The organism is Vibrio sp. B1FIG11 (assembly GCF_905175335.1).
GTDB lineage: Bacteria > Pseudomonadota > Gammaproteobacteria > Enterobacterales > Vibrionaceae > Vibrio > Vibrio campbellii.
In genome coordinates this window covers 1,268,356-1,326,026 of the sequence record NZ_HG992752.1, presented here as the reverse complement: position 1 = coordinate 1,326,026, position 57,671 = coordinate 1,268,356, and the positions used below count along the sequence as shown (strand labels likewise).

Below are 57,671 nucleotides of genomic sequence, written 5' to 3'. Positions count from 1 at the left end.
AAAAAGAAACATAACGAGCAAAGGTTGGCGCAGAAAAATAAGCCAAAGCTTGAGTACGTACTTTTTTCACAATTTGATGTACTAGACACCTTGCCGTCGAAAAATGGTAGAACAACCGTTTACCATCTCGCCAAAAAAGGCCAACCTGACAAGCAAATCTGCTGTAAAGTCGTCAATGAGGACGCGCCAGATATTGCCAGCAAAATGTTGGTCAATGAGGCAAGCAGATTAGAGCTTTCTCAACATCCAAGCGTTGCGGATTTCATTAAAATCGGTAACGAATTTGAACGTCCATACTTAATGTACGAGTGGATCCAAGGTGAATCACTGGCAGAAAAGATGGAGCGTCATTCCTCTAAAGGTTTCCGTCATGATCACATTGCTTGGTTAGTTTACCAACTCGCTGGTGCGCTGGAATTTATGCACACTCGAGGTATTTGTCATCTTGATATCAAACCATCGAATGTCCTGGTTAGCGAGGGCGATTACGTCAAGCTGATTGACTTTGGTGCAGCGCGCTATATCGGTGAGGCTGAATCTCACGCCGAAGCTAGTTTAAGTTACGCGTCGCCACTTTACCTTGAGACTGGCAAGACCGAGCCACAAGACGATGTTTATTCACTTGCACTGCTGACGGGCCATTTATTTATTGGTTCTATTTTTGGTGATGCTTGGCACAAGCAATTAAAAGATCGTAAGCGTCCGGCACTGATTCCAAATCATATTTGGAAGTTGCTCAAGCAAGTGATTAATAACCCAAGAGGGCATGGCTATACCGCTATTTCTTTTGCCCAGCAACTTGCCCGCATTGATACTCAATCTATCGATTCTCAATCGAATGCGCCTATTTTTAGTAGTCTGCGTAATGCTGATTTATTGTTGACCCATTGTAAGCCTCAGGACAAAGCCGGTTACGGTCGTTTTAAAGTGCTTGAAGCAAGCTTGGTATTAAGTGTGATGGCAGTAACAGGCCATTATCTGTACGAGCAAAATCAACCAGAGTGGAAAACAATCGTAAAATCGGAACCAACGATTTCACAAGCGGGTACGCCGCTGGTTAGCACTATTAAGCCTGCGCAAACGGCTTCTTTCTTAGCTCAGCCTCCTTGGGCAATTGAACAGGCGCTCAATGATATGGAAAAAGACGTGATGTCGACGGCGCCATATCGGGAAGCATTCCAAGTTCAGCAAATGAAGCTGTCTAAGTTGTACAAAAAGAACCAAGGTGAATTGACGGCTTATCAAGCCTTGGCCGATGACTTGCCAAAAACGTTGGTCGATCTGCGTAAAGAGCTAGTCACATTGCGCGAGAAACTTGTCGATGATGGCGCGCTATTCCCTTATGCCGATAAAACGCTGACTAAAGTGATGGCGGGTTTGAATGTGGCGTCGGTCGACTCGATGAAAATTTCTGCCATCGCAGGAAGTAAAGAAGAGCAAATTGCCAGCTTGATCCTTGATGGTGAAGTGCAGCTTGCTGACAAAGAAATGAAAGCTGCTTGGTTACTAAACCAATCTGAGGCGTATTTCTACAGCCAAGTGTTGCCAAACAAGGTCATGAAGAACATCAATGACTCTATTGAGCGGCATGCAAAGGATCATTACTACACCAAAGCCATCGAAGAGGCGAAAGCGGCGAAGGCGTACTTTGGTAATACTCCAGAACTAACCAAAAAAGTCAAAGATCTGATTGTCGCTCGTAGCGAATACATCCTATTTAGCACAGTCACCGAACAATCCGTCTTTGATAAACAGAAACTGCACGATTCCCTTACCGATCTTGAGCGAAATGCACCTAAGAAGTTTGGTGAAATCACCGATTTGCTTGAGAGCATGGCAACGGACTCCATCGATAAAAGCCATCAACTTTCTCGTCCAGCACGCGGTGCCATAGCGGTTGAACGAGCGTTAAGAGACTACCAAGCAGAGAGAAGAGGCTAATGTCAGTGATTGATATTGAACGTTTGCTTACGCCAATTTCTGATGCTGCTCCAGTAGGTGAAGACGCGCGCTACGAGTTTTGCTACGAAATGATGGAATCCGAAGTGAAGAAGTTCGGCTCATTATTTGGTGAAACGGTAGATTGGACGGTCGTTAAAACGCACGCAACAGAAGTCTTAGAGCAGCACAGTAAAGATTTAAAAGCGATCTGTTACTTGATTCGGGCACTAACGGAAGAGTTTGGCCTACAAGGTTTCGAACAAGGCTTGAAGTTGCTTAGTCATGCGTTAAGTCAGTTTGGTGGTGAGCTTTACCCTTCGCGTAAGCGTGGTAGAGATGGCGCGGTCGAATGGCTTAACCATCAGTTTAAACTGGTAAGCGGTAAGTTAGCGGAAAGCCCGCAGTCTTGGGCGTTGGTTTCTAGTTGTATTTCTACTATCGAAGAAGTGCAGCGTCAGTACGACGACGTTTATCAAGATTCAGAAGCAGACTTTTTTGAGATCCGTACTCAGCTCAATATGTTATCTCAGCAAGCTGCCGTCGATGGCCAGAGCGATGACGGCTCTGCAAGTGAAGTTCAACCTGAACAAGCGCCTTCTGTGCTGGTAAGCACGACTCAAACTGAGCAAACGAATACTGCTGTTGATTCGCCAAAGCCAGAACAGGCTCAAAGCGCACCAGTTAAGCCGCTGTCGCCAGCTCCGAAGCCAGCGCCAGTCAAGAAGGCCGTCACACAAGAAGTCGACGTTGATACGGACTTCTCATCACCGACGGCATCGAAACGTACGCTTAAGAAAGTCGCAGAAGTGATGATTCACGCTAACCCAAGTGACCCTTTGGCATACCGAATTTATCGTCATCTGACTTGGGATGACATTGATGGCCTTCCTGATCATCAAAACAACGAAACGCCATTGAGCTTGGCGGTGTCTTCGGATCAACAGGCGGACTATCGTGACAAAGCTAATCAAGAAAGCGACATCGACACGATCAAACGCTTGGAGCGTACATTAACCGACGCACCATTCTGGCTGACGGGGCATCACTTCGTGTACTCGATGCTCAATAACTTGGGCTTTGATGATGCGGCCATCGCTGTAAAGCAAGAAGTGAAGCGTTTTGTTAATTCATTAGAGGGCATTGAACACCTCTCATTTAAGAATTCTATACCATTTGCAGATGAAGCAACCTTGAGCTGGTTATCGACTCAAGATGCAGCTTCTTCAACTTCTCAACCTGTAGTGCAAACAGTTGTGATCTCTGAAGAAGATTCGCTGCCGATGGAGGATATCACTCTAGAAAACCTAGGGGAATATGCCGCAGAACTTGCCCACAAACTCGAGCTGGATAGCTCGGGACGTGGACAGTTTATGCTGTATTTACAATTGATAGCAGCTTACCAGTCTGTTGGATTATACCCATTGTGTCTGCCTTATCTTGAGAAGGGTTGGGAAGTACAAAAAGCGTTTAATCTCGCGAGCTGGGAACCCCACTTATCGTCACAGTTAGAAGACCTGATTCGAAAAACACTCCATCAGTTATTCAGAAGTAAGGATCTTTTGCCTGAGAAGTATGAAGAGTGGCAAGCAATTTATGACTAATTAAAGAGTTAAATAAGGAACTAATTATGTCACGTGACGGCTCGGTGGCTCCTAAAGAGCGAATTAATATCCGTTATGTTCCAGCAACTGGTGATACGCAAGAAGACGTAGAACTGCCGCTGAGCATGATGGTGGTTGGTGACTTTACTGCACGTGCAGATGAGACGCCTATCGAAGAACGTACTCCAATCAATATCGACAAAGACAACTTTAACGAAGTGCTAGAAGGCATGTCTCCAAACGTTAAAGTGAACGTTGAAAACCGTCTTTCTGACGAAGAAGGCGGCCAAATCGGTGTTGACCTAACGTTCCAAAACATGAAGGACTTCTCTCCTGAAGCGATCGCGAAAAGCGTACCTGAGCTGAACAGCTTGCTTGAGCTTCGCGAAGCGTTGGTTGCATTGAAAGGCCCTCTAGGTAACGTTCCTGCTTTCCGTAAGAAGATCGCATCGGTTCTTCAAGATGAAGAAGCGAGAAAGAAACTGTTGGATGAACTAAGCATTGGCAACGACCAAGAAGCGAAAGAAGAGTAAGGGATATCATGTCTGCAGAAGCACAAGCTCCAGAACAAGAAGCAGCCTTAGTTGAATCAGGCTCACTTCTGGATAGCATTCTTAACGAAACTCGTTTAAAGCCAAGTGATGAAGGTTTTGACGTTGCAAAACGCGGCGTAGAAGCGTTCATCAGTGAGCTACTAAGCAGCTCGAACACAGAGAAAGTAGACCAATCTTTGGTTGACCTAATGATCTCTGAAATCGATCAAAAACTGTCTAAGCAAGTTGATGCGATTCTTCACAACGAAGAAGTTCAAGCGATTGAGTCAACGTGGCGTGGTCTTAAGTACCTTGTTGATCACACTGACTTCCGTGAGAACATTCAAATTGAACTGATTTCTGCGAAGAAAGATGAAGTACTTGATGACTTCGAAGACGCTCCGGAAGTGGTGAAGTCTGGTCTTTACAAACAGATCTACACACGTGAATACGGTCAATTTGGTGGTAAACCAGTTGGTGCTGTTATCTGTGATTTCGCGATGTCAGCGTCTTCTCCAGATATTAAGTTGATGGAATACATGGCGAACGTGGGTGCAATGTCTCACGCACCTTTCATCACGTCTGCTTCGGCTAAGTTCTTTGGTCTAGATAGCTACGAAGAGCTACCAAACCTAAAAGACCTTAAGTCAGTATTCGAAGGTCCACAATATACGAAGTGGCGCGGTCTACGTGAACACGAAGATGCACGTTACCTAGGTCTATGTACGTCTCGCTTTATGCTACGTACGCCTTACTCAGTAGAAGATAACCCAATTAAGGCGTTTGACTACGATGAGCAAGTTACAGATGGCCACGATAACTACCTATGGGGTAACTCTGCGTACGCAATGGCTTCTAAGATCAGTGAGTCATTTGCTAAGTACCGTTGGTGTCCAAACATCATTGGTCCTCAAAGTGGTGGCGCAGTTCAAGACCTGCCGGTTTACAACTTTGAAGCAATGGGTCAAATTGAAACTAAGATCCCAACTGAGATCCTTGTTTCTGACCGTCGTGAGTACGAACTAGCAGAAGAGGGCTTTATTGCTCTAACCATGCGTAAAGGCTCTGACAACGCGGCATTCTTCTCTGCTAACTCTGTTCAAAAACCAAAAGTGTTTGCGAACACGCCAGAAGGCAAACAAGCAGAGATGAACTACAAGCTAGGTACTCAGCTTCCTTACATGTTCATCATCAACCGTCTAGCACACTACATCAAAGTGCTACAGCGTGAGCAAATCGGTTCTTGGAAAGAGCGTTCTGACCTAGAAATCGAACTGAACAAGTGGATCCGTCAATACGTTTCTGATCAGGAAAACCCGCCAGCGGAAGTTCGTGGTCGTCGTCCACTGCGTGCTGCTAAGGTTGAGGTATCAGACGTAGAAGGCGATCCAGGCTGGTACAAAGTATCAATGTCTGTCCGTCCTCACTTCAAGTACATGGGCGCGAGCTTCGACTTGTCTCTAGTGGGTAAACTAGACCAGTAACCCATTACTGAAATCATCAAGCAGCCAGTGAAGACTGGCTGCTTTTTTCGTAGGACCGAACATGGAAAAAGGTTATCGTCTTTTAGAGCGGATTGAGTTGGGTGAGCCAAAAAATTGCTACGAGAAAGTGGTGTCTCATAAGCATTTGATCGAATCCATTCATTCTCACCTTGCTGACTTGCTGAATACCCACTCTGGTAATGCAATGATCGACAATGAATATGGCCTGCCAGATTTTAACGACGTGCTTTCCAATAACACGAACCTCGTTCGTCACATTCAACAAAACATCACATCAACCATAGAACGCTTTGAACCGCGACTGCTGAATGTCGAGGTTCATTACCGTGAAGACCACCATAACCCATTACAACTCGGCTTTGGTATTCGCGGCGAAGTTTCCCATAACGGCGGTAAAGTCCCAATGTCGATCGATGTCTACATGGGAACCGACGGCCAATTTAACGTTTAGTAGGTGCCACTTGAGTAACAGTAAATACTTTCAAGATGAACTCACGTATTTGCGCGAGTCGGGTAGTGAGTTTGCCAAATATCATCCGAAGTTAACTCACTTTCTCTCTGAAGGAACCTTCGACCCAGACGTCGAGCGACTACTGGAAGGTTTCGCTTTTCTGACTGGGCGTATTCGAGAGAAGATCGACGACGAATTGCCAGAGCTGACGCAATCTCTGATGACTTTGCTGTGGCCGCATTACATGCGTTCAATTCCGTCTTTGTGCATCAGTGAGCTAAAACCGCATACCGGAAGTGTTACTGAGAAAACGGTGGTAAAACGTGGTGCAGAAATGGCCAGTGAGCAAGTCGAGGGCACGCAATGCCTTTTCCGCACTTGCTACGATGTGGACCTATACCCAATCACGATCACCAATATTGAACAAACTAACAGCCGCACCAGTTCAGCGATTGATGTAACGTTGTCGACGGAGCATGGTCTTGAGCTGTCTAGAATTGGTTTAGATACGTTGCGTTTGCACTTGCATGGTGAGATTCATATTACCCGCACTGTCTTCCTCTGGCTGTTCCGTTACTTGGATTACGTGGAGCTGGATGTCGGTGGCGGCTACAAACATCGCTTGGGGCCAGAATATGTTAAGCCGGTAGGGCATGAAGAAGACGAAGCGCTTCTGCCTTACAGCAAAAACTCTTTCGCAGGGTACCGCTTGCTGCAAGAGTTTTTCTCTTTGCCTGACAAGTTCATGTTCTTCGACATTAAAGGCTTAGAGTGGTTAAAAGGCATTCCTCAGCGCAGTACGGTGAAAGTGAAATTCTACTTTAAGCGCGCATTGCCTTCAGAAGTGGTACTTAAAGATAAACACTTAAGGCTACATTGCACGCCTGCTGTGAACTTATTTGAAAAAGATGGCGATCCAATTCGTTTGGAGCACCGTCGCAATGAATACAAAGTGCGCCCTCAAAGCAATACTCAAGAACACTATGAAGTGTACGGAATTGAGCAAGTGGAGAGTTGGAGCAAAGACGAGCGTCGCCGTAAACCATTAATCGAATTCGAATCGTTTGAGCACCAAATCAACCAGCGTGATAAGCGAGAGTTCTACAAATCAAAAGTCGGCGAGCGAGTAAGTGGAAGAGGGTTAGAGCGTTATATCTCGTTCCATACGCATAATGGTGATATTGCGGATTTAGGCACAGAAACTGTACTGATGAAACTGCAATGCAGCAACGCCGATCTGGCTGAGCGCCTTTCAGTGGGCGACATTACTTACGCGACCCACAAATCGCCGACGTATGCGACATTTAAAAACATCACTAAGCCGACACAATCGGTGAGCCCACAGGTGAACGGTGAGCTTCAGTGGCAGCTGATCGCCAATATGTCTCTCAACTATTTGTCACTGGCGAACATTGATGTGTTGAAAGTGCTGCTCTCGACATACGACTTCCATTCTCGTGTCGACAGACAAGCTCACCGAGCGTCGATTCACCGACTCGATGGTATTGTTTCGTCTGAGATGAAACCCATTGACCGCGTGTTCCGTGGCGTATCTGTACGTGGTAACCAATTTAAGCTGGTGACCAATTCGAAGTTCTTCGTAAATGAAGGCGATATGTTCCTGATGGCAACCGTGCTCAATGAATTCATCCGTTTGTATTCGAGTGTGAACTCCTTTACTGAATTGGAGGTGTTTGATGAAGCGACAGGTGAAGTGTACAACTGGGCAAGCCTGATTGGACAGCAGACAATTCTATGATTACAACACTTACTGATAAGTCGTATGAGTTCAGCTTCTATCAAGCGGTATTGTTGCTTGAGAAGCACTACCAGCTAGAGCCAAATTCTAACTTTGTCGCGGTTGGTGAGAACAAGTACTTCCACCAAGAGCGCATAGAGTTTAGTGTCTCGCCGAGTCTTGCTTTTCCAAAGAGTGATATGGAATTTATCACTCATATGGAAAGAAATGGGCAACAGTATTCGCGCGTCGAGACGAACTTTTTAGGTTTGCATGGCTCAAGTTCGCCATTGCCAGCGTCTTATACCGAGAAGCTTGCTGGACGTGATCCAGATGATAACCCGGTAAAAGACTTCTTTGACTTCTTCCACAATCGTTACACTAGCTTGCTGTACCGTGTCTGGAAGAAATACCGTTATCACGTACAGTACCAAAGCGGTGCAAGTGACGCGTTCTCAGGGCGGATCCTGCATTTGGCTGGCCTGTCTGATGTCATGCAAGACTGCGATGTCGCGGAGTTAGATCGAGCAAAGATCCTCTCTTATGTTAACCAGCTGTCTACCCGCACACGCTCTCCTAAGCTGATTTCCGGTATTGTTTCCCACTATTTCTCACTACCGAGTGTACGAATCGAAGAATGGGTGTATCGACGAGTAGACATTGCAGAAAGCCAACGCAACAAGCTTAACCGTGCCAACTGTGTATTAGGGCAGACCTTACATTTGGGGCAAAGTATTGCGGATTTGAACGGCAAATTTAACTTGTGCATCGACAACATTGATTTTGAGACGTTTAGGCAATTTTCCTACGATGGCGAGCTGCATAAGACGCTGGTGGGATTGATGCGTTTTATTCTACGTGACCCGATGTCTTGGGACCTTAAGCTAACGGTGAATCTCGATTCCATCCCAGAGAACCAGCTGGGTAATGGGGAAGGGAATCAGTTGGGTCAAACCTTTTGGCTTGGTAGCCCAGGTGAGAAAGATGCCAAGATACGTGTGATCGGTAGCATCTAGCTTTGGCCGCCAGGAGTACGAAAATTGAGGAACAAAAAAGCCGCGATTGACTCGCGGCTTTTTAGTCTGAAAAGAATGTTCGGCGGGAACCTAAAAAACTTATCGACTAATTGGTTGGTGGAGTACCACCGTTGTGTCGAGTTTCTGAATTCCGCTAAAAGATTCAATTTCATTACATAGGTGGTGAATAGACTGCAGGTCAGGTGCTTCGATGAGAGCAATAATGTCGAAGCTACCCCCCACAACGCTGGTCAGTCGTACCTCTGGAATCTCTTTAAGGGCGTTCGTTACTTCATTTTTCTTGCCCTTTTCACAAGAGATCAGCAGATAGCTGGCAGCTTTGCGACCCTCATTCTCAACACGGATCTGAGCAGTGTAGCCCTTGATGATCCCTGTCTTTTCCAACCTATTGATTCTTTCTGCAACAGCAGTACGAGACAAACCGATATTTCGTGATAGATTCGCAATCGACTCTCGTCCGTTAGATAACAGACTGGATAGTATTTTGCGGTCTAACTTGTCTAAGCCTTGTAAAGTCATGTTCGAAATCATGTGTTCTGCCTATTCTGGTTTTTATATTGTTATTAAATCGACTCAGGGAGTGTAAAGTTATACAGCTCGGCAAGAGTGAATGGGTTTTTCTGTGTCAAAGGAGTGATACGAAGGCTCAAGTCCCTCCCAGACACTTTTATGTCACTGACGAAGCTACCGTTATGAGTGTTTGTCAGGGTCGAATCACCTAGCAATCTGTATATCGCCCACTGACCACTCTTATTAAGAACGTGCTGCTTGCCCTCGTCTGTCACATCTTGGATCGTGATACTAATGTTGAAGTCACCGTTCTGCGGCGGCCACTCCATCTCACGAATTCGGCTCGGACCGTGATAGTAGTTGATATCCGTGTCTGAAATTTTCAGACTGGCTCGGATAGCACTGGAATCAAGGTCTAATACTTTCGCGCTGAACGGAATATAAACTCGGTTTGTGCTCTTGTTGATCAACGTATCGCGGATAACGTTGTAATTGCGCAATTGCACCAATAGGGCAGGCGAAAGAGGCATTGTCTCGCCATCCACCTGCTTTGGTGTCCACAAGTTTGTATCGTAGAACGGTGCGAAGTTCTTCTGAATAAACGTATCTAACAAACCACCTGATGCGAACAACAGCTCGAAGTCTTCAATTGAAATCTCTTCTGTCGCGTTCAGATCAAATGGGTATTTACCAAGCCCTAGCTCTTTAAACTTGGTGTAAATCTCGCTGTACCATTGGGTTTGAATGCCTTTTGCGGACTCAGCAATCATCACTGACCAGCTTTGCTGTACCACATCAAGTAACCAGCTACGCACTGGCTCTGGAGACTTCTGCGCGATCTGCTTCAGTTTGATAAGCGGATCCGCTTCAGTACTGTTCATGCGGTGTTGGGCTGCTGCAAGTGCGGCCATTTGTGGATCTGGCGCATCAGCGATGTCTTTCATGTAAGTACGAACACGGCTTAATGCTGCAATGGTTTCATCCCATGGAGTAGGGGAGTTAGGTGTCTCACTGACTTGAAGTTGGTTTAACAAGTGGAAGGCTTGCTCAACACGCTTCATCAGTAAGTAATCTGGCTGTACGGCTTCTTCTACTGCTTCTGAGGCCGTATCTGCAACTTCCGCTAGCTTAGGGTTTACATTGGCAATTAATGCATTCTTTTCACCAACCGGAGAAAACTGGGTGTTCGCGTACACTTGTTTTAATACAGTCGTCATTGGAGAAGACGGACCGGAAATCAGGTCGATTGCATTCGTTAAGTCGCCCACATTGCTGTAGTGCTGTACTTTCAGTTCACTCAGTGCATTACGCCAGTAGTTGATGTAGTCATCGGTGTATTTCTTACGTACCTGTGTCTTAAACGCATCCTGCTCTTGTTTCGTAGGGATCACGTGGTTAGACAAGCCAAGAACCCAGTTGTCACTGATAACCTGCTGTGACATTAGGTCCACACGAGGGCGATAGAAGGTGCTAAAGCCAGTGGACGTGTAGACTTTGTCAATCACTAAGCGGTTGTTGTCTAGCGGTTCGTTAAACACGTTGTTGAACTCAAAGCCAACGGCGCGTTGAAGATCTAGCGTACCAAGGTCGATAGCATCGGCTTGATTCAAAATACCCGCATAAACAAGGTCGACGTTAGAGTTCGCAAGTAATGAACGGCGAGTGGCACGAACAATGTCCATATTGATATCAACAGGCGCAAACTGAGTGCGGAAATAAGCGTCTAAATAGCGCATTGCTTGGTTTACGACATCCGGCTTATCGCTTAAATCATTAAGGGTTTGCAAGGTCTGGCGACGTAGGAACTGAATGTCACGCTTTGAGCGATCGTTCAGCATCAAGTAGCCTTTTAGCAATGGCAGTGTCGCGGCAACGTCATGTTGGTTGTGCGTCAACTCTAGACGGTAGCCTCTCTCAACAACGGGCATAAGCTGTTGTGCAACTTCTTTAAGCAGTGCTTCGTAAGCCAGACGTGTGCTTTGGTCTAAGCGGCTAATGTTCAGTGGAAGTACTTCTTCATCTAGAGCTCGAGAGCCTTCTAGCCATGCACTGTACGAAGGTTGAATAGCGCGAGTGGCGTTTACGAGAAGCTGATTGAAGCTTGCTTCTTGTTCAACCTGACCGTTGTCATCAATACCAAGCAATTGGTTAATCACACGCAAGTTACTGTCTAGTGTGGTAACAAAGAAGTAGGTACCGCCAGCCAACAAGATCACGGACGCTAACATGGCCAAATGACTTTGACGTTGGATTAAGCGTAAATACGTTTTGTTTTCACCCGCAAAGTCGCTCTCAGGCAAAATCTGAGAGTCAATCAGGAAGCGAGAGAAGTAAGGCGTTTCTGTCAGCTGTGTGTGCTCTGAAGCAATGATCGGCAAATTAAAGTAATTGCTGCAGCTTTTTGCTAACAGGTTGTACTTACGACCACCTTGTAAGCTAGAGCAGAAAAAGATCTCACGAATGTCGAGCGAGTAAGTGCCGCTGTTTGAATCGCAAAGACGTTCAAGGACGTAACTGATTTCTGCTTGGCAAAGCTCGAACTGTTTCGGGAATGACAGAATGGCTTGTTTTTCATCGATGTCTGTTGAATTTGCAGAAGCGTCCAGAGCATTGCTTTCCAGTACTTTCACCAGATTACGGTAACCATCTCGGTAGTACTCAGTGATGACGCCTTTCGCTTCTTTAAGAGGAATAGAAAGGAATTCGACACGAGTTTTCAGAGAACTGAAATGTACGTACTCCTTGAAACCGTCCAACTTATCAAGCTTAGACATCATCAAATAAACTGGTAGTGCCGATGATGTTTTTTCGCTAATAGAGCTGAGGCGCTGCAATAGTGCGGTAATGGTGTAATCTTTTTGCTCTGGTTCTGAGACGATCATGAACTCAAAGTCGGTAAAAAATAAACAGCCAGAAAACGGTTTTCTTGGACGGTGACGAATAACTTCATCAACAAACGTGTTCCACAATGAAGCATCGCTACTGGATACTTCTTGGAATACGAGGCGTTGGTCTGGTTTTACATAAACCGCATCGTCAGATTCATACCATTCAAAGAAATCGTTTTTTGCAGTGCGAGAACGATCCATTGGCTTAATTGCGCTTGAATTAAACAAAAATTGACGTCGGCCAGACCCTTTATTACCAATCATTAGGTAGATTGGTTTCTTCCCTGAATGAGAAAGAAGAGGGCGGATAACCATAGAAAGGGCTTCTTCCTCGGTTTCCAAACGTTGAGCTTTCGAGTTGTTCTTTTTCTTAAACCATAGTGACAACTGGAATATAAGATAAAACGCAGAAATGACGCCAAGGCCAATCCATAGATATAGCTTATCTGCATCTTCAAGTAAGAATAAATACACTGCTGCAAATATCGCGGCTAATAGCAAAGCCACTATGGTAGAAACCACGATCGGGTTTCTTAGTATTTTTTGTTTGAACATAAGCCTATAGTTTCTTTACTTGTATTGTTATTTATTGTCGTTTGTTGCAGCTTGCAACTGGTTAATCTTATATAGGTAGGTGTTCAGTAAAAGGAGGGAGCGTTCAATTTCCTTTTGCTGCGCATTCTTTTCTGCGTACTCAATCCGCCCAAGAAGTGGGAACAGCGAATTGCTGTATTCATACGCTTTCTTCGAGTCCTTGTCGGTGTTCTGTTTCGCTACGTTGGCAAATACCGTCCTAGCATAGGCAAAGCGTTTGTATATGACATCGAATTCATTTTCGAAACGAGAACGTTGGTCTAAAAAATTCTCTCGAAGTTGCTGAGCAGATGATGAATCCGGGTAGATCTCCGTCAATTCACTAGTAAGCTCATCAATGGTATTCACTTCGCTGACTTTCACGGGGTCGATTGCCCAATCGGTCATTAATGTATCAAGGCGTTCGACCGTCGCAGAACGTAAAGCGATGCGGTGTTCTTTGTTCTCAACGCTCAATGAATCGACGATTGTTGCTAGCTGTGTTAGTGACGAGTGTTCAATGTCATCTTTCAGAGTCTGGTATTTGTGCTGCTTGTAAACAAAGTGGGAAGCAAATGCGACGACAAGCAATCCAATAACAGAAAATACAACCGCGCGGCTGGACTTAGGCGCTTCTTTTACTTGCGGCTGAGGCGTCGGCTTGGTTTCTGTTTTTGGTGGCGGCGCAATATTGACTTGGATGCCACCTGGATTCGATGGTGTTTCTGGCTTCGCTTGTTTGACTTCTAATGCTTTGGCTTCCTTTGCTTTTGTTTCTTTAATCTCTTCAATCCATTGGTTCAATATACGACGAATGCGACCGAATGATGGCGCTTTAATCCCATAATGTAGGCGCAGTTCTTCTTCGATGCGTAAACACAGTTGATGCGCCGCTTCAATAAGCGGGAGCTCTTCTGGTAAGGCTCGATGCTTTTTAATTCGCTTCTCAGTGTATTCGACCATCCACTCGATGGCACTGATACGGGCATTGGCCTTCGCGTGCTCTGGGTAGGCGGTGTACCAATACACAACACATAAGTCGAGCAGTGAGTTCAAGCCTTCAACCAAGCCTTTTAAGCCATCGTTGTGCGTAGCCGCCACGGTAAAGTAGCAACTACAACGAAAGTCTTTCCCTTGAGTACTAAGAATTTTCTTAGAAAGTGTTTGAATCGTTTTCCATGATACTCGACCAGTCACTTTATTCAGGTTATTTATTTGGCGCTTAATTTCGTCAAAATCATCTAAGCCATTAGGGTTTGAGCCGCTTGGATTACTTTCATCGATCGGCCTTCTAGCGAAGTCGCTGAAAAACATATTTTCCAATTCCAACTGATTATATGAATTCTCGCTACTCGCATTAAATAAAAATGCGGTGCAATAGATCTATTTTTTTGTGGATTTTATAGTTAAAAGAAAGAAATTGAAAATAAATAATATTCAAAAACGGATAAATTAACTATGTGTGATATCCGTTCACGTTTTATGTTGCTACTGTTGACTAGTAACGTATTGTTAACAGTGATATTCGTCGCATTATTCTTGTTGTTTACGCATCAATTCGGTCTTGATCATATTTTTTATTAATTGAACAAGTGGAGATTCGGAAGCAATATGACATTATCTAAATTAAAAGCTTCTTGATTAGTTATCACTTTAATAGTTACATCTTATGAATGAATGGTAAACAGTTTTGCTTTGTTTATCATTTTATTAACAAATGAATTTGGAGTCGTTGTAGAGTGTCATCCGTAAAACTATCTGTTTATGTGTAAATTAACCTTTCGATCATATTGCAATTAATGGTAGTGATTATGTTTTTATTTATAGGTGATTTGCCTTATTTGATGGCGCTATTTTTTACCATATTGAAAAAGAAAAGAGACTTGATATCTTTCGCCCCTGAATATTATTACAAGGTTTTCCAAGAGGGACGAAATGCTAAAACCAAGTCAAGTTGGGCTAATCTCAGCCATGTGCCTATTTTCTACTTTTGCGGTTGCTAAAGGGGAACGATACGGCGGCTCAGTCAATATGCTAACGATTGAAAGTATTGACTATGACGAAGGTTCTAGTGGTGACGTAGATACCTTGCGATACGGACTTGTACACACTCGCCCTATTGATGAGAACAACAACCGCTGGCGCTGGTGGCTTGGCTTAAACTACCTTGCAGAAGATGTTGATGCACCTTCAAATGGCGTTTATCAAGAAGTCACAAACTACGAGTTCCGTGTCGTTCCTCAATATGCATTGAGTTCTTGGAGCATCTTTACTCCTTACGTCGGTGCTGGTTTGTCATTAGGTTACTCACAGTACTCCAATCGCTGGAAGGTCGACCAAGACGGCTTTCGTTATGAGGCGATTGAAGATATCGACCAGTTTGAACTTGGTGCGGTAGTCACGCTTGGTACTGCAATCAAACTTGGCAGTAATCCAGATGCACACATCCAAATCATCCCTCAAGCTTCCTACATTCTTCCAGTAGTCAATGATGGAATTGGTGGGTTAGAGCTGTCTGTTTCTCTATTATTTTAAGGTTTAGCAATGCAAACACATCAGCTAGTCCTATTCATTTCAAAGTGCCCGGAGGAATATACGGGCGCGAAGCATGTTGAAATGCCAGAAGGTGGTGGTTCAGTCGGTCGAGCACCGAGCTGTACACTACCTTTAACTGATCATAACCGTTTCATCTCTGGCACACATTGTCTGATCAGCGTATACGGTGACACGTACTACATCAGCGATGTGTCGACCAACGGCACAATGGTGAATGGCAACAAAATACTTAAGAACCAACCTGTGTCCATTGTTGATGGCGATGTGATTTCTCTGGGTCAATACGAAATTGGTGTCTCGCTAGAGCATGTCACAGCAGCCCAAGATATTGCTTCTGACATTGCGCCAGAACGTGTATCGAATGATCCACTCGTCAATCTCGGTGAGGCGGTTGTAGAAGAGGAAGAAAAAGTCGGTGCATTAGAAGACTTGTTCATGGAGACCAAGCAAGATGATGTCAATACTGACGATCCTATTGCGCATCTAAAGTTTTCGATGCAGCGTGAAGACGACCATCTTATCCGCGATGTCGAAAAGCCTGAGCCTGTAAAGGCTAAGCCAATCGAAAACACGCGACAAGTCGTTGATGACAGCTTCAGCATCCATTCTGAATTCGATATTCCAAACTTAATCCCGGAAGACTGGTTGGGAGATGCTGCCACGAGTAAAGCATCTGTCGAACCCGCGGCAGAACAAACTAAGGAAGCGGTGTTCATTCCAGAAGATTTTGCGCAAACGGAAGCCGTTCCACCTCAAGCTAGTAGGGTGGAACCAGGGGTTACCCAGCCTAAATATCAAGCACCACTTGATCACGCGACATCAAATGTTGCTCAAAGAGCAGAGCCTGTTGGTCAGAAATGGGAAGAGGTAACGCAAGCTTTTATTCCATCAGCACAACCTACTCAGCCAGAAACGAAAGCGACAGAGAACCAAGTCGGCTTTGTAAGCAATGATTCACTAGGAGCCGAGAGCGCTACGCATTCTTCCGATATCGGTAAAGCATTTTATGAAGGTTTGGGTATTAGCAACCCAGATCTGATCAGCAACGAAGCTCTGTTGTTTAAACAGATGGGTACATGTCTTCGTTTATGTATCGATAACCTGCAAAAAGACCTGCATGAAGTTGAGTCACTCAAAGGTGAACAAGGTTTAAGTGAAGCGGATTCAAACTTAGCGGAGCTGATGCTGACGCTAAATAGCCAGAACTTGCTGTCTCCGAATGAATTGGTGGAGCAAATGTTGGATGAGCTCAACGATCATCAAATTATTTTTAACAAGGCTCTCAATGAGTTGCTGATTGAACAATCAGAGACGAATGACCCTGTCACGTTTGCAAACGACGTTGCGAGTAAATCCATGTTCACCACCAAATCAAAGCTATGGGGTGAGTATCTTGAGTTTTACGCCAATAACCGTCGCCAAATGAATGAGACATCATTGAAAGGCTTGATCAAGAAAAACTACACCAAAGCGATTAAGGGAAGCCATGCGTAGTATAGCTATATTACTCGGATGCGCTTTGCTATCCGGTTGCTCCATGTGGGGGCAATTTAAAGAATCAACAGGTATTACCCCAGAAACGTCCTCAATTGAATTAGTGATTGAGGCTTCTTCGGTTCTGAATGTTCGTGAAGGTGGGCAATCCTCTCCAGTTATTTTGCGAGTTCATGAGCTGACATCACCCGTGTTGTTTCGCAGCTTAGACTTCTTCGCTTTGTTTGAGAACGATAAAGCATCACTGGGTGATGAATACATCAAACGTTATGAATACCAGATGCAGCCTGGTGAAAAGATCCACGAATTCTTGGAGCTTGACCCAGCAACCCGTGCGGTTGGATTCTCAGTCGCGTTTCGCGATATCGACGGCTCTTCTTGGCGTAAAGTCGAAGTGATTGAAGAGAAGAGTGAGTACTACATCAAACTCAAGTTAGAAGGCAGTGAGTTAATTTCTGACAACACTCGCGGCATTGAACAAGTTTACTTTTAAGGAATAAAAGCATGTCTTTATACAATCCAGTTGTTTGGCAAGATGGAATGTTCATGAAGCCGCAGCACTTTCAGCAACTCGATCGTTCGCAAAGTAAACTGTCGAGCATGTTGAGCGCAAATGCATCACCTTTGCATTGGGGCATCAAGCGTTTAGAGATTAACTCGCAACTGCTGGCGTTGGGTAAAATTGGTATTACTCGCGCTGAAGGCATTCTTCAAGACAGAACGCCATTCGAGTTGCCGCTGCTAGCTGAACTTCCAGAAGTGAAAGACGTTGATCCTTCGATTGCTGACAAGGTGGTTTACCTTTGTTGTCCGCTACCTTCTGAGCGCTCTGAGCTATTCGGCACTAAGAAAGACGGCGCACGTTACACGATGGAATCTCAAGAGGCGGTTGACGCTTGTTATGATTCGGAAGACATGGCGAACATCGTAGTGGGTAAGCTTAACTTCTGTTTGATGTATGACCATGAAGATAAGAGTGCTTACACATCGATTCCAATTCTAAAGATCTCAGAAGTAAAGCCAGACGGCAGTGTTATCTTGGATGAAAGCTTTATTCCGACTTGCATCGATATTCACGCTTCAACCGTGCTGAACAAGTTCGCCACCGAATTCGCATCTATGCTGAAACACCGTGCAGAATCTATCGTTCAGCGCTTAGGCGTGGTTGACCAGCAAGGCGTATCTTCAGTTTCTGATTTCATGCTGCTACAAGCCCTAAACCGATACGAGCCGCTATTCTGGCACTTTGCAAGCGCTGAAGGGGTTCATCCTGAGTCGTTTTATCGCATTCTTCTTCAAGCAGAAGGTGAGCTTTCGACTTTGTGTTCAGCGTCTCGTCGTCCAGTCGAGTTCACCAAATACAACCATGGCGACCTAACCAGCTGTCTATCGCGTACATTGGATAGTGCGAAGATGACACTAAGTGTGATGTCTGAGCAACGTGCAATCCCACTGACGTTGAGAGACCAAAACTATGGTATTAGAACGGCAGCGATTCCAGACAGCAAGATCATCGATACCACAACCTTTATTCTTGCGGTTAAAGCTGATGTTACTTTGGATGTTCTACATACTCAGTTTGTTAGCCAAACGAAGATCGGTTCTATCGATAACATTCGTGACTTGATTAACCTTCAACTGCCGGGAATCGAGATTAAACCAATGCCAGTCGTACCTCGTGCATTGCCTTACCACGCAGGTTACACCTACTTCGAACTCGATAAGGCAGGTGAAGAGTGGGCAGCACTTAAAAACACGGCTGCGATTGCGGTTCATGTAGCGGGTGACTTTGCTAACTTGTCATTGCAACTATGGGCTGTTCGTCTATGAGTTACGCAGAAACCGACGTCACTGTAGTTTTATTCCAACCAGAGCCTGGCAAACCGATGGAGGTGATGCCAGCGCCTGACTTGTCTCGTAATATCGCGGTACAAGACCTAAACATCGAAAACATGGGCATCAACCCGTTGGTCGACCAGTTTTCATGGTTGATCGCCAGCTTGTCTTGTATGTCTTCGATTCCTTGGCTTGATGACCCAATGCCATTTCGTGAACAAGTGGCTCGCGAGATAAGAAAAGGCGAACGTAAGCTCAATGAAATGGAATTGGACCGTGCATCCATTTTGGTCATCCGATACTGTTTGTGTGCTGCGATTGATGAATCGGTTTGCCGACAAGAGTGGGGCGCTAACAGCCATTGGAGCCAGAACAGTTTGTTGTCCGAGTTCCACAATGAAACATCTGGCGGCGATAAGTTTTTCGTTATTCTCGAGCGTTTAAAAGCAGACCCACGCAAATACCGTCACGTCATCGAGTTTCTGTATTTGCTGCTTCAACTTGGCTTTCAGGGAAAGTACGGCCGTGAAGAGCGCGGTAACGAAAAGCTCGCAGAAATCGGCAATACCATTTATCGCTTAGTGCGTGACGAACGTTTGGCGGAGCAAGAGAAAGTCTCTCTGGTTAACCTTAAGGCCAAATATCTTAAGAAACCGTTAAAAAGGGTGATTTCACCCAAGCTGATTTTGGGCGTCAGTGCGATTACCTTTGCAATCATGTATGCCGCGACCTACATCGTCATAGATTTAAAGTTTCAGCAATTGCTTGAAGTGTATCGATAAACAGAAGATCTCGAAATGAGATCTTCTGCCAGTTTTAAGCTTTATCGTGAATGTCACTAGCGGTTTAGTGAAATTCACTAGTCATTTAGAGAGATTGCAATATGCGATCTCTTTTATTATTCAATCAACAAAATTCAAATGGATTGGTTATGGGCGTAACAGTTGGTGCAAATGGACTTTCGGTAGTTCATAAAGGCTCAGGTGGTGAAGCGAATGCAACGCTCCCAGATGTTTGTTTAACGAAGGTCGGCAAGCCGATCGTTCCTATCCCTTATGGCAACAATGCTAAATCAGCAGACCTTGCTGGTGGCACTACGACTATCTCTATGGATGGTGGCAACAGTGTCGCAATCAAAGGCAGTACATTCTCAAAAAGTACCGGTGATGCGGGCGGCGATAAAAAAGGCGTCGCATCCGGCACGATAGAAGCCGAAGCAAAGTTCATTTCAGCCTCACCAACGGTTAAGTTTGAAGGCAAGGGCGTATGTCGCCTGTCCGATCAAATGACCATGAACAAAGCCAACACTATGTGTTTGGGCGGCGCACAAAACCCATCGGTCTCTGTGACGGAAGAGCAGGAAGGGACGTACACGCTGGATATAGAGTGCCGCTATCCTGATGGAGAACCTCTTGCTAATGCGAAGTTTAAGGTTTTTGACGGGAATAATGCTGAAATAGGGAGTGGAGTACTTGATTCTAATGGGCGCAGTAGTGTGTCCTCTTTACCCCCAGGTGAGTGCTATGTCGTCTACGAGGAAGATTCAAGAAAATATGAAGCTAAAACATCTCGTGGCTTAAATGGACATAAATATGAGTGGAGCGATGACGAGCTCTTTGCCCATTGTGCAAAAGAAAAACTCCCGTTTTGGGAGCCTAGAAGTGTCGACAGCGTCCGTAGTACTTGGGGTGTTTTTGACGAAAACTTAGGTTCAGATAAAGACTTTATCTCAATGTTAGCAACGGAAGTAAGAGCGCATTTTGAGTATGAGTTAACAGAGAAAGAAGCGAATAATATCTCGCAAAATATCGCGCTACTATTCAGCACAAACGACGATTATTCTGCAGTAGCAAACGAATTGATAGCTCAAGTCGCACCAATCATTGATAAAAACGGTGTAACGCTTAACTTATTACATTCCATACATGAAGATGAATCTCATAACAATATACTGGCTCTGTTGAGGCAGCAAGGTTACGGTGATTCAGAGAAGTATTTAAAAGAATTAAACTGGAATGAGTGGACAAAGTTAATATCTGGACAGCTTGACACCATACTGAGCAAAGTCGTTCAACGATTTGATACTCTCTCAAAATACGCGTTGATGAAAGGGTATCAAGTTGCTTACGATACGTTGAAGGTTCAGGCAAAAAGTGTCAATGAAGTAAAAGCAAAACTACCAGATATCACCGCTTCAGGTATGGATAAGCTGCAAGAGAAAAGCTCAAAACTGATTTCTAACGGTGCAAAGCCCAAAGTCGTGAATAACTTTTCTAATGGACAAACGACTCAGTCCGAAAAAGTATCCGATGTCGTACACGCAGAAAGAACATTACCAGTACCTTTTGCATTGGAGCTGTGTTATGACGACAAAGAAAAAACACCGGTATCGAATGTACCTTATAAACTCACTTATAGCAGTGGTGAGGTCTTCGAAGGCCTACTTAATGGTAAAGGTGTAGCAAGTGTTTATGGGGTTCCTCAGCACGAAGTGCCGAAAATTGAGTTCGGTGATCCAGATAAAGCAGCCAAAGCCGAAGCGGATCGTCCGGCACAGTTAGACGTGCTAAAAGAGGAAGTTCAAAAGTATGCCGATTATCTTGTAAAAGAAACCATTGCTTACAATGCTACCCAACCAAGCCCTCAGAAAGAGTTACTTGAAGAGCTAAAGGCACAAACTGAAGAAGAATTAAACGAACTTCGAGCAAGAAAAGCCGAGTTAGACAATGCGTCGACGACAGAATACTTTTGGGAACTTGCTAAATCATCTATCGAAGGTGTGGGAGATGGTGTAACAAACTATGTGCCTGACTTTGGCGAGATTGGCGATTACCTAGATGCGCTAGATATTGACCTCAGCGTATTAATTTATGCTATTACGACTGGTGATATCGATGAGCTAGAAGAGGCGCTAAAAAAGGTTGATAGGGGAGCGTTGTACTTACAAGAAGCGACTGAGGCAATGGAGCGGCTACTTCTAATCATTTCTGATCAGGAAATTAGAGAATATCTGCTAACTATTCCTCAGCTCTATCTGGAAGCATTACCTGCAGATGAAGCGGTGAAATATAGCCTATCCCTAGCGACTCAAAAGGGTATTGATGGAGCGATAGTAGTTGGTGGTACTGCGGCCGGTACTGCCGCTGGCGGTGTCGGTGGCCCCGCAATGGCTGTCTTATTGACAGGTGCAACGACAGCGAGGTCGGCTGGTAAAGCAGCAGAGCCTTTATTAAAAGCTTTGAATGATGTGGTTGTAGGTAAAAAGCATTCGAAAAATAACCATAAAGAGAAGCCTGAAGACGATGAAACAGAGCTAGATAAAACCTGTCCTATTTGTAGAGATTCAAAATGTAAAAATCGCAAAAGGTTGAAAAAAGGGAAAGGCGTAACGGTTCGAAAAAACCATACGAAAAATATGGCTAAGGAGTATGTTAAGCTTGGTAAAAGTTTTCCTGATCAGCATCCATGGTATATTGGTAAGAGTTCGTTGGCCGTACATCATTTGATCCCTATTGAAGCAGTAAAAGATCAGGTGCGTTTTGAAAGAGCATTCGACGATTTCAATTTTGATATCAATACAATAGATAATCTTGTGACTTTACCAATGAAGCCTATTTTAGCTTGTGAGTTACACGTTCAGTGTCATCCTACTAACCATTCCGAGGGGATTGCTTTAACTGAAGACAAAAGAGCCTTAAGTATACTCAGCGTACACGAGCAAAACAGTAATAAGGAAAAGTTAAATGATTTTGGTAACAAGCTGATTAAGGCAAAGCCTTTCCTTGCTTATCCGAAAGCGGCTCAAGAACTTGCAGCAGAAGTATTGCTGTTGATTGAAAAAGGCAAGTTTTGCAATGAAAGGGAGCCTCGAGAAGCTTTTGCCAAAAAAATGAAAGCAAAAAGTAAAGATATTCTTAGTTACATTGATGAGTTTTCTTGGACAATTGATTGGGATAGTCGCGACTATATGCCTGGTTCAAAGTATGGCTGTAGCGGGGCTAAAAAGAGCAAGGGAGAGACTTTTAAGGATAATAAAAAACAAAATCGTACTGAGCACTGTCCACACAAACGTGATCATGCACTAAATAAAGGTCAGTTTAATAAAAAATTAGAACTAGGAAGATAAATGGATTACGACCAGCAATATTATTTAATAGTAGAAAATACATGTTCGGGGGCTTTTATGCTTGGTGAAAGTGAAAAGTCAGATAAAGATTTAAGACTTTTGGCTGAGCGTTCAATTAAGCGCTATGTGAAAGGACGTGGACATGTACACCTGACTATGGGGGATGAAAGTCAGTTTTCACCTTGTGACTATCATTGGGTTATTCCTGCAGGAGTTGTATCTTATAGATTCAAAGAAGTCCTTGAAAAATTCGACTTACAAGGAGTGGATTTCTATGAAACAGATATTGAAAATAATGGTAGGGTCTGGAGTGATCATTACCTCGTTCATATCTGGCGTAACTATCGGGTAATTCATCAAGGACGTTCTCAAATAAAAGGTAATTACATTGAGAATGACTTTATCCTTGAAAAACTCTCACTGGATGAAAAGGTTTTAGATGATATCCCTCTAGAAGAACGATTAGTATTTAGGCTAAATGAAGCCGTGAAATACTTATATCATGAATCAGTTGTTGCAGAACTTAAAGCGGCGGGACTTACAGGGATGGATTTCATCAAAGTAAGAGACTGGTCTATTGGAGGTGCTTTTACCTCAGTGGATGAGGAAGATGATTTCTATGACAACCTCTAATAACTGCCTCTGTTGACTTTTTTTCGTGAAGCTATATCGACTAAGTTTTTGTGCTTTCAGCATTGTATAATGAGCGTGCTTTTGCGCTCATTATAGTTCTTACAGTTCTAACACGTCTTGCTGGCCAAACAATTTTAAGTTCTTGTAGGCTACTCACTAAATTGTTTCACTCATACGAAAATTAAATGAAATACGATAAGCAATATTATTTACTGTGTGAGTCTGGTCATGCAGGTTTTCATATGCTTGGGCAGACTAAAGAATCTGATAAAGGATTAAGGCACTTAATGGCTACATGTTCGTTAATACGTGAAGTGAAAGGCTTGGGAAAGGTTAGAGTATTTGAAGGAAACAAAAAGAGTTTCTCCCCTTGCGATTATCATGAAATTGCAGAGCAAATGGTATCCGATAAATTTAGACAAGTATTGTCACCATTTGAGCTTCCGAGGGTCGATTTTTATCCAACAGAAGTGACTAACGGCGACAAAGTCTGGTCGAACTATTTCATGATGCATATTTGGAATAACTATAGAGCTATACATCAAGGGCGTTCAGTCATTGATGGGACATATGTGAAAAATGACTTTTTCTTAGAAGCTCTATCGCTAGATGAAACGGTTTTAGACAAAATCCCGTTTGAAGAGCGTTTGGTATTTACCTTAGATGAAGATCCTAAGTTTTTGTTCCATGAAACAGTGGTTGATGCTCTAAAAGCGGCAAATCTTACTGGGGTTGGTTTCATTAGGGTTGACCAGTGGGGACCCGCTGCAATGTTTAGTGATGATGACTTCGGTGATTTATAAGTTTTTTTTGCTTCTCTGAATCTTCGCTTATATGACAAAGTAGGTGTACTTCTGTGGCAAAGAGCAATATTGGTTTTCCTCATCATCGAGAGATATAAAACTCAGATGGGTAAATAACATGAAATATTATCGAATGATGAGGGTGGCTTGTATTTATCTGAAGCTCTAGTTAATGCATTAATTAGCTTTAAACCAATAACGGTGATGCATAGACAGTTGAGCTTATGAGCTATTTTCCGGACAAGTCAAATATAATAAGCGCCGAAAGGCGCTTTTTCATTTAATACTAGATTTAATCTATAAATCATGTAAACACACCTTCTTAAGTGTTTTTTCCGAAGGTCGGCAAGCCGATCGTTCCTATCCCTTATGGCAACAATGCTAAATCAGCAGACCTTGCTGGTGGCACTACGACTATCTCTATGGATGGCGGCAACAGTGTCGCAATCAAAGGCAGTACATTCTCAAAAAGTACTGGTGATGCGGGCGGCGATAAAAAAGGCGTCGCATCCGGCACGATAGAAGCCGAAGCAAAATTCATTTCAGCCTCACCAACGGTTAAGTTTGAAGGCAAGGGCGTATGTCGCCTGTCTGATCAAATGACCATGAACAAAGCCAACACCATGTGTCTCGGTGGCGCACAAAACCCATCGGTTTCTGTTACGGAAGATCAGGAAGGGACGTATACGGTTGACTTGTACCTCTCTTACTCAGACGGTGAACCCGTTCAAGGCGCAACTTACACTCTAACCGATCAATCTGGCGCCATATTTGAAGGAACATTAGACAACAACGGTAAGGCTTCGGTCGGTGGCGTTGCTCCGGGTGAGTTTGCCATAGAGTACGGTGAGGACAGTCGCGACTTTATGCCGAATGTCCCAACGAAGACCAATCCGAACTTTAATCCTAGTGCTAACGCTCAACTGATCATTGAAGAAACAAAGAAAGGCGAAGTTGGTTTCTGGGAAAATGCTTGGACGCGAATGTCTGGTGCTGCCAGCTGGATTTGGGGCGTGATTCTTGGTGATTTCAACGATGATGCTTCCGTTGAGCAGATCATCGCCAATACGGCGCTGACGATGATTCCTGTTGTAGACCAAGCCGCTGACGTGCGCGATTTATCTGCAAACATTATGACTTTGTTGAGTGAAGAAGAACGTGATAAGCCCGAAAACTGGTTAGCACTTTCACTTACCCTTGTCGGCTGCGTTCCTACATTTGGTAGTGCAGTAAAAGGTACGTGTAAAGTTGCGCTAAAAGGGGGCAAAGGAACATCAAAAGATACTTTGCTAGCTGTTTTAAGAGGCATGGGTAAAGGCGATCCAGAAAAATTCTTGCGTACATTAGATTGGGTGAATTACGCCAAGCAAACCAGCCAGATTGTTAGCGATGTTCTAAAACCTTGTATTGAAGTGGCAACCGAGTTGGCTTCATATGCAAACAGAATGGGTGCAGATGAGCTTGGTGCGTATTTCTTGAAGCTAGCGGATGAAGTGAAAATCATCGATAAGATGGTGCCGGACAAACTAAAAGAAGCGATGGGCGAGTTTGATAAGCTTTTTGCTCGCATCTTAGGTAAGGGCGAGAAAACGTACCCAGCAAAAGTAAAACATAATACCGGTGAGTCTGCTCAGTCAGGAAAGAACTCTGCGAAGGCGAATGAGGATAAAGATAAGAAACCTGTTAGGTGTAAGATTTGTCGCCGTATTGCTGGTCACAAAAACGGTCAGTGTTCAGAAGCACTGAAAGTGAAGTAGTAAGGGATTAATATGGGCATTAGAGAAAATGAAGGGCGTTATGTTCGTTCACGTAGTTTGCGGGATACTGCGGTTAAAAAGAAGCACCCATTGAACTTTATGGACAGAGCCGTCGCCTCTCATCATATCATTTCTTGCGAAGCTACACGTAGACTATCTAGTTACCGCCGTAAGCAAATAACTTATAAAGGCTATGATGTAAACCACACGTGGAATTTAGTAATTTTGCCAATGCAAGATAAAATTGCGTGTCAATATAAATTGCCGTTGCATAGCTCTAGCCACAAAGATAGTGGAATCGTAACTCACTATGAAAAATCTATGGGAGTTTCTGTCTCTGGATTACAGAGCGAGTTAAAGAGCGAAGTATTGAACGAGAGCGACCAGCTAAAGAAGAAGATCTTCGAAGACGATGTCGCAGTAATTGATGTGCTAAGCGGGTACCATAAAGTCATTGGTGTGAAGTTGGCTCGTACTCTTAAGGGGTTAAACTGCAAAACTAATAAAGAGCGATTTACTGCAAAGTTGGACGACCTATCTATTGATATTCTTGGTGAAATTAGCCGAAACAAATTGTTACTAATACAGAGAGGTGCTAACTTTTTACCAGGAAAAAGTGGATGCGAAACATGCAGTGAACCAAATGCAAAAACTAATCGAGTGCATTTTAATAGTCAAGATAATGCCCCCAGTACTATAGAAGTAAAAGCATTTTGCTATAGTGGTCGTCGATTAAAAACAATCAAAGAACAAAAATAAAGTAGGGTATATATGTATTTTTCATTGATCTCCGAAAACTACTTCTCTTCAAGTGTTAACTTTGTTTCTGTAGATAACAGAGAGTCGTTGTACAGTACAAACCATTATCATCCAACTTCATCGATAAACCCTGTTGTGTGGGTGGATAGTGAAGGAGGAAGTATAAAAAACGTTGGACCGATAGTTGATTGTGGTGATTTATCGGTAAGTCGTCTATTTGCTGAAATCTTAATGAGTTTCGACCCTTTTGGTATTGAATATTACCCTTCTCAGCTGAAGTTGGAGGATGGAGAAGTACAGAATCGATACATTTTAGCTATCAATAATATTATAGATGTACTAGATGAAGAGCGTTCAGATATCGAAATCTCTCCAAGAAGCGGTGAACTGATAGTCCACGAATTATTTATTTCTGAAGAAAAGTTAAAGCAAATTCCGTTATCTAATAGAGTAGCATTTCGAGTAAAAGGTGCTGAAACGGCGATGTTTTTTTGTGAAGAATTGTTTGATGTGATTGACTTTATGGCAGAATTTGACTCTTTGAGAAAAGCTAAGATTAGCACTGATGACCTTGCTCCAAAGTTTTGAGGCTTAAGATGAAAGAACAATATCATATACTAACTAAACAATACCTAGGTAACTTTCCATTCCAACAAAGCCCCAAGCCAATTGTGCCAGTAGAGCCCGACTTGCTTTTGGAAATGACTTTTTCTCCAAAGCTATTTATCATCAGTGATATTGCATCAGAAGTAGAGAAACTGGTCGTACACGGAGTTGAGTGGTTAGACGCTCGTGTGGATTGTTCTCCAAGCCAACCATCTGATGATGAAATTAAAGTTTACGAAGATTATCGAATGCCTTATATCCATCAAACTTATAAATTGACGGATAAAGAAAAACAATACGGTATGTTGAACTGGTTAGACATCGAATCAACAGAGTTTGACTTCTCTAAATTAGAAAATATTCCTTTAGAAGAGCGATTAATATTTAAACTAGAAGAAGATTTTGGCTTCGTTTTCATTCACCAAAGTGTGATTGACCTTCTTAAAAAAGACGTCAAGGACGTTTGGGTAAGGGATGTATAATGACAAGCGCCGAAAGGCGCTTTTCTTTTCGTAAAGTTCATGTACACGCATGAAAAAAATAATAAATAACACTACAGTGGTTAGGAATAATGAATAAAACAATTAAATTAACTTTGCTGCTTGCAGCAGCGACATCGGTTGTTGGCTGTCAAACTATGCCGAGTCAAGCATTGAATTCTACGGCAACACAAGAAACCATTGAAAAAGCGAAAGCCGAACTCGATGGGCAGCGTTTCTACAAACTTAATGAATATGACCAAGCGATTGAGGTTTCTGACGACGGGGTCATTGTGTTCAAGTCTTACTTACCTCGTAGCGGCGGTTACGAATGGGTGCCTGTCGTAATTCAGGACAGCAGTTTTCATGTTTCATGCGACTATTTCCGCGAGTTTGTAGACGCAGGAATGGTAGTGCAGGCACAGTTTGTCGGTAAGGGCGGGCGTATTGAATATTATGATAAACAACGTTGTGAAGAGCACGGCGTACCAGTTTGGAATTAAAACGTTTCTATTAAAGCGCCTTTCGGCGCTTTTTTAATACACGAACCCTGAGCTATATATTCTTTATCGTTTCGATAAAAATTTGCAATCGTCATTTGTTTGACATTAACCTTGTGTTAACCCCTGTCGGATTACCATCACCTCGTTGTCACATTACGTAGCATTATTGGTATTTTAATGAAGGGTGATAAATCCCATTAATGACATATCAACTTACATAGGCTTAGAAGTTGAAAAATGTCGTCCCCAATGCTCACTATGTTGATTTAACTTTCTAGTTATCTAGATATGCACTTGAAACGAATAGTTTCTTTCTAATTTATTAGAGCTAAATACATTTCAAATTTTTAGATAACAAAGTTCTCATTTGTTATCCGATTTCTTGCGTCAGTACTTACTGTAGATCAACATGGTAAAGTTATATAAAGATGAATAAATTATTTCTAGGGGCATGTATTAGCCTCTCACTGATGGGGTGTAATTCGGAAAATACATCTGTTCAGAATAATGAAGAGCCTAGCTTTCAAGGGTTGGAAAAAATTACAGCCATTATCGGTACACCAACAACTTCAAAAATTCATGCCTACGATAATGATGGCGACAAGTTAGTGTTCTCTTTAAGTGAGCAACCTAATTGGGTCAGCATTAGCAAAGAAGGCCTTTTAACTGCTAATCCAACTCAAGCAGACGTGGGTGACTACCAATTTAAAGTGATTGTATCTGATGGTTTTGTGGCCAAAGAAGCGGTCGTTTCGATCAGCGTTGAACTGCCTTCAACTCCAGAGTCCGATAACGAGGCTCCAGTGGTTGAAGACCTATCAGAACTTGAGCTAATCACTAACCAAATTGAAAGTGTTCAAGTTGAAGCCTTTGACAAAGAAAGTGACGAACTTCAGTTCTCACTCAGTGGGCACCCTGAATGGATTTCTATTGACCAGAAAGGGATGATCACATTTAAACCCAAAACTGCCAATGTTGGCAGCCATACTTACCTTGTTTTGGTATCGGATGGTGTGAACATTACCCAAAAACCAATGGCTGTTGATGTTGCTTTGGGTATGACGCCTGTTGACCCTGACTTAATTAATAATGCTCCAGTGATTGAAGCGGTACCAGAAATCAGCTTGGTGACTGGACGCAACGGCTTCTACAAGGTGAAAGCCAGCGATAAAAATGGCGATGCATTGACATACTCATTGATTGGCCAACCGAGTTGGGTGTCAATTAGTCCAACTGGCCAGTTGAGCTTCAAACCCCAAACACAACATGAAGGGCAGCATCAATTCACCGTATTAGTTTCAGATGGCAGTCTGACGGCGAAACAAGTGGTTCGCACTAAAGTGGCACTTGCGATGACGCCAGTTGAACCCGGTTTAGTGAATCATGCGCCGACGGTAAGTGAGATCCCTCAGATCAATTTGGTAACGGGTAAACCCGGTCAACACCAAGTGATTGCGTCGGATAAGAACGGAGACGCGTTAACGTATACGTTAGAGGGACAACCTGAATGGGCAACCATCAGTCAATCAGGAAGCCTCTCGTTCTCACCGAAAACGATGGACGAAGGCACTTACACGTTTAACGTCTTGGTTTCTGATGGCAGCTTAACCACTACTCGCGTTGTGACGACAAAAGTTGCACTTGCCATGACACCGGTAGAGCCTGGTTTGATCAATAACGCACCAGAAGTGGAAGTTTTGCCTGAGCTGAAACTAGTGACAGGTAAAGCGTCTCAACAGCAGGTGGTTGCTTTTGACAAAAATGGCGATGCGCTGACGTTTGCATTGGAAGGCCATCCGGATTGGATCTCGATCGATAAATCAGGCTTGTTGTCATTCAAGCCTGCGACGGAGCATGAAGGTGTACACACTTTCAAAGTGTTGGTATCAGATGGCAGTTTGACGACGATTCGCAATGTGACTGTAGATGTGGCTTTGGCGATGACACCCGTTGACCCTGACTTGATCAACAATATCCCTGAGATTGCATCTATCCCTGTTATTCAGTTAGTGACAGGTAGAACTGGCGAATACCAAGTGGTTGCGACGGACAAAAACGGCGATGCGCTGACGTATGCGTTAGAAGGTCAACCAAGTTGGGTGGCGATGGATGCAACAGGATTAATGTCATTTGCGCCCCAAACAGAAGACGAAGGCAAATATACCTTCAACGTGTTGGTTTCTGACGGTAGCTTAACCGCAAAGAGTGAAGTGAACCTGAATGTAGCGTTGGCAATGACACCTGTTGACCCAGACCTGATCAACCATGCGCCAGTATGGGAAGTGGTGAAACTACCAACCGCAGTAGTGGGTGATGAGTATCATTTCCAAATCAAAGCGACAGACCAAGATGGTGATGAGATCAGCTACTCGATCCAAAATGCGCCGAGTTGGCTATCGATTGATAGTAAGACGGGTTGGATTGACGGTGTGGTAACGGAAGAGAGTCTTGGCGATGTTGAACTTGAAGTCAGCGCGAGTGACGATGGCTTAAGTGCAGTTCAATCAGTTGTGTTGAGCACCGAAGGCAAGATGCTAGAAATGGCCTACAACGATGTTCACGATGTCACGTTTGAAACGCCAATGACATTGCCTAGTGCAGAAGTGATCTATGGCTCTGCAGCAGATGACAGTGCTCTTGAGATCACAAAGTCTGTGTACGTAGACGATGTAGTATTCGAACATGATGGTAGTGATTGGTATTTACTAAACAAAACTCACATGCCTCTTGGCGTCGTTGCGATCAATTATCAAGGTGCAGAATTCCCAGCCTTGTTGGATTTGGGTAGAGAAATTCCACCATACACCAAGGTTAAGTTAGCTCTAGATGTTGATACTCTTGAAGGGTTGACATACGTAAATCAGAAAACCATGTTTGATCCTAATATCGGTTTAGGTTGGGATACAGGTGAGTGTAGTGATAAAGCTAAAACATGTTATAACTCACCTAAAATTGGCCCGGAGCGAGAAACTTTTGAGCGTACACTCGCATACATTCACGAAGCGTTCAATCGTGTGAGCTACGTGGAAGAGGTTGAAAAGTTCTTTAAGGCAAACTGTTCAATTTATTCTGTTTGTACAAACCATGTTGCTAAGTTTCCGGATGCGATTAATTACGGTTATCACAGTTACTTATCTATTGGTCAGCCAGGGCATGACTTGACGATGCGTTCCATGCGAAATAACTACGCCGCAGAGGGTATGGGGGGGAGGCAGTTGGCCTGATATCTCAGTAATGGAATCAGCTGGTGGTGGTTGGGCTTCAATTTGGGAAGAGTATGTTGATGTTAACCACGGTGCCTACCGTATTTTACCGATGAATACACTGTTCCATGAAATTGCTCATGCTTACTCATACAGCCACTCAAGTGGTTGGACTTACGGATTTGCAGACTATACTGCGTCTACTTATATCCCTTCGCTTGGAATGGATGTTGGTAAAAAGCCTGTATTGACGAGCTCTGATTTGATCGCGAGTTATGAAATCGTTGATAGTGGCATTCGTATTGGACTGAAATCCAAAGTTGATCGTGGAATGGTATCAAATGTGAAGTTCCGTTTTGCGACAAACAAGAAAGCAAGCTTTAAAGTGAACTATCTGAATGTTGAAGGAAAAAATACCATCGATGTGAAATTTGATGTGTTACCGACGGCTCCTATACATATTCAAATATGGGATGATGAATCGACTTATCTGACCACATTAAAGTTTGATGCATTCATGCTTGTCGATCATGTGCAGTACGAAACAGAAGATATGCGTTTTACGGTTGTTTCTTCTCAAGTGTTGAATAAGTTAGCGGATGGTTGGGCTGTGAGAAAGCACTGTGATCGCCCTGACAGCAAGATGCGTTTGGCAACACGAGCACAATATCAAGAGCTTTATGATTACCTGCAAGCCAATGATAAGCTCGGTGAGATGCCTTACCCGAACTATTTAACTTACGATGAGCCAACAGGATATCGTATCTGGAACGTTCATTTTGAAGCAGATAAGATGACGGCTTGGCATCATAATATGTATGACAGACTCGGCGAAAACCGTGGTCTCGTATGTGCAGAAGCTATCACTCACTAATAAATTTAGGCCCCACTTCAAGTGGGGCTTTCTCTATTTAATCTTTTATTTTCACTACCGCTATCCTAAAAGCAATGTGCAAGTTCATTTAATACATCAATTAATCGTCTCGACAAAAATAACTCAGCGTAATTGGCGTTGGTTTAAAATGAACCAAAAAAACGTAAATGGTATACTGTATTCATATAGATACACTGTGATTTAACGTTTGAGCCTCTTCCCTAAGTTCCATATTTAGCGTTCAAACGTTGAGAAATACCCTATGCGTTTGTCGTTAAACCTCGTGATTGCATCCACGTTTGGAGCGGTAGCTCCTGCCTCTGCTAACTATGACCTTGACTCTCTACTTGAAATGCCACTGTGCTCTTTGGCTGAAACCAAGGTTGTCTCCGCTACACGAACCTCGCAATCCCTTGCTGATACTCCCGCTTCTGTTTATGTCATTGCCGCGAAAGAGATTAAACGCTCTGGTGCGCGCTCGGTTGCTGATGCGCTATCTTTGGCACCCGGTCTTCATGTCGCAAAATACTCCAACTACGATTGGGGAGTGACGGTGCGTGGCAATAACGAAACCTTGAACAATAAAATGTTGGTCATGGTCGATGGCCGTAGCGTTTTTAACCCAATGTCTTCAGGTGTCGATTGGGATTTGATCCCGGTCAGCATGGAGAATATATCTCAGATCGAAATCGTACTTGGCCCGGTCGGCACGGTATGGGGTGGCAATGCCGTAACAGGTATTATTAATGTCATCACAAAAGAAGCGGATGGTGCAGCAAAAGGGAAGGTGTCTGCTAGCTTCGGAAACTACGATTACAGTGAATATCAGCTCCATCATGCTGGCTCTGTTGGTGAATACGCAAACTACAGTCTTTACGGTGAGTTTGTTGATCATATGCCGTGGACAAGTGATGAAGCGCGTGTCCAGCCATTCCAGCATTTCAATGTGTATACCGAGCGCTTTGGTGGTCGTTTGGATTATCAGAAGCATGAACATACATTGAGCTTACAAGCGGGTGGTATTCGTTCGCGTGAAGATTACAACTGGGGTAATTTCCAACCGCACTTTATCATGCCAGGTGCAGAGCCAATGCGTACTCACGAAGCGGAAATGACGATGCAAGAGTACTTCGTTGGTGGCCATCATGTGTTTGACCGCAGTAATGGAGACAGTTGGGAAAACGAGCTGTGGTTGACGTACAGCTCTAACGACAGTACCCACGCGAACGCACAGTTCCTTAGAACCGATTTAGATTCTCACTATACTTTTTCGGACTTATGGGGAACAGAGCTCACCGTCGGTGGCAATATCCGATTGATTGATGAAAAGTTTGGCACGTTCTCCACATATGAATTGGTGACGATGCCTTACCTTCGCGTAGCAGAAGATCCCGACTTCCTAAACCAGTCTTACGGTTTGTACATGAACTGGAACATTCCTGTTATGGACAAAACCAAACTAACGCTGGGCAATCGCTGGCAGTACAACAACCTGACTCATGATATCGATCCGCAGCCACAAGTTCGCTTGAGTTATGAACTCGCAAACAACCAAAGAATTTGGGCTGGGTGGGGTAAAGCGATTGTGACGCCTTCACGTCTTGAGCTAAGCACCTATATGCGTGAAAACCAGTACATGCAGAACGTTATGTTTAGCGATAACAATTACTACGATTACTACTACAGCACGATACTCAAAGGCAATGAGGATCTTGATGTCGAATCGGTTTCTACCTATGAACTTGGGTATCGTTTTTGGGATGAGAGCAGGCTGCAATTCAGCATCGGGGGCTTTTATACCCGACACGAGAACATTCGCGTATATAAAACAGAATCAGCGTCGCAAATCATCATTGGTGAAGGTTCATCCCCTGGTACGGTTGGCACGGTGGTAGAGCAGTACACCTCTCAGTTGGTGGATCCAATTTGGAGTGAGAGTTTTGGTGGTGAAATCGCTGTGAAATGGCAACCCCGTGATGATATCCAAATTAATGCCAACTACAGCTATAAGCGAATTGTTGGTCACTGTGAAGGTGCCATCTGCTCAAGCAATGATGCTGTAAAACGAATGATTGAAAATGAGCCAAACCATTTCGTGAATGCACAAGTAATGTGGGACATCACGCCTCAATGGTGGGTAAGTGTCAGTGGGCAATATGTTTCTGAATCGGAACTGCATGAAGATTATGAATCGGCATTGCATCCTGTTTCTGTTGCAAATAAAGACTACAACTGGCCTGAAGTAGTGTCTTTTGATGCCTCTTTGAGTTGGCAATACAACGACTGCATGCCTGAGATTACAGCCTCAGTAGAGAATCTAGGGGCGAATCAAAGCAAAGAGTTTCCCAATAATTACAACTCTTTTGCCAATGGGACTCAGTACTGGCTGACCTTAGATTGGAATTACGCCGGATGGTAAAGCGTTTTGAGAAAACATCCGCCTTCAAGTATGGGCTCGCTCTTTGGGCCCTACTGAGTGCGACGTTGGCTTTTGCTCAGTACGACGATGCGGATTTAAAAGCGGTGTACCTGTACCGCTTTGCATTGCTAGCCGATTGGATGAACACTGGTGAACCTATTGCACCAATTGAATATTGTGTCTCTGAAAGTGACACTGTTTCGGAACATTTGAAACGTATTGTGGCTCGTAAGCCACAGTTATCTCGTTATTTTAATCTTTCCAGTGACGTGACGCCGAGTGCTTGTCATATTCTTTACGTACCCAATGCAACGCAAACTCAAATAGAAGCGCTAAAAGAGGCGTTCCCTCATTCTTTACTGATTGGTAATGGGGAAGAGTTTGTTTTTATGGGCGGTATGGTGGCCTTTGTGAAGGTGAACAACCGTATTCGCCCTATGGTTTCGCGTGGCCATGTTGCACCTACCGGTGTTCGGCTTAGAGCGCAATTACTCAGTATTTCGATCCTAGCGGAAGACGAGGGGGAGCCATGATTCGTTCTCGTCTTGCTCGCTTGCCTCTGCGTCATAAGATGATTCTACCGACTTGGTTAATGATCACGCTGATTGTTATTGGCTTGGGGACTTTAGCTATTCAATATTTGGTGTTGGCGCAAGAAGCAGCACTTGATCGAAGAACCAATATTCTTGGACAAGGCGTTGCCAATACGCTTCAAGCGGCGTTGATGTTTGATGATGCATACGCAGCAAAAGAGCAATTGGTTAATTTGAGCTTTGACCCTGATGTTATTTCTGCCCTTGTTATCAATCAAAACGACCAAACCATCGCTTCGATTGAGGACTTGCCTGTTGGTTGTGAATGGCAGAAACGAACATTGGAGTGTACTCACCTAAGTGTTGTGATGCGTCATTATGATGTTGTGTTAGGTGATGAAAAGCTGGGTGCATTAGAAGTTTGGGTGTCACTGGAGAACCTACTCATCAATGAACGAAAGATGTGGCTCTCATTAGCCGTGATCGTTTTGTTACTTTCCATGTGTGCGTGGGCATTAGCTAAATTGCTGCATTCATTGATCTCATTACCTTTATTGTCACTGCATCGTTCGGTTGAACACATGAGTCGGGTTGGCGTGATTCGAAAAACACTCCCGGTTTATCACCAAGATGAAGTTGGTAAGCTGACGGCATGCTTTAATGAGATGACCATGAGCTTGGCTGAGCGTGAGTCTCAAGTAGCACAGGTTTTGAAGCGAGTAGAGGACAAAAACCGCTATATTCACAGCGCATTAGATGCGATGCAGCGTTGCGTGCTCGTTGTTTCTTCTTGCCATAAAGTCACGTACTTCAACCCGATCGCCTCGAAAGAAATGAAAGGGGTCGACGTCAATTCGGATGTTCGTACGTTGCTCACGAGTTGGTTTGAGCCTGTATCTAAAATCGAACGAATCATGTTTGCCATCGACACACACACCACGGTGAAGGGAATAGAGGTTCGTAGTTTAGATAAAACCAAGCGCTATTTGATTTCTTGTAATCCGATGGATACAGAAAAAAGCAGCTTGATCCAGTTGCAGGACATCACAGAGCAAACCTTGTCTGAGCAGCGCCGTAAGTTACTTGATTTGATGTTTGACCAAAACCAAGATGCCATTTTAGTGTTAAACCGAGCACTGAGTATCCAAACCCAAAACCATGCGGCGACACAATGGTTTGGTGAGGTAGGGGCGTTAAGAACGTTAGAGCTTTTATCACCGTTTGAAGTCACTAAGGCAATTAAGCTTCGATTGCTCAAAACAGGACACTACAAGACGCATGTTGAGCTGAAAAACCAACAAGGACGAGTTATGCCTTGTGAGTTGAAAGTGCGAGTGTTGAAGAGTGAAACTGGCAGGGCGGAAGCGTTCGTGGTTTCATTTACGGATTTAACAATAGATATCGAGCTCAAGCGTCTGAATTATCAAGCGAATCACGACCCATTAACGGGTTTGGCTAACCGCTCAAAAGCGATGCGTCGTTTACAAGAGAAGCACGATTTGGGGACATCACAACATATTCTGTTTGTTGACTTGGATGGCTTTAAAGCCGTAAACGACCAATATGGGCACGCGATTGGTGATCAACTATTGAAAGTTGTCGCACAACGTTTGATGAGTTGTGTGGCAAGGCGAGACTTGGTGTCACGTTTGGCGGGTGATGAGTTTTTGATTGCGGTTCGTGAAGCGACAAGCTGTGAGCCGATTGCTCAAAGGATAATTGAGAGTCTATCCAAACCGTTTCTCTTTGGTGATATAACGTGTGGCATCTCTGCAAGCATCGGCGTGAGTTATTGGCCACGCGATGAAAATTCTTCCCTTGAAGAAAAAATCAACGAGGCGGACATGGCGATGTATTTCGCCAAAAAAGAAGGAAAGAACCAGTTTCGTTCAGGTTTAGAAACGGTTTACTAAGCGCGTTAAACGAAGGGCCATTTCTACAGAAGTGGCCTTTCTTGTTCGCATTACACGCCACGAACCACTAAATATTCCATATAACCCTGTTTAAAGGTTGTGCAATCTTTTTCCACTTTATGATGAGATGCTCTACGCAAAAGTGTTGTAGTCTAATGTGGATAATTGTGTCGGATTGTACTGACAATTTGCAATAAAGCCATTTAAAAACAATAGTATATAAATACTTTCAAAATTGCCGAAGTTTGACATTTAAGCTGCACAATTTAGGCTGACCTTCCAAGTCGTGGAAGTCATTATGTTCAGCATTCTAAGAAAAAACATTCTCATTTTTGCCGCATTCACCGGAATTGCGAGCTCAACTTATTGCCTAGCAGAGGAAGAGTCTTCTCACACTGTTGTTGTAGGTGTGATTGCTCAAAAGTCTGACGACCCGAACGTGGGTAGCGAGGTCGGGACCTTCTACGGTATTAACCTCGAGTATCTGACTAACATTGCAAAGGTATTAAATCTTAAGCTTGAATTGCGCACTTACTCGGTCATTCCAGAAATTCTCAATGACATTGAAACTAACAAGATTGATGGGGCGGTAGGTTTTAGCAAAACGCCAGACCGAGAAGCTCGTTTTATTTTTTCCGATCCTTTTTTCTCTAGCACCATAGCCGTGTGGTATCGGGAAAGCAGTTATTTTAAACGCGATCCCCGTGAACTCAACTGGGTATGCGTTGTTGGAACTGTCTATTGCCAATATCTGGAAGATATGGGAGTCACAAGCGTTCGCCAAATGGAAAGTCGAGTTAACGCTTTTGAAGAGGTGAGGAGTGGGCGAGCTAACGCATTAATTTCGACTTATGTGGCTATCAACCAGTATTTAGATCAGAACGATATTGTTAATGGATCCGTGGACATTCCAAGTTGGTTGAATGAAGAAGAAGTCAGTTTCATTACTTCTAAGTCGAACCAAGAGCTTGTTGACAGAATTAACCGCATCTTAAGTTGGGAGCGTAATGGCAAGAACATTCGGTCTGTGGCATCAAAGAATCCATATCATGTGAACGACAAATTGCTGGTCGCATATCGCCGTGACCTCGGTGGTAACCAGACGATTACATACAGCAGCAGTGAAGCCGCTTTCCCTTTCCTCTATCGAAACACTCATACTGGTCGTTTAGATGGTTTCTTACCGGATTTTATTGACTTAATCCAATCTAGAACGGGCTTGAGGTTTGAATATGTTAAACCTAGCGGCAGCTTAAACAGTGGGTTGACGGCATTCAACGCGGATATCGTGCCTGTTGCTTATGTGGATTATGCTCCATCTTCAGACTGGCTTATTACCAAGCCGTTTATGCACAATAACTTCGTCGCGATTGAAGCGCTTGACCCGGAAAACCATCCACACCATCAAGCGAAATCCGGCATTCTCATGAGTCTGAAAAGACAGGGCTTGGTTAATCTCGACTCATGGAAAGAAGAACGTTTCACTCGCTATGACGATCTAAAGCAGCTACTGAGTGATCTAAAAGCAGGTGAGATTGAAGTTGCCTATGTGCCTGATGACATCGTACATAGCATGATTGCCCAAGATAATATCGATGGGCTGCTGATCAGTGAAAAGGACGTGCTCACACTCTCCATTGCGTTTGCTGTGACGGAGCATAATACCAAGTTAAAGAAAATCCTCGATAGCATCATAGATACTATTGATGCCAAAGAGATCGACAAGATCAATCGAACTTATCGCAACTTCAATCTTGTTTATGGTTATGACGAAGAAGACGTTTTTACTATTGTACTCTTTGCAGCGGCAATGTTTGTGGTATTGCTAGCGATTGTTTATTTCGTGTTGGCGCATCTCAAACTGAAAGTCAATCTTGCGGAATTAAACGCCACCAACGAAGAAAAAGAAAAGCAATGGCTCATGGACATCATCCAAGAGATTAATAGCATTGTCTTTATTCATGGTGAAGATAACCAGATTCAAATGAGCAACTGCTCTCTCTACCGCAATAAGCGTTGTAAAGGCTGTACGATAGAGAATCGAAATAGTGCCAAGCCGCTGGTGAACAACGTTGTTGAACTGAGACAGGTTATCGCAGGGAAGCGTATCTCAGATACAACTGCGGCCAAAAACTGCAAACTCGGCATCCAACATGTCTATCGTGAGCGTAAATCGATATTTTCGCCAAGCAGCAAAAAGCAATTTGTTTTAACGGTTCTCCAAGATATTACCGAGCAGCAAGAGCGTGAACTTGCTCTGATTGTTGCTCAAGAGAGAGCGCAGACTGCCGTTCGAGCGCGTGAAAACTTCTTGGCGACGATGAGTCATGAATTAAGAACGCCGTTATCGGCAGCGCATGGGTTGCTGGATTTACTCACACGACAGGCGGACAACGATTCGAGTAAAGAGTTAATTACTCAGGCCATGCGATCCTTGAACCACCTAAATTTGCTGGTGGATGAAGTGTTGGATTATTCCAAACTCGAGGCGGGGCAGTTAAAGGTCACTCCGGTAAAAACAGATGTGGTGACAACACTGTGTGATGTCGTTCGTAGCTTTGAACCTAAAGCGGTAAGCAAAGGTTTAGACTATCGAGTGACCTTCAAGCCATTTGCGAATCCATGGTTAAAAGTCGATGCTGTGCGCCTGGTACAAATTACGACAAATCTACTTTCAAATGCCGTTAAGTTTACGAGTGATGGTGAAATCAATGTCAGTGTGGCAATGAATGAAGGCCAACTGATCCTGAAAATTGCCGATACAGGCATTGGAATGACGGACTCTCAACTCGAAGGCATTTTGCAGCCCTTTGTTCAAGCCGATGACACTATCACGCGAAAATATGGCGGTACAGGCTTGGGTCTGAGCATTGTTGACCGTCTCGTTGAGTGCATGGGCGGAGAATTATGCATTGACTCCCAGTTTGGATTAGGCACCACAGTCGTAGTGAAGCTTCCTATTATTCTTTGTGAGTCAAATCCTCGACCTGCGATTTCTTACTCGTTCTCACCTACATTGCCAGCAAATGTACGTGATTGGTGTTTAACATGGGGTATGGGCTCTACGGATATAAACCCCAACCTTACTGGTAAGTTTTCTTCCCAAGGAAAATACAAAGGCCTCAAGTTAATTTGTGCTCGGGACAGTCACTGTGAATTAAGTCCTGCCGAAGCAAAGTACCCAGACACCTTACTAGCGCTGTTAAGTCAAGATTGCTCGCTGAGAGCCGAGACATCTCCAACACTTCAAAATGTAAGCTGGAAGCATGGCACGGTTTTGGTGGCGGAAGACAACCCAATTAACCAAAGCGTGATTACGATGCAATTGCGAGAGTTAGGTATTGAACCCGTCATTGTGAGTAATGGTTTAGAAGCTTGGCAATACGTTAATCGTGATGATCAAGTGACACTGGTTCTGACTGACTTTCATATGCCGGAAATGGATGGGTTTCAGCTGGTTAAGAAGTTGAAAGCAAATTCAGATCTCGTTTCAATCCCCGTGATTGGTGTGACGGCGGAAGACTCACGTTTAGCAAATGAACACGCCAAGAACATCGGTATTGATGACATCTTATACAAGCCTTATGACCTCGAAAAGCTCAGGTCGAAACTTCTGCCGCATCTTGGTCAAGAGAAAGAGGCAAAGTGGCCTGAATGGATCGAGAAGTTTAAAAAGAAAGATGCCCATGAGATAGCTGGTGTGTTTAAGAGCTCAATGGAGAAAGATGTTTCGAATTTGAAGATCGCAGAAACCAAACAAGAGAAGAAACGCATAATCCATGGGATAAAGGGCGCACTGGGGGCTATTGGCGTTTCGATTTTAGTCGAGCTGTGTGTTGACGCAGAAAAGGCGAGTGATGCGGATTTTGAATCTCACGTGGCGACGCTTATCAACCGAATCGAACATGAAATCAACTTAGCAGAAGATTGGATAAATGCTCATGAATAAATCACTGAATGCGATGGTGATTGATGACCATCCACTACAGATAACACTGCTCAAGCAAATGCTGCTTCGTCACGAGGTCAGTGTGTCAACTTTTGAGGATGTTGATGCCGCGATTCGACAGGCAAAAGAGTCTGATGTCGACATTATATTTTGTGATCTACAAATGCCTGACAAAGATGGGATCGACATGATGGAGATGCTCAATCAGATTGGCTACCAAGGCAAAGTTGTACTTGTTAGTGCAATGGAATTGACCATTGTTACTGCGGTTCGAGCGATGTGTGAAACGTTTAGTTTTGAAGTTCTCGGAAAGTTGCTTAAACCCTATGAGGAAAGCCAAGTCGTCGAGATGCTAAGAAGAGTGGGGGCAGAGCCAGCCAAAACTAAAAGGTTTCATCAAGATATCTACCTGCAAGATCAAGAGTTTTTGTTTGCATTAGCAGAAGGTCGGGTAAAAAACTATTACCAACCCTTAGCTGACGCCAATACTGGTGAAGTCATTGGGTATGAAGCATTAGCGCGTTGGTCTCACCCCATATATGGAGTTCTCGGACCACACCGCTTCCTTTCAATCGTGGAGCGTTGTCATTTATCTGCAGAGTTATTTGAAGCAGTGTTTAGCAATGCGTTATATGACATGAAGAACCGTGGGTTCAAACATCATATCTCACTAAACGTCGATCATGAGAACCTCGAAGACCCTGAGTTTGCGAACCAATTCATAGAGCGGTGTGATGAGAACGGAATTTGTCCCGACCACTTTACGATTGAAATCACCGAACGGGATACATTTCAAAGCAGTCCCGCGTTGTATAAGAACCTGCTCAAATTTCGGATGAACGGTGTGACGATCAGTATTGATGATTTTGGTACTGGGTCGTCGTCGTTAGAAAAGTTAGCTCAACTGCCTTTCAACGAACTGAAAATCGATCGCTCATTCGTACAAGGGTTAGTACATGACCCTAAAAAGAAAAATATCGTGTTAGCAATTTGTGCGTTAGCAAAAAGCCTAAACATCAGTGTCGTCGCAGAGGGGGTGGAAGACGAGAAGACACTTGACGCCATGCGCCATTACACAGTCGATGTGTGCCAAGGCTACTTCATCGACAAACCAATGCCTTTAGAAGCAATAACAATACTGAAATAAAAGAATGATGAATAAATTGAACTGTTTGATCTTTGATGATCACCCACTTGTCTGCGTTGCAATCAAATCATTGGTCGAGAGCTTAGGCATCGCCAACGAAGTAATGACAGCAACGAGTTCGAAAGACGCACTTAAGAGCCTAAAAGAGGGGAACATAGGGCTACTCATTTTGGATGTAAACCTCGCGGATTGCGATGGTTACGATTTTTACAAACGCATTAAATCTCATGGTTTTAATGGGAAAGTCATTTTCTTTTCTGCTGAGACCAGCCATATGTACAGTCAGATGGCATTTCGCTCAGGAGCGGATGGCTATGTGTGTAAATCAGAAAACCATGAAATTCTAAAAGACGCGATCGAAGCAGTGGCGAAAGGGTACTCGTTCTTCAAGTTTAAACAAACTGTGGAAGAAAGCCGAAATGTACCATCGTTATCAAGCCGAGAAAGTGCGGTGATGAAATTGCTACTTCAAGGTAAAAGCAATCGAGATATTGCGGATGTCTTATCTATTAGCGATAAAACCGTGAGCACCTATAAGAGGCGGGTTCTCGACAAGCTCAATGTTAATAATATCATTGAGCTAGCCAAGGTAGTAGAAACATAATTTCGTCGAGGCTTTGGATGAACCTAAAAAACTTATACCAGTCAATCTTTGTTGCTTTGTTACTATTTATCACCACCATTACACTTGTTGGTGGGCTAGTGATTTCTTACGAAGTTAAGCAGTTTGGTTTGTATACCAAGATGGCGTCTGAGATGAAGCAGAAAGTCATTATGTTAGGTCTTCTTACCGAAGAAAAACTTGCTGCTTATGCGGGAAAAAGTGTACAAGACGTAACCGATGGCACTGAATACAATTTCCCTGACGCGATTATTCCATTAGGGGATAGCAGCGAACTAGACTTTGTCGAGGCAATTGCGCGCAAAACGATACATCAGACAGAGCGTTTTACTTCGAGTGTTTACGATCAAAAGGAGGCTGTGCTCTATTTCCGATCATATACGAGTAACAAATTCATTTTTGAGCGCTCGATGCAAGGGCTAGCCAACATAAAAGACACGTTCAATGCAGAGTGGTGTAAACAGAACGATGCATGTGCGAAGTTTGCTTGGCATGACCAGCTTACGGACAGAATTTTAATCTCTAACCCTTTTAAAACGCCGTATTCAGATACGGTGGCGTTAAGCATTGTTAGCCCGGTCTATCAGGATGGAAAGCTGGTTGGAGAGTTTGGGGAATTAGTACACCTAAACTCTCTTTATCAAGAAGGAAAGGCTGTTGATGTAGCTGTTAACAATGGCCATAAACATATTTTATTATTTTTTCCTGGTTATCCGTGGCAGGAGCTTGCCTATAGCCAAACCTATGTGGCTGATAATAACAACCTGATGGTATACAACTACCCACTGAGCAAGGTCGTTATTGATTATGGTTTTTTATATCTTGTCTATCTTGTGGCCGCTTATGCTTATTTTTCTAAAGTTCATGAGACAAAACAGAAGGGGATAGAGCTCGCCAGTGCGATTTCTAACGCTACAAAAGATGAGTTGACGGGGTTATCAAACCGAAAAGTATTTCGAGAAGAAGTACTCAAGCGGAGGCTAAGGTCTGCACCCTACTCGGTTATTGCTATTGACGGTGATAGATTAAAACGTATCAATGATAAATATGGACATCATGTGGGTGACGAAGTGTTAGTTATTGTCGCAAATGCAATGCGCAAGGTGTTTCGTTCGAGTGACTATTTAGTGAGGACTGGTGGTGATGAATTTATAGCAATACTGCCAGATTGCAACTTTGGTAATGCTAACGCTTTAGCCAAGAAGCTACAGAATCTAGTACAAGATAACCCACTAAAAAAAATGGGTGTTGAAGCGAGTGTCAGCACAGGAATCGCTATTGCTGAAGAAAATGAGTCACTGCAAGATGTTATTATGCGTGCGGATGAAGAACTGTACGAGACCAAGCGTCAACGCGTCTAAATTGAGACAATGTCTTAAACCTGAAACTGCGAGTAAATGACTATATTGTCACTAATTGGCGGTGTAAGAGTCTGATAAACTTGACCAAAACGTGACTTTGGTCTTCTATAGTTAAGCAGCCTATGAAAAGGCTGCTTTCTTTGTATTTGGCCGAAAGTAATTATAAAAATATAACTTAGTCTTTGATTCTATTTGGTAACCACGCTGTGAATAAAGATCTCGACCTAAATCTCCTCAAAATTCTTGTGTTGCTGGAGCGTCATCGTCAACTTAAACCTGTCGCGAAAGCGTTGGGTAAAAGTGAAGCGTCTATAAGTAAGTATCTCACCCGTTTGCGAACGCAATTAGAGGATGAACTGTTCATCCGACACGCTCATCACTTTGAGCCTACGCATTATCTAAAGAGGAAGCTGCCCGAAATTACGAATGCACTTGATCAGCTAGAAACCTGCTTGATTCGACGTGAGTTTGATCCTCTGTCTTATGACAGGAGTATTACCATCTGTTTGCCACAATCCGCGCAGCAATCCTTTGGCCACCTGCTGTTGAATGATCTGATGGAGTTGTTTCCCAATGCCCACGTCAATGTTGCAAGCAGTACGGATAGCACGATCGATGAAATCCTTGAAGATAAAGTCGATATGCAATTGCATTACTTTAATGAGGAATACCCAAAATCCATTCATCAGCAATTTATTGGCTACGCTCCTGCCGTCATCGTCGTGCCTGCCGATTTAGGTATTACTGAAGTAGAAAAAGCGTGTGAGCTTAAATTTATTCTACTTGAGTTGGCAGGCTGGAAGGACAGGGAACAAGTCACTAAACGAGCCCTTGAGCAGAGCGGACTTAACATTGATCGAGTCGCTACTATTGGAAATATAACCAGCTTACTCAAGGTTATTAGAATGAGAGGGGCAGCGACGATTTTACTTGAGTATCAAAAACCAATTGATGGCTTTAATTTCATTCCTGTACCTGAAACTTTTTATCCGCAGGGGCGCCCAAAAGTGGTGGTACAAATGAAGCAAACGCATCGCTACAACTCGATGCACCAGCTATTAACTGATGCTATCGCGAAATATGTGATTACTTAGTCGTGTTATTTCGAAGAGCGTCTAACAACAAAGGCTTCCGCATTCTTCTTGAGGAAGTGTGTTCAGTAATTCGACCACTGACTCAGCATGATATTTCTTCAAGATACGAGTTTTGTAAGTACTGATGGTTTTAGCGCTCAATGACAGTTGCTCTGAGATCTTCTTATTCGAGTAACCTTGAGCGAGATAGTGAAATACCATCGCTTCACGATTCGATAAAGTGACGCTACCCGATGATTGGTTATGCGTCGCTTTAAACATAGAATACCCACGCGTCACGCTAACAATAGCATCCAAAATGGTTGCTTTCGCTTCGTTTTTATTCAAAAAGCCATGTGCACCCATTTCAAATGCCGCTTTAGACAAGCTCGAATAATCGCGAGAAGAAATAAACAAAATCTTACCTTGGTAACCCGTCGCTAATATATTTTTCGCTAGGCGCATACCGTCTCGGTCACCCAGTACGACATCTAAAATAACCAAATCGACAGGTTGGTTACGAACGATATCCATCACTTCAGCGCTGTCTGTTGACTCTACGACGTTAACAGATTGGAAAGCGGTTTGAACAAGAGAAGCAAGCGCTTCACTATATAGCGGCTGGTCGTCGATAATAAGAACGTTATTCATATTTGTGCCTCACCTTATGTTTCAATTTACTTGCCGCTTCCTTTCAGCACTCTTTAATGGAGTCGGATTGTAGGAAAAATCTGTGGGTAATGGGTGAAAATGACAATTTCACTTTTTGAAATAGAGTGTCTTATTATTGAGAAAATGTTTCGTCAAAAATAATACAATCAATTAGATACGACGAGATAAAATCGATGCTTCTGATTCAGACAGTAATCAGGCGGGGGAAGAGTAGGTAAGCATGTTTATTTATCTTTTTATCCCATTGTCACTTATTGGCGTAGCAACAACAAACAGTCTGACGTGGATTTAAGCTTGGTGTTGTATTTGCACTTGCAGCTTATCGATGAATCAGTAAAGATCACTTTTTTCCATATTTAGAGTTTGTTATGAGCCAATCTTCTTTCGAATCTATTGTCCATTTACGTCGTTCAGTTAGAAAATACGATGCGGATGCTGAATTTAACCACGACGATGTAGCAACGGCCCTAGAGTTGACGACTTTAAGCCCCAATAGCAGCAACATGCAGATGTGGGAATTTCATCGAGTTATCTCGGATGAGAAAAAAGCAAAGCTAGCAGAATACTGTATGGGACAAAATGCAGCCAAAACCGCGAATGAACTGGTGGTTTTTGTTGCAACGACCCACAACTGGGAAGAGCGCGCCAAGCGCAACGCAGAGACTGTGCGTCAAGCTTTTAAAGGCCGTGACGACGTTGCGGCCAAGCGCGCTCTAAAGTATTACGAAAAACTCATCCCAATGGTTTACAACAACGACATGTTTGGTGTCCGCGGTTTGCTGAGGAAGGCATATAGCTGGTGGTTAGGTAGAAACAAACCCATGGTGCGAGAAGTGAGTAAATCGGACGTACGTGTTTGTTTGCACAAGAGCGTTTCACTTGCTGCGATGACCTTTATGTACGCAATGCGCGAGAAAGGTTATGACACATGCCCGATGGAGGGCTTTGATTCAAAACGCGTAAAACAGCTACTCGGTTTAAGAGACAGCGACCAGATCACAATGGTTGTTAGCTGTGGTGTTAGAACCGATGAGGGCGTATACGGAGAACGTCATCGTGTCGCGAATGAGTCAGTGATTAAAACGCACTAATTTATCGCTAAACTTTTTGTTCGAGCTGCCGCTAATAACTAGAACGCCTTTCCATATTGAACGTATGGCTGTGTTTTGTTCAAAAATGAGACGAAATTTCAGCATTTGATATAGAAGTGTGCAGTCAGCATCCTTTTGATTATTTACAAATTCTGTCTCAAAGACTACAAAAGGACTCTTGGAAATTTACGCCTGTGAAGTGATTCTCTGTGGCATTGCATCAAGCCACTTCTTGATGCGTATTTTGGATAATTGGGTTTATGAGTAACGTAACCAGTACTATTCTGACTGAAAGTGGTACCAATGAGCTTGAAATCATTGAGTTCCATTTAGAAAAACAATTGCCAGATGGCAGCACAAAAACATGTTATTACGGTATTAACGTCGCTAAAGTACGAGAAGTGATTCGCGTACCAGAGACTACTGATTATCCGAATGCACAACCTCATATGATCGGCGTATTCTCGTCGCGCGAAGTATTAACACCTCTGGTTGACCTTGCTGGTTGGTTAGGTGTTCCTACTCGCCGTGATCTTGAGCGTAAGTTCGTTATCGTTACCGATTTTAACAAGATGACAAATGGCTTCTTGATTGACAGCATTTCGCGTATCCACCGTATTTCTTGGAACGATGTGGAATCCCCAAGCCAATTCTTAGAGGCGGGTGAGCAAGATTGTGTTGTGGCTGTTGTTCGTAAAGATGGTAACCTGATCATGATTCTGGATTTCGAGAAAATCATTGCAGACATCAACCCAGAACTGAGTATGGAAAAATACGACGTGACTGGTGATAAATCAGTAGACTTGAACCAACGTATGGTAGGTAAGCGTAACGCAAAAACCATCATGGTTGTGGATGACTCTGCGTTTATTCGTTCATTGATTCAAGATACATTGGCTTCTGCGGGTTATAACGTGATCACCTGTAAAGATGGTGGCGAAGCGTATGAAAAATTGATGAGCTTGATCGAAGTTGCGAAAGAAGAAAACTTGCCAGTGCGCGAATTGCTTGATGCCGTTGTAACCGACGTAGAAATGCCTCGTATGGATGGTATGCACTTAGTCAAACGACTGCGTGACACGCAAGAATATAACGAAATGCCTATCGTAATGTTTTCTTCATTAATGAGTGAAGATAACCGTGCGAAGGCGTTGTCCCTTGGTGCCAATGACACCATCACCAAGCCAGAGATTGGCCGCATGGTGAATATGATGGACAAGCACGTATTTAATTTCGCATAAATTATCTCGAGATACTAAAAAGGCTGCCGAATTGGCAGCCTTTTTTTGTTACGGACAAGGAAGGATTTCAAGCTTGTAACTTTCGTTTTCTGATTGAGGTGGCCCATATAAAATACCGCATTGCGTTAGACTTGCTCTTGGGTCATCCGCTGCGGCAATCACCATTTCGCGGGTACTTGAGCCTGATGGATGTCGGATTATTTTCCAATCTGAATCCGAACCATCAATACCTTGCACTAGCAGAGGCAAGCTGTCATTGTCGGCGTCAGGGTAGCCATATAAAAATACGCAGTACTTCGAGCCATTTAGCTCACAACCATCGAAAGGCAGTGCCTGCATTGGTGTTTTATCGTGCGTGTTCTTGTTTGAAACATAGGCGAGGTGTTCTTGCCCGGTGGTTGCTAGTTTTGCATATCCAACTCCCAAGCCTGATGCGATTGCACCTTTCATACCTTCTAAACGAGCTTCACGAGCATCATCTTGAATGTTTAAAAAGCGTGGCGCGGCAGTAACGGCAAGGATGCCGAGAATTACGATAACAACAACAAGCTCAATTAAAGTAAAACCTGATTTTCTTTTCATAAACCATCTTTAAGTTAGGTTGAAACGATAGTCTAATGTTCTTATATTTTTGTGGTGCGATAGACTACTTAAGCCCATAAACGGTGAATTTTGATGGTGCATTCACTCTAAATGGAGATTGATTATAGTCTTATATTTTCCTTCTCGATACCATTCGTTTTATAAATGAAGTGTTCAAGGAATACGCAGCTTTTAATGTGATGAAAATGGCCTCTAAGTGATCAGATTTTGAAACATTTTGATTGTGTTTTTTATGCGTTTGATGAATCCTACGCGGGGTGAGAGTTGGTCATTAATAATTTTTATATATTCAACTGATTCTCTAATAAATAATTAGAATGTAAGAACATATCGATGGATTTCGATTCAACTACTTTGCTTGCTATGGGCCTGATTTTCCTCGGCTCTTACGTACAAACTGCCATAGGTTTTGGCCTGGCTATTGTGTCTGCGCCATTATTGATTCTTTGGGCGCCGGAGTATGTGCCGGCACCAATCTGTCTTGTTGCGCTGTTTATATCTTTGATGAACGCAATGAAGCACCGCAGTAGTGTAGAAATCGGCGGTTTAAAAATGGCACTGATTGGTCGTGTGCCAGGTTCATTAGCGGGTGGGGCATTGCTGTTTTTTGTCTCTACAGAAGCACTGACACTTTGGATAGGATTCCTTGTGCTTTTTGCTGTGGCAGTAAGTGTACTTCCGTTTCGTATTGAGCCAACGCCTGGGCGTATGACGTTTGCTGGTTTCTTCTCTGGCTTATTTGGTACGAGCTCTGCCATTGGCGGTCCGCCGATGGCGTTATTGCTGCAACATCAAGAAGCGAATCAGTTACGTGGTAACCTTTCTGCCTTCTTTGTTTTCAGCTCTATTATCTCGCTAGTGGTGCAAATTCCAGTTGGTTTCTTCACTCTTCATCATCTGGTGATTACTTTGCCATTGCTGCCAGCAGGGGCGTTTGGTTACTGGCTGGCAATGAAAACAACGCAATCTTTACCAAAAGAAAAAATTCGCTTTGGTGCGCTGACACTCTGTTTTGTTAGCGGTATTACAGCAGTGATTCAAGGCTTAGCTTTGTAAAGGCGATCTTCGCTCTCAAATTCACTTTACAAAACGACTTTGCGCTATAGAATCGCGTCACTTTTTATATGTCGAGTTAGTTATGAACAACAGTCTTTACGGCAATTTAATGGCTGCATTGTCCTTTGTTATTTGGGGATTGTTGCCTATTTATTATCGCTTTCTGCCAAATGCATCGATGGATGAATTGTTGGCGTTACGCATCATTGGCTCGGTGCCAGTAGGGTTTATTTTAGTATTGGCGATGACGCGCCATATGCCGAAATGGTCTAAGGTTTGGCAAGATAAAAAGTCACTTTGGTATACGTTTGTCGCCAGTAGCCTTATGTGTATTTCTTGGGTTGCCTTTACATGGGCGCTGACCAATAACCGAGTGATTGACGCTAGCTTGGGTTTCTTCATCGGTCCTCTTATTTCTGTCGCGCTTGGTGTGTTTATCTTGGGTGATAAGCTATCCAAAGGACAATTTATTGCGATTCTTTTAGCGACCATTGGCGTGTTGTATCAGGTTTTCCAGTACGGTCAATTACCGCTGGTGGCACTGACGATGGGTTTGTTCTTCTCTCTGTATGGTCTTTTTAAGAAGAAGATTAATTTTGATTGGAGTACAACGCTGTTTATTGAGGCGTTAGTGCTGACACCAATCGCGCTTACCTACCTTATTGTTAAACAAGTAACGGTGGGAGAGTTGGCCTCTACGGTAGATATGACGACCTTCATGCTCTATTTAGGTAGTGCACCGGTGACGATTCTACCGCTGATTTTCTACTCGATCGCGATCCGAATTACAAACTTGTCTACAGTTGGACTTATGCAATACATTGAGCCAAGCCTGCAGTTTGTGTTGGCTGTCGTGTTCTTTGGTGAGTTGTTCGACAGCGTAAAAGCGGTGACATTTGCCTTTATCTGGGTTGGTCTACTGTTTACGATTTTTGAGGGCGTGGCCAAGTTATCAAAACGAAGAAAGCTTGCTAACCACTCAATTTAACCCATTCCTTCTTTAGTTCATAGGGCTAGCTTATATTTTAGATACAGTTAGCCCTTAATTTTCGGTAGTTGAATACTATCGTACTGTCTAAAGAAGGAAGTTCTATGATCACCGCTCTCTACGCATCCATTCTTGCATTACTGCTCATCTGGCTTGCCTTTCAAGTTATCAAACAGCGTCGCAGCAACAAAATCGCTTATGCCGATGGAGGTGTAGCTGCGCTTCAAATCGCGCGCAGTGCCCAAAGCAACGCAAGTGAATATATTCCGATTACCCTGATTCTCATGGCTTTAGTTGAATACAATGGCGCTTCTGTTATTTGGATCCATCTCACCGGCGTTTTGTTTGTTGTCGGACGCATTATTCATGCTCGAGGGATTTTAGGCGAAGACTTGAAAGGGCGCGTGACTGGGATGAAACTGACCTTTTTTACTATGATTGGTTTAGTGGTGCTGAACGTAATCTACTTACCTTACGGTAATTTATGGTAAAAAATTCGACTTACTTGCCTCCGGCTTGGCTACTGGTTCTGATTGGGCTTGTACTCAACATTGCTGCAATCATTCTAACCAGTGTGGTGTTAGACAAGCTGGGCAAAGAAACAGGGCTGCTTGCCGATCAAAAAGCCGACAACTTGTATTCGATTCAACTGGCTTGGAACAGCGTAGAAACGCTAGAGCGAAAGCGAGAGGTGTTGCTATTGCATTTACACCTGTCTCAAAGTGAAGCGGTTTCTGAAGAGATGAATCAAGTGCTACAAGGACACCTTTCTGCTTGGACGGGAGATAAAGTTAGCGCCATTGATATTACTCAACTGCCTAAGTTGATGTCCGAAATCAATCAAGCTCAAACTAACTATCGAGACCGCATTGACAGTTACTACCTTGAAAACCTTGAGGTAACTGAAGTCATGTCGAATCTAGATGAAAAGATCGCTTGGTATAAGAGCATCGGGCTGTTTCTTCAGGTTTTTGGTCTAGCGTTGATTTTAGCGCGAGACCTTGCGCGAAAACCCTAGGGGTAACGCAAATTATTTGCGATTTGCAAAGGGTTGCTTGCAATATGCATCCGCATGGGAAGTGCAAGGATTAATATTCGTACAATTTTATTGCAAGTGATTAAATATCAATCGATTTAAATGCATCAAAAAGTTGGCATGCCTAATGCTTTAGTTGTAATGACCCTTTTAAGCCGAGGGTCACCTAGCCAACTGACGTTGTTAGTGAACCAGATTGTTCACACGTATATACAGCCAATCACAAACCTTGTGGTTGGCTTTTTTTTCACAATCAATTCACGTTTTAATTGTTACAGTTTCCAGTCGAATAATGCCGAGAGCTGTGATAGTTTTCGGGCGCATATGAACTCTAATTGGTTGTATTAATGAAGAAAGTTGTACGTTTAGTTGGTGTCGTCTCTATTTTTGGTGCTCATTCGGTACATGCGATGAGTGAAAAAGATTGGGACGTACTTACCGATATCGGTGCCTATGGATTGGTTGCGACGGCGGCCGCGGTACCTGCATACAAAGGAGATTGGGAAGGCTTCTGGCAAGCAGGGTTTAGTATTGGCGCAGCATCGGGCATTGGTTTAATTGGTAAAACAACCATCGACGCAGAACGCCCGGATAAAAGTGGCAATGACAGTTTCCCTTCCAACCATACGGCTAACGCTTTTGCTTCGGCGACAAACCTTTATTTGCGATATGGCTGGGAAGCAGGCTTACCTGCATACGGTGTTGCTGCTTTAGTCGGCGTAGGGCGAGTAGAGGCGAAGAAGCACTATTGGCGTGACGTACTTGCTGGCGCTGCACTTGGCACCTTAAGCGCATATGTATTTACAGATGCATACGATGAAAATGTTCAGCTTGTACCTTGGGTGACGAGCGAAGATGTGGGTGTTTCACTAACATACCGTTGGTAGTGTTCACCCCAATAAACAAAAGCCTCGGCATATACCGAGGCTTTGTTGTATCTAAATGTAAGAGGCTCAGTACTTAAAACTGCGCTTTGATCCAAACCATGCGGTGGTCAGAAGACACATCTTTACCGTTACCGTACTTACCAATGCGGTCGTCGTTAAACAGTTTACGACCTTCTTCGTAAGATGCAGCCCAGTAAACACCAGAGCCCACAACGTTTAGGTTTGCTGATGGCATCGCATAGTCAACACCAAGGCCGAACGTAGACGTGATGCGGTTTGGAATTGGGTGAGTCGAGTTTTTATCTACCGCATGCTCGGCTGCACCATAGCTAGTAGGGTAAAGCTCACCATTCATCACATCTTGATTAACCAATGGATCGTTGTGAAAAGCTTGCATGATTTCACTGAAACCATCGCCATCCAGTGGATCAAGGTTTTGGTCACCCATCATCACAAACTTCGCACCTTCAGCTAAGCCACCTTTATTGCCTGCATCATCGTAGAAGTACTCTTTACCTTGTACGTAGTGATGCCAAAACTCAACTTCAGCACCATTTTGTACTTTGTTTTTGCCTGGATCGAATACTGGCGGAGTAGGGTGAGACATCAACAGGTGAACCACTTCATCACCTTTCTCAGTAGGGATGATAATTGGTGCATCTACGTGGTTTTTAGAAGATAGACGAACGACATCCCACTCTTCAGCTGTGTACCATTCATCACCACACTGCATGCCCTCAGGAATGGTTTGTGAACCGTCACAGATCGTAATGGTTGGGATTTTTGCGCCTTCCATGTCTTTCCATTTGAACTCTTGGAAAGTACGTGTGTTTTCTGTGTCGATCTCGTATTTAGACATCAACGCGAAAGCGTATTGGCCGTGGTAGAAACCAAAGCCCCAAGCATCGCCAGGAAGCTGGCCAGCTGTGCCGTTGTTATCTAGGTCAAGACCGCTGTTTAGACCTGTGTTTGTTGAGTAAGACTCGGTGTAAGGATACTCGATTGGTTCTAGGTTCGCTTCACCACCTGCACCTTCAAGGCTTTGTGCTACAGATAGGTAGTTTTTCTGGAAGCCTTCCAGTGCCACCTTATCTTCACCTGTACCGTCGTTGTTGTATTCCGCCATCATAAGAACATCTGGACGGTTTTTCTGAATGATTGCTGCAACGTTACGGATTTGAATGACTTTTTCAGCCATTGTTTTGTCTGCATCCGCGATGCTGCCGTCAAGGTAAGCGGTGACAAGCTCAGTTTGCTTGGCTGGTTCAACTTGCATTTCTGCAACGAGATCTTCAAAAGTACTGCGATCAAAAGAGAGGTTATAAGTGGCGATCTTTACTTCTTTAGGTTGAACATCTACGTATTCAGTGTCGTCGTTACAGCCAGTCAGTAGTGCAGCGCCGATTAGGAGAGCAAGAGGGGTTTTGATGTATTTCATTAGTATGCAATACCTTATAATTGGGTTCGCGCAAATACTAAAGTTATCAGTAAGTTTTGTAAGCGATCTGTGTCACACAAACGATTGCGTAGTTACACAGATGCGCAGATTTTGTGTGATTTATGCAATAAATGCATCATTTTCAACACCAGAAGGTTATATTCAAACTGTTAAATATCTCTTGCTGATTGGTTTCATTTGCATGAAATCATTGGGTGGATTTATTGAAACCGCCGACTAGACTCTTTATTGATAACTATTTCAATAAGCGTCGAGTAAGTTTAGTTATTCTTAGGCGTTGAACTCTGTCAGATTGGCGTTGCTTAGTTAGCAAGACAGGGGATCAAATAATGGAAACCGTGACACCTCAAAGCTACAGAGTCATCACGACAGCTGTGCTTCTCTCTGCAATATACTTTTCATCTTTTTCTTTTGCAGCAAAGCCTGAAAGGTTAGAAAATAATCATGGTTATCTTGTATCTCTAGAGAAGCGTAATCAGTCTTCAACCCAAAATGTCGGTAAGGCTTTGGGGCTTCAAAAAGAGAACAGAGTAGAGAAAATTCAATCCAACCAAGGCAAAAATGGCAACCTACATACACGCTACCAGCAAACGTATAAAGGTATTCCGGTATGGGGGAAACAGATTGTTGTCCACCGAGATCAGAATGGCAAAATAAAGCGAATCAACGGGACATTGGTTAAAGATATTGCCGATGATATTTCTAATGTGTCGCCATCGCTTAAAGCGGGCGAAGCGAAAAGCAAAGTCCAAAAGCAATTTGTCATAGACGGCTATCAAATTGAAGACCAAAAGCAGGCGTTAACCATCTACGTCGATAACGACAATGTTGCGCACTTAGCTTACGAGGTTCGTTTTTTTGCTGACTCGGAAAGCGCACACAAGCCAACACGACCGACCTTTCTAGTCGACGCGCACACGGGTAAGGTTTTGCATCAGTATGAGGGATTAGCCCATGCTAGTGCTAATGGCCCTGGGGGAAACCTCAAAATCGGCGAGTACCAATACGGTGTGGATTATGAAGCGTTAAATGTTCAGCAATCTGGTAGCACATGTCTTATGGATATCAATGGTGTGGTCAAAACGGTCAACTTAAATGGCCGCACATCGGGTAGCACACACACGTTTACTTGCCCAACCAACACTGTAAAAGAAATCAACGGTGCATACAGCCCTCTTAATGATGCTCATTATTTCGGTAAAGTTGTGTACGACATGTATTTAGATTGGTTGGGGATCGCGCCGCTGACTTTCCAGTTAGAGATGCGCGTCCACTACAGAAAACGCTACGAGAACGCCTTTTGGAATGGCTCCAGCATGACCTTTGGTGATGGCGATACCTATTTTTATCCGTTGGTGAGTTTGGATGTTTCCGCCCATGAGGTCAGCCATGGCTTTACGGAACAAAACTCGAACCTTATTTACTCTGAGCAATCGGGTGGTATCAACGAAGCGTTCTCAGATATTGCTGGTGAAGCCGCTGAGTTTTATTCACGAGGCAGCAATGATTGGAAAGTCGGTTACGACATTCGCAAATCAGCCAACGGCGCGTTGCGATACATGGACAACCCACCTTTAGATGGACGTTCAATTGGCCATGCCTCCGACTATGTCAGCGGCATGGATGTGCACTATTCGAGCGGGGTGTTTAACAAGGCGTTTTATTTACTTGCAACCGAATATGGTTGGGGAACACAAAAAGCCTTTGTGACTTTTGCTTACGCAAACCAGAACTATTGGACGCCTGATGCGACTTATGATTCAGCTGCTGCTGGTGTATTGGCTGCTGCACAAGCGTTAGGTTATTCCGGTACGGACATTACTAATGCATTCGCACAAGTTGGAGTCTCTACAAGCGGCGGTGTTGTTGAACCACCAGTGACATCTTGTGATATCACGGTACTGGCAAATGGTGTAGGGTCGTCGGTTGACTCTGCTTCTACAGGTCAATGGCGTTGCTTCACCATCGACGTTCCAACTGGATCAACAGAATTAAATGTTGTGACCTCGGGCAGTGATGGCGATGCCGATTTATACGTGAAGCTAGGCAGCGCGCCTTCAGAAACCGATTATGATTGTCGTTCTTATAGTAGTAATAGTAACGAGAGCTGTACCTTAGCATCACCAAGTGCAGGTACGTGGCATATCGGTGTCTATGCTTATGCTGCGTACAATAATCTCTCTGTGACGGCGACTTATGTTGAGGATGAAGCGCCACCACCACCTCCGCCAGAAACAGACATCACAACCAGCTCCACAAACAATGGTAAGACATGGACAGCTCAAATCTCTGGTTCCGGATTGCTTGGTGGTTCTTGGTCTCTTGGCGGTGTATGTAACTCAGATACTGAGTGTGCATTGAGTGGGATTCCGAAGAAAACCAGCTCCGTTAACTTTACCCTGAGTGACGGGCGAGTCTTTACAATACTGAAACCGTAAGTTTTTCTCTTGACTTTATTAGGCTCTGGCACCGTTCAGAGCCTTTTATTTTCTGTGTTCTTTGTATTTAGTCTTTTGGTTATAATGCGCGCTCACAAGAAGTGAGGACGACCTCACCGCTCTTATCACTATCGGGGACGACCCCAATCATTTGGAATCTCTCAATGGCTTGGGCAATTCTTTTTCTTGCTGGTCTATGCGAAGTCGCATGGGCGGTCGGGCTCAAATACACGGAAGGTTTTAGTAAGCTTGCACCATCAGCATTCACTATTGGGTTTATGGGGTTAAGCTTTTGGTTACTGGGTATCGCGCTTAGAACGTTACCGCTAGGCGTTGCTTATGGGGTTTGGGTGGGTATTGGCGCGATAGGCACCGCAATTGCCAGTATCTATTTATTTAATGAGCCGGCCACGCTAATCAAGCTTATCAGTTTACTGCTCATTGTTGCGGGTATCGCGGGTTTGAAGTTCGCTGCTTAGCGCTACAAATACAGCCAAAACAAAAGCCAGAGTGATGCTCTGGCTTTATTGTTTTTCGATAAAACGAAACGTAATTAGAAGGGCGATTGCTATCGTTTTATAAACGGCAACTTGAGATGCTGACCAAATACGTTGATCAGCGCACCTGTCACGATTAATGCGCCACCTAAGTATGTCCACGCCGAAGGTAGTTCACCAAAGAAGACGATGCCCAAAACGACAGAGAAAATGATCTGAACATAAGAATAGGCTGATGCTTTTCCGGCTTCTTGTGTTTGCATTGCCTTTGTTAATCCCA

At 43.7% G+C, this 57,671-nt stretch carries 46 protein-coding genes (2 of these 46 only partly in view); 39 read left to right on the top strand and 7 right to left on the bottom strand.

What is annotated here, in order from left to right; translation table 11 throughout:
• The 7 genes from KHO06_RS22725 to tssG form a co-directional block, all read left to right on the top strand.
• Positions 1 to 1,941: the 3' portion of a protein kinase gene (locus tag KHO06_RS22725; RefSeq protein ID WP_212582581.1), read on the top strand. Its footprint begins 63 nt before the window's first position; 1,941 of the gene's 2,004 nt are visible here — the last part of the coding sequence; its start codon lies beyond the left edge, outside the window; its stop codon occupies positions 1,939 to 1,941.
• Positions 1,941 to 3,542 carry a type VI secretion system protein TssA gene (gene tssA, locus KHO06_RS22720; RefSeq protein WP_212582580.1) on the top strand — a complete coding sequence of 534 codons (1,602 nt, stop codon included), beginning with the start codon at positions 1,941 to 1,943 and terminating at the stop codon, positions 3,540 to 3,542. The genes KHO06_RS22725 and tssA overlap by 1 nt, the downstream gene beginning before the upstream one ends.
• 26 nt (positions 3,543 to 3,568) lie before the next feature.
• Positions 3,569 to 4,075, top strand: coding sequence for a type VI secretion system contractile sheath small subunit (gene tssB, locus KHO06_RS22715; protein ID WP_005426761.1), 507 nt, complete (start codon positions 3,569 to 3,571; stop codon positions 4,073 to 4,075).
• Positions 4,076 to 4,083: 8 nt separating this feature from the next.
• Positions 4,084 to 5,559: a type VI secretion system contractile sheath large subunit gene (gene tssC / locus KHO06_RS22710; protein ID WP_045372234.1), complete on the top strand. Its 1,476-nt coding sequence runs from the start codon at positions 4,084 to 4,086 to the stop codon at positions 5,557 to 5,559.
• Positions 5,560 to 5,620: 61 nt separating this feature from the next.
• Positions 5,621 to 6,031 carry a type VI secretion system baseplate subunit TssE gene (gene tssE, locus KHO06_RS22705; RefSeq protein WP_005532467.1) on the top strand — a complete coding sequence of 137 codons (411 nt, stop codon included), beginning with the start codon at positions 5,621 to 5,623 and terminating at the stop codon, positions 6,029 to 6,031.
• Between the two features lie 10 nt (positions 6,032 to 6,041).
• A complete protein-coding gene (gene tssF / locus KHO06_RS22700; protein ID WP_005426835.1) occupies positions 6,042 to 7,790 on the top strand; it encodes a type VI secretion system baseplate subunit TssF in 1,749 nt (582 codons plus the stop codon).
• Entirely contained in the window at positions 7,787 to 8,785 is a 999-nt protein-coding gene (gene tssG / locus KHO06_RS22695; RefSeq protein ID WP_038892734.1) for a type VI secretion system baseplate subunit TssG, read from the top strand. Before tssF ends, tssG begins: the two co-directional genes overlap by 4 nt.
• Positions 8,786 to 8,884: 99 nt before the next feature.
• Here the strand turns inward: tssG and KHO06_RS22690 are convergent, their stop codons facing one another.
• Genes KHO06_RS22690 through KHO06_RS22680 form a run of 3 tightly spaced genes read right to left on the bottom strand, consistent with a single transcriptional unit; the run spans position 8,885 to position 14,091 of the window.
• On the bottom strand, positions 8,885 to 9,337 hold the full coding sequence (locus tag KHO06_RS22690; protein WP_005427005.1) for an Lrp/AsnC family transcriptional regulator: 453 nt from the start codon (positions 9,335 to 9,337) through the stop codon (positions 8,885 to 8,887).
• A gap of 32 nt (positions 9,338 to 9,369) precedes the next feature.
• The gene (gene tssM / locus KHO06_RS22685; protein ID WP_212582579.1) at positions 9,370 to 12,759 is read right to left on the bottom strand and encodes a type VI secretion system membrane subunit TssM; all 3,390 of its coding nucleotides are present in this window, start codon (positions 12,757 to 12,759) and stop codon (positions 9,370 to 9,372) included.
• Positions 12,760 to 12,786: 27 nt separating this feature from the next.
• Positions 12,787 to 14,091 carry a type VI secretion system ImpA family N-terminal domain-containing protein gene (locus KHO06_RS22680; protein ID WP_172840966.1) on the bottom strand — a complete coding sequence of 435 codons (1,305 nt, stop codon included), beginning with the start codon at positions 14,089 to 14,091 and terminating at the stop codon, positions 12,787 to 12,789.
• Positions 14,092 to 14,712: 621 nt separating this feature from the next.
• Between KHO06_RS22680 and KHO06_RS22675 the strand changes: the two genes are divergently transcribed.
• The 23 genes from KHO06_RS22675 (at position 14,713) to KHO06_RS22565 (ending at position 45,444) form a co-directional block, all read left to right on the top strand.
• Complete coding sequence (locus KHO06_RS22675; RefSeq protein WP_045377041.1) at positions 14,713 to 15,312, top strand: hypothetical protein; 600 nt, start codon at positions 14,713 to 14,715, stop codon at positions 15,310 to 15,312.
• A gap of 9 nt (positions 15,313 to 15,321) precedes the next feature.
• The gene (locus tag KHO06_RS22670; protein ID WP_212582578.1) at positions 15,322 to 16,827 is read left to right on the top strand and encodes an FHA domain-containing protein; all 1,506 of its coding nucleotides are present in this window, start codon (positions 15,322 to 15,324) and stop codon (positions 16,825 to 16,827) included.
• Entirely contained in the window at positions 16,820 to 17,320 is a 501-nt protein-coding gene (gene tssJ, locus KHO06_RS22665) for a type VI secretion system lipoprotein TssJ (RefSeq protein WP_077201632.1), read from the top strand. The genes KHO06_RS22670 and tssJ overlap by 8 nt, the downstream gene beginning before the upstream one ends.
• An 11-nt stretch (positions 17,321 to 17,331) precedes the next feature.
• Positions 17,332 to 18,657, top strand: a complete 1,326-nt coding sequence (gene tssK / locus KHO06_RS22660; protein WP_051117110.1) for a type VI secretion system baseplate subunit TssK — start codon at positions 17,332 to 17,334, stop codon at positions 18,655 to 18,657.
• A complete protein-coding gene (gene icmH / locus KHO06_RS22655; protein ID WP_005495177.1) occupies positions 18,654 to 19,445 on the top strand; it encodes a type IVB secretion system protein IcmH/DotU in 792 nt (263 codons plus the stop codon). The genes tssK and icmH overlap by 4 nt, the downstream gene beginning before the upstream one ends.
• 149 nt (positions 19,446 to 19,594) lie before the next feature.
• Positions 19,595 to 22,789 (top strand): PAAR-like domain-containing protein, encoded by a 3,195-nt coding sequence (locus KHO06_RS22650; protein ID WP_212582577.1) that lies wholly within the window; start codon positions 19,595 to 19,597, stop codon positions 22,787 to 22,789.
• Positions 22,790 to 23,422 carry a DUF1629 domain-containing protein gene (locus KHO06_RS22645; RefSeq protein ID WP_212582576.1) on the top strand — a complete coding sequence of 211 codons (633 nt, stop codon included), beginning with the start codon at positions 22,790 to 22,792 and terminating at the stop codon, positions 23,420 to 23,422.
• Between the two features lie 185 nt (positions 23,423 to 23,607).
• A complete protein-coding gene (locus KHO06_RS22640; protein ID WP_212582575.1) occupies positions 23,608 to 24,225 on the top strand; it encodes a hypothetical protein in 618 nt (205 codons plus the stop codon).
• Between the two features lie 326 nt (positions 24,226 to 24,551).
• The gene (locus KHO06_RS22635) at positions 24,552 to 25,982 is read left to right on the top strand and encodes a PAAR-like domain-containing protein (RefSeq protein ID WP_244858414.1); all 1,431 of its coding nucleotides are present in this window, start codon (positions 24,552 to 24,554) and stop codon (positions 25,980 to 25,982) included.
• A gap of 12 nt (positions 25,983 to 25,994) precedes the next feature.
• The gene (locus KHO06_RS22630; protein ID WP_212582574.1) at positions 25,995 to 26,741 is read left to right on the top strand and encodes an AHH domain-containing protein; all 747 of its coding nucleotides are present in this window, start codon (positions 25,995 to 25,997) and stop codon (positions 26,739 to 26,741) included.
• Between the two features lie 12 nt (positions 26,742 to 26,753).
• Positions 26,754 to 27,329, top strand: a complete 576-nt coding sequence (locus KHO06_RS22625) for a DUF1629 domain-containing protein (RefSeq protein ID WP_025555207.1) — start codon at positions 26,754 to 26,756, stop codon at positions 27,327 to 27,329.
• Positions 27,330 to 27,337: 8 nt separating this feature from the next.
• Positions 27,338 to 27,829, top strand: coding sequence for a hypothetical protein (locus KHO06_RS22620; RefSeq protein ID WP_212582573.1), 492 nt, complete (start codon positions 27,338 to 27,340; stop codon positions 27,827 to 27,829).
• Positions 27,830 to 27,918: 89 nt separating this feature from the next.
• Entirely contained in the window at positions 27,919 to 28,329 is a 411-nt protein-coding gene (locus tag KHO06_RS22615) for a hypothetical protein (RefSeq protein ID WP_212582572.1), read from the top strand.
• 428 nt (positions 28,330 to 28,757) lie between these two features.
• Positions 28,758 to 31,553, top strand: coding sequence for a putative Ig domain-containing protein (locus KHO06_RS22610; protein WP_212582571.1), 2,796 nt, complete (start codon positions 28,758 to 28,760; stop codon positions 31,551 to 31,553).
• A gap of 10 nt (positions 31,554 to 31,563) precedes the next feature.
• Positions 31,564 to 32,406: a hypothetical protein gene (locus KHO06_RS22605; RefSeq protein WP_212582570.1), complete on the top strand. Its 843-nt coding sequence runs from the start codon at positions 31,564 to 31,566 to the stop codon at positions 32,404 to 32,406.
• Positions 32,407 to 32,668: 262 nt separating this feature from the next.
• On the top strand, positions 32,669 to 34,825 hold the full coding sequence (locus KHO06_RS22600) for a TonB-dependent receptor (RefSeq protein WP_212582569.1): 2,157 nt from the start codon (positions 32,669 to 32,671) through the stop codon (positions 34,823 to 34,825).
• Positions 34,819 to 35,358, top strand: a complete 540-nt coding sequence (locus KHO06_RS22595; RefSeq protein WP_038892753.1) for a YfiR family protein — start codon at positions 34,819 to 34,821, stop codon at positions 35,356 to 35,358. Before KHO06_RS22600 ends, KHO06_RS22595 begins: the two co-directional genes overlap by 7 nt.
• On the top strand, positions 35,355 to 37,271 hold the full coding sequence (locus KHO06_RS22590; protein ID WP_212582568.1) for a diguanylate cyclase: 1,917 nt from the start codon (positions 35,355 to 35,357) through the stop codon (positions 37,269 to 37,271). Before KHO06_RS22595 ends, KHO06_RS22590 begins: the two co-directional genes overlap by 4 nt.
• 298 nt (positions 37,272 to 37,569) lie before the next feature.
• Positions 37,570 to 41,220: a transporter substrate-binding domain-containing protein gene (locus KHO06_RS22585; protein WP_212582567.1), complete on the top strand. Its 3,651-nt coding sequence runs from the start codon at positions 37,570 to 37,572 to the stop codon at positions 41,218 to 41,220.
• A complete protein-coding gene (locus tag KHO06_RS22580; protein WP_005426947.1) occupies positions 41,213 to 42,367 on the top strand; it encodes an EAL domain-containing protein in 1,155 nt (384 codons plus the stop codon). The genes KHO06_RS22585 and KHO06_RS22580 overlap by 8 nt, the downstream gene beginning before the upstream one ends.
• Positions 42,368 to 42,374: 7 nt before the next feature.
• Positions 42,375 to 42,971 carry a response regulator transcription factor gene (locus tag KHO06_RS22575; protein ID WP_086015319.1) on the top strand — a complete coding sequence of 199 codons (597 nt, stop codon included), beginning with the start codon at positions 42,375 to 42,377 and terminating at the stop codon, positions 42,969 to 42,971.
• Positions 42,972 to 42,988: 17 nt separating this feature from the next.
• Positions 42,989 to 44,350 carry a GGDEF domain-containing protein gene (locus tag KHO06_RS22570; RefSeq protein ID WP_212582566.1) on the top strand — a complete coding sequence of 454 codons (1,362 nt, stop codon included), beginning with the start codon at positions 42,989 to 42,991 and terminating at the stop codon, positions 44,348 to 44,350.
• Positions 44,351 to 44,556: 206 nt separating this feature from the next.
• The gene (locus KHO06_RS22565) at positions 44,557 to 45,444 is read left to right on the top strand and encodes a LysR family transcriptional regulator (protein ID WP_043883043.1); all 888 of its coding nucleotides are present in this window, start codon (positions 44,557 to 44,559) and stop codon (positions 45,442 to 45,444) included.
• A gap of 21 nt (positions 45,445 to 45,465) precedes the next feature.
• On the opposite strand, the gene KHO06_RS22560 is transcribed toward KHO06_RS22565, so the two are convergent.
• Positions 45,466 to 46,074, bottom strand: a complete 609-nt coding sequence (locus tag KHO06_RS22560) for a response regulator transcription factor (RefSeq protein WP_005426916.1) — start codon at positions 46,072 to 46,074, stop codon at positions 45,466 to 45,468.
• A gap of 389 nt (positions 46,075 to 46,463) precedes the next feature.
• Between KHO06_RS22560 and KHO06_RS22555 the strand changes: the two genes are divergently transcribed.
• Together KHO06_RS22555 and KHO06_RS22550 are read left to right on the top strand one after the other, a co-directional pair.
• On the top strand, positions 46,464 to 47,186 hold the full coding sequence (locus KHO06_RS22555; protein ID WP_005426806.1) for a nitroreductase family protein: 723 nt from the start codon (positions 46,464 to 46,466) through the stop codon (positions 47,184 to 47,186).
• A gap of 260 nt (positions 47,187 to 47,446) precedes the next feature.
• Entirely contained in the window at positions 47,447 to 48,427 is a 981-nt protein-coding gene (locus KHO06_RS22550) for a chemotaxis protein (protein WP_005426925.1), read from the top strand.
• 48 nt (positions 48,428 to 48,475) lie between these two features.
• Here KHO06_RS22550 and KHO06_RS22545 read toward each other — a convergent pair whose 3' ends face one another.
• The gene (locus tag KHO06_RS22545; RefSeq protein ID WP_038891192.1) at positions 48,476 to 49,009 is read right to left on the bottom strand and encodes a type II secretion system protein; all 534 of its coding nucleotides are present in this window, start codon (positions 49,007 to 49,009) and stop codon (positions 48,476 to 48,478) included.
• 354 nt (positions 49,010 to 49,363) lie between these two features.
• Here KHO06_RS22545 and KHO06_RS22540 point away from each other — a divergent pair, with 354 nt between their 5' ends.
• The 5 genes from KHO06_RS22540 (at position 49,364) to KHO06_RS22520 (ending at position 52,997) form a co-directional block, all read left to right on the top strand.
• Positions 49,364 to 50,086 carry a sulfite exporter TauE/SafE family protein gene (locus KHO06_RS22540; RefSeq protein WP_005426837.1) on the top strand — a complete coding sequence of 241 codons (723 nt, stop codon included), beginning with the start codon at positions 49,364 to 49,366 and terminating at the stop codon, positions 50,084 to 50,086.
• 82 nt (positions 50,087 to 50,168) lie between these two features.
• Positions 50,169 to 51,074 carry an EamA family transporter RarD gene (rarD, locus tag KHO06_RS22535; RefSeq protein WP_182052848.1) on the top strand — a complete coding sequence of 302 codons (906 nt, stop codon included), beginning with the start codon at positions 50,169 to 50,171 and terminating at the stop codon, positions 51,072 to 51,074.
• A gap of 104 nt (positions 51,075 to 51,178) precedes the next feature.
• Complete coding sequence (locus KHO06_RS22530) at positions 51,179 to 51,565, top strand: MAPEG family protein (protein WP_212582565.1); 387 nt, start codon at positions 51,179 to 51,181, stop codon at positions 51,563 to 51,565.
• Positions 51,559 to 52,092, top strand: a complete 534-nt coding sequence (locus tag KHO06_RS22525) for a hypothetical protein (protein WP_005426782.1) — start codon at positions 51,559 to 51,561, stop codon at positions 52,090 to 52,092. The genes KHO06_RS22530 and KHO06_RS22525 overlap by 7 nt, the downstream gene beginning before the upstream one ends.
• A gap of 365 nt (positions 52,093 to 52,457) precedes the next feature.
• Positions 52,458 to 52,997, top strand: coding sequence for a phosphatase PAP2 family protein (locus KHO06_RS22520; protein ID WP_038891197.1), 540 nt, complete (start codon positions 52,458 to 52,460; stop codon positions 52,995 to 52,997).
• Positions 52,998 to 53,070: 73 nt separating this feature from the next.
• On the opposite strand, the gene KHO06_RS22515 is transcribed toward KHO06_RS22520, so the two are convergent.
• Positions 53,071 to 54,435 carry an endonuclease/exonuclease/phosphatase family protein gene (locus KHO06_RS22515; protein WP_162091790.1) on the bottom strand — a complete coding sequence of 455 codons (1,365 nt, stop codon included), beginning with the start codon at positions 54,433 to 54,435 and terminating at the stop codon, positions 53,071 to 53,073.
• 350 nt (positions 54,436 to 54,785) lie between these two features.
• Between KHO06_RS22515 and KHO06_RS22510 the strand changes: the two genes are divergently transcribed.
• Both KHO06_RS22510 and KHO06_RS22505 read left to right on the top strand, forming a co-directional pair.
• Positions 54,786 to 56,894, top strand: coding sequence for a M4 family metallopeptidase (locus KHO06_RS22510; RefSeq protein ID WP_212582564.1), 2,109 nt, complete (start codon positions 54,786 to 54,788; stop codon positions 56,892 to 56,894).
• Positions 56,895 to 57,058: 164 nt separating this feature from the next.
• Complete coding sequence (locus tag KHO06_RS22505) at positions 57,059 to 57,373, top strand: multidrug efflux SMR transporter (RefSeq protein WP_005441333.1); 315 nt, start codon at positions 57,059 to 57,061, stop codon at positions 57,371 to 57,373.
• Between the two features lie 89 nt (positions 57,374 to 57,462).
• On the opposite strand, the gene KHO06_RS22500 is transcribed toward KHO06_RS22505, so the two are convergent.
• Positions 57,463 to 57,671: the end of a DMT family transporter gene (locus tag KHO06_RS22500; RefSeq protein ID WP_212582563.1), read on the bottom strand. It continues 691 nt past the right edge of the window; 209 of the gene's 900 nt are visible here — the last part of the coding sequence; its start codon lies beyond the right edge, outside the window; its stop codon occupies positions 57,463 to 57,465.

Coding starts and splice junctions, on each gene's coding strand:
- tssA (WP_212582580.1), top strand. CDS start 1,941: ATGTCAGTGATTGATATTGAACGTTTGCTTACGCCAATTTCTGATGCT.
- tssB (WP_005426761.1), top strand. CDS start 3,569: ATGTCACGTGACGGCTCGGTGGCTCCTAAAGAGCGAATTAATATCCGT.
- tssC (WP_045372234.1), top strand. CDS start 4,084: ATGTCTGCAGAAGCACAAGCTCCAGAACAAGAAGCAGCCTTAGTTGAA.
- tssE (WP_005532467.1), top strand. CDS start 5,621: ATGGAAAAAGGTTATCGTCTTTTAGAGCGGATTGAGTTGGGTGAGCCA.
- tssG (WP_038892734.1), top strand. CDS start 7,787: ATGATTACAACACTTACTGATAAGTCGTATGAGTTCAGCTTCTATCAA.
- KHO06_RS22690 (WP_005427005.1), bottom strand. CDS start 9,337: ATGATTTCGAACATGACTTTACAAGGCTTAGACAAGTTAGACCGCAAA.
- tssM (WP_212582579.1), bottom strand. CDS start 12,759: ATGTTCAAACAAAAAATACTAAGAAACCCGATCGTGGTTTCTACCATA.
- KHO06_RS22680 (WP_172840966.1), bottom strand. CDS start 14,091: ATGTTTTTCAGCGACTTCGCTAGAAGGCCGATCGATGAAAGTAATCCA.
- KHO06_RS22675 (WP_045377041.1), top strand. CDS start 14,713: ATGCTAAAACCAAGTCAAGTTGGGCTAATCTCAGCCATGTGCCTATTT.
- KHO06_RS22670 (WP_212582578.1), top strand. CDS start 15,322: ATGCAAACACATCAGCTAGTCCTATTCATTTCAAAGTGCCCGGAGGAA.
- tssJ (WP_077201632.1), top strand. CDS start 16,820: ATGCGTAGTATAGCTATATTACTCGGATGCGCTTTGCTATCCGGTTGC.
- tssK (WP_051117110.1), top strand. CDS start 17,332: ATGTCTTTATACAATCCAGTTGTTTGGCAAGATGGAATGTTCATGAAG.
- icmH (WP_005495177.1), top strand. CDS start 18,654: ATGAGTTACGCAGAAACCGACGTCACTGTAGTTTTATTCCAACCAGAG.
- KHO06_RS22650 (WP_212582577.1), top strand. CDS start 19,595: ATGGGCGTAACAGTTGGTGCAAATGGACTTTCGGTAGTTCATAAAGGC.
- KHO06_RS22645 (WP_212582576.1), top strand. CDS start 22,790: ATGGATTACGACCAGCAATATTATTTAATAGTAGAAAATACATGTTCG.
- KHO06_RS22640 (WP_212582575.1), top strand. CDS start 23,608: ATGAAATACGATAAGCAATATTATTTACTGTGTGAGTCTGGTCATGCA.
- KHO06_RS22630 (WP_212582574.1), top strand. CDS start 25,995: ATGGGCATTAGAGAAAATGAAGGGCGTTATGTTCGTTCACGTAGTTTG.
- KHO06_RS22625 (WP_025555207.1), top strand. CDS start 26,754: ATGTATTTTTCATTGATCTCCGAAAACTACTTCTCTTCAAGTGTTAAC.
- KHO06_RS22620 (WP_212582573.1), top strand. CDS start 27,338: ATGAAAGAACAATATCATATACTAACTAAACAATACCTAGGTAACTTT.
- KHO06_RS22615 (WP_212582572.1), top strand. CDS start 27,919: ATGAATAAAACAATTAAATTAACTTTGCTGCTTGCAGCAGCGACATCG.
- KHO06_RS22610 (WP_212582571.1), top strand. CDS start 28,758: ATGAATAAATTATTTCTAGGGGCATGTATTAGCCTCTCACTGATGGGG.
- KHO06_RS22605 (WP_212582570.1), top strand. CDS start 31,564: ATGGAATCAGCTGGTGGTGGTTGGGCTTCAATTTGGGAAGAGTATGTT.
- KHO06_RS22600 (WP_212582569.1), top strand. CDS start 32,669: ATGCGTTTGTCGTTAAACCTCGTGATTGCATCCACGTTTGGAGCGGTA.
- KHO06_RS22595 (WP_038892753.1), top strand. CDS start 34,819: ATGGTAAAGCGTTTTGAGAAAACATCCGCCTTCAAGTATGGGCTCGCT.
- KHO06_RS22590 (WP_212582568.1), top strand. CDS start 35,355: ATGATTCGTTCTCGTCTTGCTCGCTTGCCTCTGCGTCATAAGATGATT.
- KHO06_RS22585 (WP_212582567.1), top strand. CDS start 37,570: ATGTTCAGCATTCTAAGAAAAAACATTCTCATTTTTGCCGCATTCACC.
- KHO06_RS22580 (WP_005426947.1), top strand. CDS start 41,213: ATGAATAAATCACTGAATGCGATGGTGATTGATGACCATCCACTACAG.
- KHO06_RS22575 (WP_086015319.1), top strand. CDS start 42,375: ATGAATAAATTGAACTGTTTGATCTTTGATGATCACCCACTTGTCTGC.
- KHO06_RS22570 (WP_212582566.1), top strand. CDS start 42,989: ATGAACCTAAAAAACTTATACCAGTCAATCTTTGTTGCTTTGTTACTA.
- KHO06_RS22560 (WP_005426916.1), bottom strand. CDS start 46,074: ATGAATAACGTTCTTATTATCGACGACCAGCCGCTATATAGTGAAGCG.
- KHO06_RS22555 (WP_005426806.1), top strand. CDS start 46,464: ATGAGCCAATCTTCTTTCGAATCTATTGTCCATTTACGTCGTTCAGTT.
- KHO06_RS22550 (WP_005426925.1), top strand. CDS start 47,447: ATGAGTAACGTAACCAGTACTATTCTGACTGAAAGTGGTACCAATGAG.
- KHO06_RS22545 (WP_038891192.1), bottom strand. CDS start 49,009: ATGAAAAGAAAATCAGGTTTTACTTTAATTGAGCTTGTTGTTGTTATC.
- KHO06_RS22540 (WP_005426837.1), top strand. CDS start 49,364: ATGGATTTCGATTCAACTACTTTGCTTGCTATGGGCCTGATTTTCCTC.
- rarD (WP_182052848.1), top strand. CDS start 50,169: ATGAACAACAGTCTTTACGGCAATTTAATGGCTGCATTGTCCTTTGTT.
- KHO06_RS22530 (WP_212582565.1), top strand. CDS start 51,179: ATGATCACCGCTCTCTACGCATCCATTCTTGCATTACTGCTCATCTGG.
- KHO06_RS22525 (WP_005426782.1), top strand. CDS start 51,559: ATGGTAAAAAATTCGACTTACTTGCCTCCGGCTTGGCTACTGGTTCTG.
- KHO06_RS22520 (WP_038891197.1), top strand. CDS start 52,458: ATGAAGAAAGTTGTACGTTTAGTTGGTGTCGTCTCTATTTTTGGTGCT.
- KHO06_RS22515 (WP_162091790.1), bottom strand. CDS start 54,435: ATGAAATACATCAAAACCCCTCTTGCTCTCCTAATCGGCGCTGCACTA.
- KHO06_RS22510 (WP_212582564.1), top strand. CDS start 54,786: ATGGAAACCGTGACACCTCAAAGCTACAGAGTCATCACGACAGCTGTG.
- KHO06_RS22505 (WP_005441333.1), top strand. CDS start 57,059: ATGGCTTGGGCAATTCTTTTTCTTGCTGGTCTATGCGAAGTCGCATGG.